At 46.6% G+C, this 57,671-nt stretch carries 43 protein-coding genes, 1 other RNA gene and 1 pseudogene (1 of these 45 running past the window's edge); 34 read left to right on the top strand and 11 right to left on the bottom strand.

The genetic code is table 11. From position 1 onward, the window contains the following. Nucleotides 1–440: pseudogene (locus tag QUA40_RS06415) on the top strand (transposase); it begins 373 nt to the left of the window's first position. Next, nucleotides 440–751 carry an RNA-binding protein gene (locus QUA40_RS06410; RefSeq protein WP_333122957.1) on the top strand — a complete coding sequence of 104 codons (312 nt, stop codon included), beginning with the start codon at nt 440–442 and terminating at the stop codon, nt 749–751. The pseudogene QUA40_RS06415 and the gene QUA40_RS06410 overlap by 1 nt, the downstream one beginning before the upstream one ends. 240 nt (nt 752–991) lie before the next feature. Here the strand turns inward: QUA40_RS06410 and QUA40_RS06405 are convergent, their stop codons facing one another. Together QUA40_RS06405 and QUA40_RS06400 are read right to left on the bottom strand one after the other, a co-directional pair. After that, nucleotides 992–1,438 carry a hypothetical protein gene (locus tag QUA40_RS06405; RefSeq protein ID WP_333122954.1) on the bottom strand — a complete coding sequence of 149 codons (447 nt, stop codon included), beginning with the start codon at nt 1,436–1,438 and terminating at the stop codon, nt 992–994. Between the two features lie 303 nt (nt 1,439–1,741). Next, the gene (locus QUA40_RS06400) at nt 1,742–4,228 is read right to left on the bottom strand and encodes a putative PEP-binding protein (RefSeq protein WP_333122951.1); all 2,487 of its coding nucleotides are present in this window, start codon (nt 4,226–4,228) and stop codon (nt 1,742–1,744) included. Nucleotides 4,229–4,300: 72 nt separating this feature from the next. Here QUA40_RS06400 and QUA40_RS06395 point away from each other — a divergent pair, with 72 nt between their 5' ends. Next, on the top strand, nt 4,301–4,987 hold the full coding sequence (locus QUA40_RS06395; RefSeq protein ID WP_333122948.1) for a ComF family protein: 687 nt from the start codon (nt 4,301–4,303) through the stop codon (nt 4,985–4,987). A 132-nt stretch (nt 4,988–5,119) separates the two neighbouring features. Here the strand turns inward: QUA40_RS06395 and QUA40_RS06390 are convergent, their stop codons facing one another. Then, nucleotides 5,120–5,674, bottom strand: a complete 555-nt coding sequence (locus QUA40_RS06390) for a 2'-5' RNA ligase family protein (protein ID WP_333122945.1) — start codon at nt 5,672–5,674, stop codon at nt 5,120–5,122. Nucleotides 5,675–5,794: 120 nt separating this feature from the next. Between QUA40_RS06390 and QUA40_RS06385 the strand changes: the two genes are divergently transcribed. The 16 genes from QUA40_RS06385 to QUA40_RS06310 all read left to right on the top strand — a co-directional run bounded on the left by QUA40_RS06385 (nt 5,795) and on the right by QUA40_RS06310 (nt 18,249). Next, nucleotides 5,795–6,061, top strand: a complete 267-nt coding sequence (locus QUA40_RS06385) for a YciI family protein (protein ID WP_015179070.1) — start codon at nt 5,795–5,797, stop codon at nt 6,059–6,061. 23 nt (nt 6,062–6,084) lie between these two features. Next, an RNA gene (gene ffs, locus QUA40_RS06380) (signal recognition particle sRNA small type) lies at nt 6,085–6,181 on the top strand. 23 nt (nt 6,182–6,204) lie between these two features. Beyond that, nucleotides 6,205–6,588 (top strand): phasin-related domain-containing protein, encoded by a 384-nt coding sequence (locus QUA40_RS06375; protein WP_333122942.1) that lies wholly within the window; start codon nt 6,205–6,207, stop codon nt 6,586–6,588. Nucleotides 6,589–6,786: 198 nt separating this feature from the next. Further along, complete coding sequence (locus tag QUA40_RS06370; protein ID WP_333122939.1) at nt 6,787–7,230, top strand: hypothetical protein; 444 nt, start codon at nt 6,787–6,789, stop codon at nt 7,228–7,230. 34 nt (nt 7,231–7,264) lie between these two features. Further along, complete coding sequence (locus QUA40_RS06365; protein WP_333122936.1) at nt 7,265–7,840, top strand: Uma2 family endonuclease; 576 nt, start codon at nt 7,265–7,267, stop codon at nt 7,838–7,840. Nucleotides 7,841–7,930: 90 nt separating this feature from the next. Then, nucleotides 7,931–9,277 carry a DNA phosphorothioation system restriction enzyme gene (locus QUA40_RS06360; RefSeq protein ID WP_333122975.1) on the top strand — a complete coding sequence of 449 codons (1,347 nt, stop codon included), beginning with the start codon at nt 7,931–7,933 and terminating at the stop codon, nt 9,275–9,277. Nucleotides 9,278–9,365: 88 nt separating this feature from the next. Further along, nucleotides 9,366–9,641, top strand: coding sequence for a hypothetical protein (locus QUA40_RS06355; RefSeq protein ID WP_333122933.1), 276 nt, complete (start codon nt 9,366–9,368; stop codon nt 9,639–9,641). Then, entirely contained in the window at nt 9,638–11,701 is a 2,064-nt protein-coding gene (locus QUA40_RS06350) for an AAA family ATPase (protein WP_333122930.1), read from the top strand. Before QUA40_RS06355 ends, QUA40_RS06350 begins: the two co-directional genes overlap by 4 nt. Beyond that, nucleotides 11,691–12,347 carry a Uma2 family endonuclease gene (locus QUA40_RS06345; protein ID WP_333122927.1) on the top strand — a complete coding sequence of 219 codons (657 nt, stop codon included), beginning with the start codon at nt 11,691–11,693 and terminating at the stop codon, nt 12,345–12,347. Before QUA40_RS06350 ends, QUA40_RS06345 begins: the two co-directional genes overlap by 11 nt. Before the next feature lie 12 nt (nt 12,348–12,359). Next, nucleotides 12,360–12,680 (top strand): nucleoside triphosphate pyrophosphohydrolase, encoded by a 321-nt coding sequence (locus QUA40_RS06340; RefSeq protein WP_333122925.1) that lies wholly within the window; start codon nt 12,360–12,362, stop codon nt 12,678–12,680. A gap of 92 nt (nt 12,681–12,772) precedes the next feature. Next, nucleotides 12,773–13,243, top strand: a complete 471-nt coding sequence (locus QUA40_RS06335; RefSeq protein WP_333122922.1) for a DNA phosphorothioation-associated protein 4 — start codon at nt 12,773–12,775, stop codon at nt 13,241–13,243. 10 nt (nt 13,244–13,253) lie between these two features. Next, nucleotides 13,254–14,300, top strand: a complete 1,047-nt coding sequence (locus QUA40_RS06330) for an endonuclease/exonuclease/phosphatase family protein (RefSeq protein WP_333122920.1) — start codon at nt 13,254–13,256, stop codon at nt 14,298–14,300. A 159-nt stretch (nt 14,301–14,459) separates the two neighbouring features. Beyond that, nucleotides 14,460–14,696 (top strand): hypothetical protein, encoded by a 237-nt coding sequence (locus QUA40_RS06325; protein ID WP_333122917.1) that lies wholly within the window; start codon nt 14,460–14,462, stop codon nt 14,694–14,696. A gap of 215 nt (nt 14,697–14,911) precedes the next feature. Further along, nucleotides 14,912–16,852, top strand: coding sequence for an alpha-amylase family glycosyl hydrolase (locus tag QUA40_RS06320; RefSeq protein WP_333122915.1), 1,941 nt, complete (start codon nt 14,912–14,914; stop codon nt 16,850–16,852). Between the two features lie 100 nt (nt 16,853–16,952). Then, nucleotides 16,953–17,159, top strand: a complete 207-nt coding sequence (locus tag QUA40_RS06315) for a hypothetical protein (protein ID WP_333122913.1) — start codon at nt 16,953–16,955, stop codon at nt 17,157–17,159. A 358-nt stretch (nt 17,160–17,517) separates the two neighbouring features. Next, entirely contained in the window at nt 17,518–18,249 is a 732-nt protein-coding gene (locus QUA40_RS06310; protein ID WP_333122911.1) for a hypothetical protein, read from the top strand. Nucleotides 18,250–18,473: 224 nt separating this feature from the next. Here QUA40_RS06310 and QUA40_RS06305 read toward each other — a convergent pair whose 3' ends face one another. Next, entirely contained in the window at nt 18,474–20,066 is a 1,593-nt protein-coding gene (locus QUA40_RS06305) for a DGQHR domain-containing protein (protein WP_333122909.1), read from the bottom strand. 207 nt (nt 20,067–20,273) lie between these two features. Here QUA40_RS06305 and dndB point away from each other — a divergent pair, with 207 nt between their 5' ends. The 5 genes from dndB to dndE all read left to right on the top strand — a co-directional run bounded on the left by dndB (nt 20,274) and on the right by dndE (nt 26,937). Beyond that, nucleotides 20,274–21,407: a DNA sulfur modification protein DndB gene (dndB, locus tag QUA40_RS06300; protein WP_333122906.1), complete on the top strand. Its 1,134-nt coding sequence runs from the start codon at nt 20,274–20,276 to the stop codon at nt 21,405–21,407. 63 nt (nt 21,408–21,470) lie between these two features. Then, complete coding sequence (locus QUA40_RS06295; RefSeq protein ID WP_333122904.1) at nt 21,471–22,469, top strand: HNH endonuclease; 999 nt, start codon at nt 21,471–21,473, stop codon at nt 22,467–22,469. After that, nucleotides 22,466–24,151 carry a DNA phosphorothioation system sulfurtransferase DndC gene (gene dndC / locus QUA40_RS06290; protein ID WP_333122902.1) on the top strand — a complete coding sequence of 562 codons (1,686 nt, stop codon included), beginning with the start codon at nt 22,466–22,468 and terminating at the stop codon, nt 24,149–24,151. The genes QUA40_RS06295 and dndC overlap by 4 nt, the downstream gene beginning before the upstream one ends. A 121-nt stretch (nt 24,152–24,272) precedes the next feature. Continuing rightward, nucleotides 24,273–26,270, top strand: a complete 1,998-nt coding sequence (gene dndD / locus QUA40_RS06285; RefSeq protein ID WP_333122900.1) for a DNA sulfur modification protein DndD — start codon at nt 24,273–24,275, stop codon at nt 26,268–26,270. 265 nt (nt 26,271–26,535) lie between these two features. After that, nucleotides 26,536–26,937: a DNA sulfur modification protein DndE gene (gene dndE, locus QUA40_RS06280; RefSeq protein ID WP_333122898.1), complete on the top strand. Its 402-nt coding sequence runs from the start codon at nt 26,536–26,538 to the stop codon at nt 26,935–26,937. A gap of 62 nt (nt 26,938–26,999) precedes the next feature. On the opposite strand, the gene thiD is transcribed toward dndE, so the two are convergent. Beyond that, nucleotides 27,000–27,809: a bifunctional hydroxymethylpyrimidine kinase/phosphomethylpyrimidine kinase gene (gene thiD, locus QUA40_RS06275; RefSeq protein WP_333122895.1), complete on the bottom strand. Its 810-nt coding sequence runs from the start codon at nt 27,807–27,809 to the stop codon at nt 27,000–27,002. Nucleotides 27,810–27,961: 152 nt separating this feature from the next. On the opposite strand from thiD, the gene QUA40_RS06270 reads away from it, so the two are divergent. Next, nucleotides 27,962–28,726, top strand: a complete 765-nt coding sequence (locus QUA40_RS06270; protein WP_333122892.1) for an MBL fold metallo-hydrolase — start codon at nt 27,962–27,964, stop codon at nt 28,724–28,726. 56 nt (nt 28,727–28,782) lie between these two features. Here the strand turns inward: QUA40_RS06270 and ftsZ are convergent, their stop codons facing one another. Together ftsZ and QUA40_RS06260 are read right to left on the bottom strand one after the other, a co-directional pair. Further along, nucleotides 28,783–30,057, bottom strand: a complete 1,275-nt coding sequence (gene ftsZ, locus QUA40_RS06265) for a cell division protein FtsZ (RefSeq protein ID WP_333122889.1) — start codon at nt 30,055–30,057, stop codon at nt 28,783–28,785. Nucleotides 30,058–30,391: 334 nt separating this feature from the next. Beyond that, nucleotides 30,392–31,294 (bottom strand): FtsQ-type POTRA domain-containing protein, encoded by a 903-nt coding sequence (locus QUA40_RS06260; protein ID WP_333122887.1) that lies wholly within the window; start codon nt 31,292–31,294, stop codon nt 30,392–30,394. A 327-nt stretch (nt 31,295–31,621) separates the two neighbouring features. Between QUA40_RS06260 and QUA40_RS06255 the strand changes: the two genes are divergently transcribed. From QUA40_RS06255 to QUA40_RS06240, 4 genes are all read left to right on the top strand, one after another. Continuing rightward, nucleotides 31,622–32,953, top strand: a complete 1,332-nt coding sequence (locus QUA40_RS06255) for a P-loop NTPase fold protein (RefSeq protein ID WP_333122884.1) — start codon at nt 31,622–31,624, stop codon at nt 32,951–32,953. Between the two features lie 683 nt (nt 32,954–33,636). Next, nucleotides 33,637–39,090, top strand: coding sequence for a WD40 domain-containing protein (locus QUA40_RS06250; protein ID WP_333122880.1), 5,454 nt, complete (start codon nt 33,637–33,639; stop codon nt 39,088–39,090). 197 nt (nt 39,091–39,287) lie between these two features. Beyond that, nucleotides 39,288–40,094 (top strand): TPM domain-containing protein, encoded by an 807-nt coding sequence (locus QUA40_RS06245; RefSeq protein ID WP_333122877.1) that lies wholly within the window; start codon nt 39,288–39,290, stop codon nt 40,092–40,094. Nucleotides 40,095–40,209: 115 nt separating this feature from the next. Beyond that, nucleotides 40,210–40,833, top strand: coding sequence for a precorrin-8X methylmutase (locus QUA40_RS06240; RefSeq protein WP_333122874.1), 624 nt, complete (start codon nt 40,210–40,212; stop codon nt 40,831–40,833). Between the two features lie 116 nt (nt 40,834–40,949). On the opposite strand, the gene QUA40_RS06235 is transcribed toward QUA40_RS06240, so the two are convergent. Both QUA40_RS06235 and QUA40_RS06230 read right to left on the bottom strand, forming a co-directional pair. After that, a complete protein-coding gene (locus tag QUA40_RS06235) occupies nt 40,950–41,588 on the bottom strand; it encodes a response regulator transcription factor (protein WP_333122872.1) in 639 nt (212 codons plus the stop codon). 112 nt (nt 41,589–41,700) lie between these two features. Further along, nucleotides 41,701–42,897, bottom strand: coding sequence for a sensor histidine kinase (locus QUA40_RS06230; protein ID WP_333122869.1), 1,197 nt, complete (start codon nt 42,895–42,897; stop codon nt 41,701–41,703). 421 nt (nt 42,898–43,318) lie between these two features. Here QUA40_RS06230 and QUA40_RS06225 point away from each other — a divergent pair, with 421 nt between their 5' ends. The 4 genes from QUA40_RS06225 to QUA40_RS06210 all read left to right on the top strand — a co-directional run bounded on the left by QUA40_RS06225 (nt 43,319) and on the right by QUA40_RS06210 (nt 52,860). Continuing rightward, nucleotides 43,319–43,768, top strand: a complete 450-nt coding sequence (locus QUA40_RS06225; RefSeq protein WP_333122867.1) for a hypothetical protein — start codon at nt 43,319–43,321, stop codon at nt 43,766–43,768. A gap of 298 nt (nt 43,769–44,066) precedes the next feature. Continuing rightward, entirely contained in the window at nt 44,067–46,049 is a 1,983-nt protein-coding gene (locus QUA40_RS06220) for an efflux RND transporter periplasmic adaptor subunit (RefSeq protein WP_333122866.1), read from the top strand. Nucleotides 46,050–46,227: 178 nt separating this feature from the next. Continuing rightward, nucleotides 46,228–49,365 (top strand): efflux RND transporter permease subunit, encoded by a 3,138-nt coding sequence (locus QUA40_RS06215; RefSeq protein ID WP_333122864.1) that lies wholly within the window; start codon nt 46,228–46,230, stop codon nt 49,363–49,365. 354 nt (nt 49,366–49,719) lie between these two features. Continuing rightward, on the top strand, nt 49,720–52,860 hold the full coding sequence (locus QUA40_RS06210; protein ID WP_333122862.1) for an efflux RND transporter permease subunit: 3,141 nt from the start codon (nt 49,720–49,722) through the stop codon (nt 52,858–52,860). A gap of 94 nt (nt 52,861–52,954) precedes the next feature. On the opposite strand, the gene QUA40_RS06205 is transcribed toward QUA40_RS06210, so the two are convergent. Together QUA40_RS06205 and dapB are read right to left on the bottom strand one after the other, a co-directional pair. Beyond that, nucleotides 52,955–53,668, bottom strand: coding sequence for a phosphate ABC transporter permease (locus QUA40_RS06205; RefSeq protein WP_333122860.1), 714 nt, complete (start codon nt 53,666–53,668; stop codon nt 52,955–52,957). Nucleotides 53,669–53,850: 182 nt separating this feature from the next. Continuing rightward, the gene (gene dapB / locus QUA40_RS06200; RefSeq protein ID WP_333122858.1) at nt 53,851–54,678 is read right to left on the bottom strand and encodes a 4-hydroxy-tetrahydrodipicolinate reductase; all 828 of its coding nucleotides are present in this window, start codon (nt 54,676–54,678) and stop codon (nt 53,851–53,853) included. 302 nt (nt 54,679–54,980) lie between these two features. Between dapB and QUA40_RS06195 the strand changes: the two genes are divergently transcribed. Continuing rightward, nucleotides 54,981–57,503 (top strand): EAL domain-containing protein, encoded by a 2,523-nt coding sequence (locus tag QUA40_RS06195; protein ID WP_333122855.1) that lies wholly within the window; start codon nt 54,981–54,983, stop codon nt 57,501–57,503. Nucleotides 57,504–57,671 lie beyond the last annotated feature (168 nt).

Below are 57,671 nucleotides of genomic sequence, written 5' to 3'. Positions count from 1 at the left end.
GAACAGAATCCGATTTTTTACTGAATATTCGTCACCTCATTGAAACTGACCCCCATGCCCAAAAATGGCATCTGATTATGGATTGTCTGAATACTCATTAATCTGAATCACTGGTGCGTTTGGTCGCCGAAAAAGAAGGCTTAGATATCGACCTTGGTATTAAGGGGAAAAGCGGCATACTTAAATCCATGAAATCCCGAGCTGTTTTTTAAAGTGACCCAACACATCTAATTGTTTTCCATTACACACCCAAACATTCTTCGTGGCTTAATCAAATAGAGATTTGGTTCAGCATTTGGGTGCGGAAATTACTAAAAAGAGCAAGTTTCACCAGTCAGTACGAGCTGAAAAATCGCATCCTCAATTTTATTAACTACTTTAATCAAACAATGGCCAAACCTTTTAAGTGGACATATAAGGGTAAAGTCTTGGCTGTTTAATGGTCTGTGTATTTACGCCGTTCTGTACTATCTACATGGGAAATCTGTCTTACCGCGCTACAGAAGAAGACCTGAGAGCAGTATTTGCAGAGTACGGCACAGTCAAGCGAGTTGTCTTGCCTACCGACAGGGAAACTGGTCGGATGCGCGGTTTTGCATTTGTTGAGATAATTGAGGATGCCCAAGAAGACGTTGCAATTGCCCAAGAAGACGTTGCAGAGTGGATGGGGCGCCCCTTGCGAGTGAATAAAGCTAAACCCAAAGAAGAGGGAAATCGAGGCGCAGATATCAAGAGGAACGAGGGATATTAGTCCGGGATGGGGCAGTTGACATTCTCTCGGAACCCACCTGATGCACAAGTACGCAAGTAGCGTCCAATTGTTAGCAGCAGTTGATTTTGGGGCTGCAATGTCAAATCCGCTGCATAAAATTCATACTTTTCCAGGTTGACAGAATTTACGCAGGGGAATCTAGAAACCTGATTTCTCCCCGGATACCTCGCTGCTAAAACCAAGATTTATCAGGAGAAACCGGGTTGATGAGCGTCTGTCTTAGAAAGAGTAAATTCGCCCTTTTTCATCAATATAAACTGACCTGTCTTGCCTAGTGCGGGGGTCTGATCGGGTGATGCGAATCGTCACAATGTTTGTCTGCGAGTCAACGTTATAGTCGTATTTCAAAGTTGTGCTTCCTCCGGTGGCATTAATCGGAATATTGGCAATGTCGCCGGTGCGATTGCTGATACGAACAATGATGTTTTTGCTGGTTCCGACGGGCAAGGATGACAAGGTGGCACCTGATTGACCGTATTCTAGGTTTAATCCAGTTTCATTTAACAGTCTGAGGGTAATGTTGCGAGTATTGTCAACCTGCGCTTGAGGTTGCCAGAAGCCGGGTTTTTTGCCACCGTCAGTTGCAGGTTGAGATAATGCTGGGTGGCGATGCAGAAAAGCCAGGGCGGCAAGTATTGCTGCAGTTGCAATAATTTTTGATTTCACGGTTTGTACCTCCGGGTCAAGAATTGGTGATATTTCTATCCTAGCTTTAAAATCGGAGATTGTGATAGCGGAAGGAAAAAGAAGGAAGAAGGAAGAAGCAATAAAAGCAAGGGTTTGATCAATTAAAAATGTCTTCACCGTTTGGGCGGTTGTTATATAATTAGAAACTGGGTTTCTGTAGTTGGGAATAGTCTTGGAGGCACGGGTTGTCTAAAAACCCAATTTCTGAGCGGGTGGCTGCTTGCCAAAGCTATGATTTAGAGTAGAAACCGGATTTCTGGGGTCAAGTACGTCCGGGAGTGGTTAATTGTTAATTATCGATCGAGCGGCTTCTAGGAGTAGGCGCTGTTCGGCGCGAACGATCGCCCTGCAAGTTTGTTCTACGGCATCGACATTGACCGAAATAGACGAAATCCCCCACCGCACCAAGGATTCAACTGTCTCTGGATACAATGCGGGAGCGTCGCCGCAGATTGAGCAAGGAATGCCGGCGGCCCGGGCCTGTTTGATTAATTGTTCGATCGCCCTCATCACAGCTTGATCGCGCCCGTTGAAAGCACCTGCTACCTGGTCGGAGTGGCGGTTAATTCCTAATAGCAATTGGGTTAAATCGTTAGTGCCGATAGAAACTCCTTGAACTCCGGCTTTTACGTAATCTGGCAATAAAAATAACACCGAAGGAACTTCCGCCATAATCCACATTTGAAACTCGGCTGAGCGGTTTTTCCAAACTGTTTCTAAACGCTGGCGGCAGTAGATAAACTCGTCAACCGAGCGCACGAAAGGCAAAATTAAATTAACATTGGTATGGCCTGACTCGCAGACTTTTTGAAGTACGCAGAGTTCCCAATCAAATAATTCGGGTTCAAAGGTATAACTGAAACTGCCCTGGGCGCCTGACTCGCGTAAATCGAGAGAGCGATAAAATATTGGCCGCGGCGAAACGGCCGCAGCAAATAAACTGAGGCAATCCGCCATGCGATCGACAAATTCCGATTGGCGGCCGTCTTGTAGCCAAACTTTGGGGTTTTGACAGTCCAAAGCTTCTAATGCCATTAATTCCGATCGCAGCAATCCGATGCCGTCTATTGGCAGATTTTTGAGGCGGTCAATCGAACTTGTTTGGCTGACATTAACTAGCAGTTGAGTCGCCGTTGGTGGGCCCCAAACATATTGAGTAGACTCAGATTGTCGAGATTTAGGCGCGGAATTGGGCGATCGCTCTGAGGTTGAAGATTGGTGCTTGGCTATTGACATTTTGGCTGCTGTACTGTATGTGTCTGTATTTGTTGCTGTGTCCCGAAGCCTGCCACTGTCTCCTATGTTGAGCGCATCGTGTTGGGCGAGGGCAAAAACTTCTCCGCTATCGCCGTCTACCAACACGGAATCGCCCGAGGCGATCGCCCGCGTGGCCCCGGTCACTCCCACAACGGCGGGAATCCCCAATTCTCTAGCTAAAATGGCGCCGTGGCAGGTCATGCCTCCTTGTTCCGCAATCACCCCAGCCGCAACCTTCAGCCAAGGCAACCAATTCGGCTCGATTGTCCGGGCTACCAAAATGCCTCCCGCTAAGAATTCCGCGTTTTCTGGGTGGGAATTAGTCATAACTTGGGCAATTGCTTCGGCTTTTCCTGATGCTGCTCCCACACCTCTGAGTATCGCAGGAGTTCTGGCTGGGGCGATCGAGGTTGGGTGCGGGAGGGCGCTCGGATTTTCCTCTATCGGCGCGACTTTTTCCGCTTTCACAAGACGAACTTGAGTGAAATAAAACTGCTGTTCGCCGCTGTTTCCTGTCTGGTTTAGCGTCCACTCCAAAATTAAATCTGAGTCAAATTCTGCCAGCGCTTTTTTGCTCAATTCAATGATTTCTTGCAGTTGCGATTCCTCTAAAACGTATTCTGTTTGTGCTTCCTCTCCCAGCGCTAAAACTTGCACGCAACAATCAGCAAAATCAGGAATTATAAATGGAGAATCGGGAATTGGGAAAGCAGCAAACTTGCCCAGCAGCAGTTTTTTTTTCGGTTCACCATCGCCGACTTTGAGATGGTATGCTAATGTTTTGTAACCTATCCGCTGGAATTTAACCGCGCTTGTTTCCGGCTGCACTTGATAGTAATCGGGGATGGTTTCTCCCCTAGCGAGAGACAATCCCAAACCGCTGGTGGCTTGGATTTCCCACTGTGCACCCGCCTTTGTTTTCACCTCGCCCGCGGCGATCGCTTCTTGAAGTGGCTGCACCAAAACTGCGGGATTAATTTGTTGTACCCGCAGACCGCACCGCTGCCAGTAAAATAGACTTCGGGCTCTGAACATTTCTGCCCAAGCTCGTTTGAGTCCGGCCCCAATGGCTTCGGGTTCTGCCCGTACTGGCTGAGATTCCAGAATGCCGACTGTTTTAGGGTTCCAGGAAGTCAGGGAAGGGCGAAAAATTAAGGCTGTGGAGTTTAAGTTTGACTGTGAGTTGAGTTGAGAAACAGCAGACTCTAGGGTGGAGAGCAGTGAATCTGGCAGTTGGCCGGCGAGGATTTGGTGGCGGATGCTGCGGGCGATGGATTGCAGTTGTCTGGGTTCATCGACATTTAAGTGCAGGGAAGAGTGTGGCCAGTCAGCAAACAGCGGTTCTAGCCAGTCGATCGACTCTAAAAACTGCCAGAATGTGGTAGCCGGTACGACAAAACCCGGTACAACGGGATGATTTTTCTGGAGCAAACAGCTCAAGTAAAATGCTTTTTCTCCCACTGCATCTCGGTCTGAAGGTTGAATTTTGTCTAACCAGTAGAGGTTTTTCACGCTGCGAGCCTGTCGGTGGAAACTAATTGAAGTTGAAAGTTTTTCCCATTAATCACTTACGACAATTTTAGGATGAACAAGCGAAAATGGACGGGATTAGTCAAATCTTTTCTCAATCTATTTCTTAAGTCTAACTGTCCTCTTTGTCAGCGACCGGCCGCCGGAGAGTTTTGTCCGTACTGTCACAAGCAACTTCAGCGATGTCAGTTAAGCGATCCAGGTCGATTTTGGCATTCACAGCAGCGTGTTTTTGTGTGGGGTGAGTATGGCGGGGCTCTCAAACGGGCGATCGCAGCTTTGAAATATGACGGCAATCCGCAATTAGCCAAACCTCTCGGCGGCTGGCTAGCCGAAGGTTGGCTGAGTTTTCCGGAATTAGCTATAGATAATTTAACAGTTGTACCGATTCCCCTGCACCAAGAAAAGCTCAAGGAGCGCGGTTTTAACCAGGCGGAACTTTTGGCGGAAAGTTTTTGTGAGCTGACTGGTTTGCCTTTGCAGCGGCACGGTTTGGAGCGGGTAAAAAATACTCAAGCTTTATTCGCTCTGACGCCACTGCAGCGCCAAGCGGAAATGAGAAATGCTTTAAGTTTGGGGAAAGATTTTCGCCGCAGGCTCCCGCGCGATCGAGTGCTGTTAGTTGATGATATTTACACTAGCGGTACTACGATTAAGTCGGCAATTAAAATATTGGAACAGTCGGGAATTTCTGTTTACGGAACTGTGGCACTTGCAACTCCGAATAAGAGCGATCGGTAAGTTGTGACTGGCTTTAATTTTAAACAGGTTTGTAGTGAGGAAATGATATTTATCAGGATTTGCTAAGAAAAAAAAATTGGAAAAACGAACCGCGAAGACGCGAAGGACGCGAAGAAAGAGAAGGGAGAAAGTTTAGGCGGAAAGCGGGAATTGGTTGCTGATGTTCCACCTGCTGCCGTCGTGAAGCAGTAAAGTTAAGGCGGAAGCGGTAAACTCAAAGTGGAGCGATCGCCCTGCAAATTCCAACCAAGCCGTTTGAAAATTATCCTTGGTTAAATCGCGAAACGCTACTGTCATGTGTGGTACAAATGGGCGACTTTGAGAAACTCGATCGACTATTCCCAAAGTTGCCTCCATATAACTCATCAAATATGAGTGAATATCCAGCAATTCGGGCGATTTGACAACATCAGCGTAAATGACGCGGGGCGCGAAAGCAGCAAAACCGGATAGAGTAACGGGAATAGGCAGCCGATTTGCAGAAAACTCCTTCAAACTTTCCTCTAATTTGGGGATATCCTCCGCTAACCATTCAAAAGTAGGTTGCAGCGTGATGTGCGGCGGCGAATTCAAAGCACCGCGGCTGTTGTAGTGTGCCGCAAAATATAGTTTAATCTCAGTAATGTGCTGTTGAATATCGGGAGGCGGCACTAGGGCTATAAAAAATCGCTGTTTTGACTGGTTCATGGGATAACATCGCAGTTAAGAAAGGATGCTGGAAAATGGAATAGGTCGCATTTGCCCTAGACTCCATTGCTCATCACCCCTTCCCAATCTAAAATATAAAATCTAAAATCCCAAATAAAAATGCCTTGGTTTGTCAAAATTGAGCAAGGAATTGTCGAAAAGCCTGTTTTTGACCAATATGTGCCAGCTCACAGAGCTTATGTCCGAGAGTTGATTTCTAAAGGACACCGAGCGAAAACTGGCTACTGGGCGAGGCGGGGCGGCGGTATGTTGCTGTTTGAGGCGGGTTCTATGGATGAGGCGAAGGCGATCGTCGCTGAAGACCCGCTGGTGAAGAATGGTTGCGTTATTTATGAAATTTATCACTGGTGTGTGGTTGAAGAATAAATAACTGTGTTATACTTATAAATGAACTGGACCCACGCGATTCCAACGCCCAAATCTTGTCAGGACCGGAAGGTAGCAGCAACACGGGATGCTTGTAATAGGCGTGGTCTCCGGTTCACCCAGTTTTTTGAGGTGTAGCTCCTATGCCTGGTTTCGGAGATATTTTACAAAAAGCAGTTTACCTTGGTGTCGGGCTAGCTTCCTACGCTGGTGAAAAAGCTGGCAGCAAGTTAACTGAATTGCGGACTGAAGCCCAAAAGCTGGCAGATGAATTAGTGAAGCGGGGCGAGATGTCAACGGAAGAAGCCCGCCGCTTTGTTGATGATATGGTACAACAGGCTCAGCAACAGCAACCGCCAGTAGAACCCGCTAGGGAGCAAAAACCGGCGGAACCTCGGCGGATTGAAATTGTTTCTGAGGAAGAAGATGTTTCGGCAAAAGATGCTAAAGAGACAGGCGGTGTAGACAAGCTCCGCGAACAGGTGCAGAATTTACAAGACGAATTGCGGCGGCTGAAGCGGGATTAAGCTGAAAAAAGCTCGCGCAGCAAAGCATGAAGGGAACTCAGGATAATACTCTTGAGTTCCCTTTTTGAATATCTGCCCTGTGAAACTTGACCGGATATCGGGCAATAGGTAATAGAATTGAAAGTAGGTGCGATCGCTTCGCTTGAGGCTGGCTGCACTTGTCTGTAAAATATTTTGTAATAGCAAGCTGTCAAATTCATGGAAGATTGGTCTAAAGATTTTTTTGGAGTAATGGAAAATGCTGTTTCTGAAGTAGAGCATTTTTTCAGCGAAATGGGCGAAGAGTTTGTCGAAATGCTGGACGTTTTGGCAAAAATGTCGGAAGAGTTTACTGAACAAGTACAAAATAATCTGATTAATGACATTGACGGTTATTTCAATGAATTTGACGGTTTATTTAATGAATTTATCGAACCGATAATTGAAATTTGCCGCGACTTCGACCCTGAGTTTGATGAGATAGATTTGTCGATGGTTACTTATGTAGACCCTTCGCCGACGCAGCAGCCGGCTTGTCGCGGTTGTCGCAACTATCACGGTCAAGTTTACGGGGGAAATTTGTTGGTTTGTGCGATGCACCCTACTGGTGTGGAATCGGAGAGTTGTGCTGATTGGGAAACTGACAGCGATATGAATTTTTAAGACGGGAGTTGAGTTGTTGAGGGGTTAATTGCTTATGGTAACGTCAATTCAGTCACCGTCAAAGATTTCTCTGGAAGAGTTTCTCCTATTGCCAGAGACTAAGCCTGCTAGCGAGTATGTTGACGGTCAAATTTATCAAAAAGCTATGCCACAAGGAAAACACAGCACGTTACAAACTCGTTTTGGGAATAGAATTAATCAGGTGGGAGAACCGCAAAAGTTAGCTTTTGCTTTTTCAGAATTGCGTTGCACTTTTGGGGGACGTTCTATTGTTCCAGATATAGCAGTGTTTGAGTGGTCGCGCATTCTTATCAATGCTAAGGGAGAAGTAGAAAACAGGTTTGAAATTGTGCCGGATTGGACAATTGAGATTTTATCGCCGGATCAAAATCCAACTCGGGTCATTAATAATATTTTGTTTTGCTTAAATCACAATGCTAAACTGGGTTGGTTGATTGACCCGGCAGAAAAATTAGTTCTTGTTTTTAAACCGCAGCAGCAACCAGAGGCGAAAGAGAATCAGGATATTTTACCTGTGCTCGATGTGCTGTCGGATTTGCAACTGTCGGCGGATGATTTGTTTGGGCTGTTAAGTTTCGATCGCCCGTGAGTTACAGTTGAGTATAGGGAATATTGCATCTAACGGCATTTAAAGGTGAATCGCTCAACGGCTAATAATTCGCAATTTGGGTTTCCGAGAATGCCGCCATCGCTGCAATTGCGACAGTATCAGCGAGTGGCGGTTGCTAATTGGTTTGCGAATCAGGGACGCGGTACCCTGAAGATGGCGACGGGTAGCGGCAAGACCATTACTGCGCTGGCGATCGCCACTGAATTATACAATAAAATTAACCTGCAAGTTCTGCTCGTAATTTGCCCTTACTGCCACCTGGTGAATCAGTGGGCGCGGGAATCGGAGAAATTTAGTTTAAAACCTATTTTGGCTTTTGAAGAGGCCCGCAGTTGGCAAAATAAGCTGGCTGCGGGTTTGTATGAAGTGCGATCTGGCGAGCGAGCATTTCTCACAATCATCACTACCAATGCTACCTTAATGGGAGATAGCTTGCGATCGCAACTGCGCTATTTCCCAGAAAAAACCCTGATTATTGGAGACGAAGTTCACAACTTAGGCGCGCCCCGTTTAGGAGAAAGTTTGCCGCGCAATATTGGACTGCGACTCGCCCTTTCCGCCACCCCAGAAAGGCACTTCGACGAACAAGGAACCGAAGCTATTTTAGATTATTTCGGTCCTGTTTTGCAGCCGGAACTCACCTTAGCAGATGCCATCCGCCAAAAAGCCTTAGTACATTATTTATACTATCCGATTTTAGTAGAATTGACCGAAGCCGAAACCCGCAAGTATTCCTACTTAACTAAAAAAATTGGCTGGGCGCTTTGGGGCGATGAACAAGTACAAGAAAACGATGCTTTAACGACTTTATTAATGCAGCGCGCCCGGTTAATTGGGGCAGCGGCTAATAAATTAGTAGCTTTGCGAGAATTAATGATTCACCGTCTCGACACAGCCCACACTTTATTTTACTGCGGCGACGGTGCCATCGAAGGAGGTGCGCGCCGAAATAACAACCGCCAACTAACAGAAACCGCGAAGTTATTGGGTTCAGAATTAGGCTACCGAGTTAACACTTATACTGCGGCAACTCCTTTAGCAGAAAGAGAACGATTGCGCCGACAATTTGAGAGTGGAGAATTGCAAGGTTTAGTCGCGATTCGCTGTTTGGATGAAGGCGTTGATATTCCAGCAATTCGCAATGCTGTAATTTTAGCAAGCAGCAGCAATCCGCGCCAGTTTATTCAGCGCCGGGGACGGATTTTGCGGCCACATCCGGGGAAGGAAAGGGCAACTTTATTTGACATGATAGTTTTGCCTCCTGATTTGGGCAGAGAAACCTTAGAAGTCGAGCGCAATTTGCTGCGAAAAGAGTTGAAGCGGTTCTTGGAATTTGCCGATTTAGCCGACAATGCTGGGGAAGCTAGAGTGAAATTGCTGCAACTTCAAAGGCGTTATGGGCTATTAGACATTTGACATTTATTAAGGTTCGGTTTATGTTTGAGAATATAGAATTATTTGATTGCAGTTTGAGTGGCTAGTTTTTAAGAGTTGCCAAAAAAATATGACTGAAAATCTGAATGAAAATCTGATTATGGCATTTAGATATGAAGATAGTGCGCTCGCAGCCGTACCGACAAGTATTTTAGCAGAAAATCGTTCTTCTTATCAAACTCATCAGGAATTGAGCGATGTACAGGAACCAATTACTAGCGCGCCGCCCGAAGTCAGACAAATTATCGAACGGGTATTAGAAATTGAAAAAGATAAACTGTACATGAGGGCTCCCCGCTATATTAGCGATGACATTTTGAAAGTTATTAAGGAAGTAATTGTATGAAGCTGATTTCAATTAGTCTGTGCAATTTCCGGCAGTTTTTCGGCCAAACACCCGAAATTAAGCTAGCCTGGGGCGCGCAAAATATTACAGTGATTCACGGCAATAACGGTGCTGGAAAAACAGCTTTGATGAATGCCTTTACTTGGGGACTTTACGGAAATCTGAGCGCGGGTTTTACGGAAGAACAATCAGTAAATAAACGCGCTATTGCGGAAGCAAAACCGGGCAAACGAGTACCTTGTTGGGTAGAAATCGTGTTTGAACACGACAGCAAGCGCTACCAAGTAAGGCGCAGTTGCCATGCTTACAAAAGTCAAAATAGTGTCGAACACAGCAAAGGCGAATTGTTTATGCAGGTAGCAAAAGATGACGGTCGCTGGATGCTACCGCCCCAGCATCCTGATGATATTATCGGACGAATTTTGCCGGAAAGTTTGCATCAATATTTCTTTTTTGACGGGGAGCGAATCGAGCAAATTGTCCGCCACGACAAGAAAGCAGAAATTGCTGAAGCTACTAAGGAATTGCTGGGAGTAGAGGTGCTGAATCGCTCGATTAGACATTTGGGAGATGCCAGAAAGTCTCTAGAAACAGATTTAAGAATGATTGGCAGTTCCGAAATTAAGAAACTTTTGAAAGAGAAGGAAAAATCTCAAAAAGAGGCAGAACTATTTTTCCAAAAAAATTTAGAAATGGAGCAAGAATTGATTCATCAAGGCGAGTTAAGAAAAGCAGTAAACGGTGATTTGCTGCTACTGAGCGGTGCCGCCGAATTGCAAAACTTGCGAGATGAATTGGAAATGCAGAAAAGTTTATTTAAGCAACAAATTTCACAAGCTACAGATGCTCTCAAACGCTCAATATCTATGCGGGGTTATGGGGTATTTCTGTCAGAGGCGGCGGCTGAATTTAAAATAATTGTTGAAGGTTTGCGGGAAGGCGGCTCGTTGCTTTCGGGGATTCAGCGGCCGTTTTTGGAAGAGTTATTAGCGCAGCAGCGGTGTATCTGCGGTGGGGAATTAGTGGAGGGCTCAGAGTCTCGCCAACAGGTTAGCGGTTGGATGGATAAAGCGGGTGTTGGGGATGTGGAAGAAACAACTATTCGGATTAGCGATCGAGTCAATGAAATTGATAGGCAAGTAGCTGATTTTTGGGAGGAAATAGACCGACAGCAAGGCAATATCAGCCGCGACAGAACGGAACTTTCTCGGGTGGAAACGCAGTTAGACGATATTCACAACAAGCTGCGAAATTTTCCTGACGGCGATGTTAGCCGCTTGCAAAAGCGCTTGGATGAAATTGAGGCCAAAATTGGCGATTTGCACCGGGAAACAGGCTCTAACCAGCAGCAGATTGAGAGTTTGAATGCGTCGATCGCGAATCTGGACAAGCAAATCGATAAGCAGCAACTGAATGAGCAAAGGCAAGTATTAGCCCAGCGCCGGATTGCTGCGACTCAGGATGCGATCGATCGCCTAACTGAAGTGCGATCGCGCTTAGAAAAACAGTTTTGTTCTCAGTTGGAAAAGCGAGTGCAAGATATTTTCAGTCAAATTTCTTTTACTCCTTACATCCCCAAGTTGAGCGATAAATATGAACTGACGCTAGTAGAAAATACGTCTGGAAAAGAATCTTTAGTTGCCGCTTCTACAGGAGAAAATCAAATTCTCAGCTTATCGTTTATCGGCGGAATTATTGAGGGCGTGCGTGAGTGGAGTCAAAAGAATACTTTGATGGGCCCGGATAGCAGTACGTTTCCAATTGTGATGGATTCTCCCTTTGGGAGTTTGGACGAGATTTATCGCAAGCAAATTGCAAATAAGCTGCCGAAGTTGGCGAATCAATTGGTAGTTTTGGTAACTAAAACTCAGTGGCGTGGAGAAGTTGCTCAAGAGATGGAAAGTTGCACCGGCAGGGAATACGTGCTGGTGTACAATTCTCCGAAAGCTGATTGTGAAGAAGATGCGATCGAACTCGGCGGGACGCGCTATCCTTTAGTTAGGCGCAGTCCGAATGAATTTGAATATACAGAAATTGTAGAGGTGGATTATGACTTCTAATTCGGCAATTACGCAGGTTTTGGAAACGGATATTTGGGTGAAGGCGACGTGGGAAGAGTTTCTAGCCTTCGCTGATGATTCAGCTTGGGAAAAAGGCAAGTTTTATTACTATCAAAAACACATGATGGTAGAAATATCACCAGTAGGGCCATTGCATGGGCATCAAAATTCAATCATTTCCAATGTAGTTATTTTCTTTGCTAAGTTGAGAAATATCCGAATAGTTCAATTTACTAATACCAGTTTCCGCAAAACAGGTATTGGCGAGTTTCAACCTGATTTAGCTTACTACATCGGTTCGGATTTGAGAGTTCCTCCTGATGACAGTAATTCACCTGTTAATTTGAATGAATACGATCCGCCGAATTTGGTAATAGAAATTGGTGCCTCTTCTTTTAACGATGATTTAGGCAGCAAGCGGTTGCTTTACGAAGACGCAGGAATTAGCGAATATTGGGTTGAACGTGCAAACACGCGGGAGGTTTTTGCCTTTGCGATTAATGGCGGAGGTAGCGGTAGAATTCAAGAGTCGCGGGTTTTACCGGGGCTGGAAATCCAGTTAGTTGAGGAAGCTTTGAACCGGAGTCAAACGCAAGATGATGGGGAAATTAATCCCTGGTTGATCCAAACTTTTAGTCAAGGTTGAATGGAGTTTGACGTGAAAAAAGAGTATCATAAGTTGGTGCGCGATCGCATTCCTGAAATTATTCGCAAAAGCGGGAATGAATGCGAGTTTGTAATTTTGGCGGAGGCAGAATACCGTCAAGCTTTGCTGCAGAAATTGATTGAAGAAGCGAGGGAAGCGGCGGATGCTGATGAGGAAAATTTGGTGGCGGAATTGGCGGATTTGTATGAGGTGATAGATGCGGTGATGGCGAGTTTTGGCATTTCGGGCGATCGACTTTTGGTCGAACAAATCAAGCGGCGGGAAGCCAGAGGAGGTTTTACCCAAAAAATTATGTTATTACGGACATTCTGAAAATTATCTGCGTTAATCTGTGTTTATCTGCCTCAAATCGGCGGTTACTCAATCAATCAAATTACTCAGTTAAAAATCAAATATTAATCTCAATGGTTGCTAACAGAATTAGAATTGCTAAAGATAAAGCCGATTTAGTCAAATCCTTAACTTTATCGGATAACAACTCCGCGCCATTTCAGACTTACGCCGATGTCATCGCGTTTGCCGCCGCCTTGGGAAAGCAGCGGAAAAAACGATCGCCCTTGGGTGAAATTTCCAAACGAGAACCCGGTGCGATCGATGTTGATATTTTTGTATCCAGGGGTTACGATATGGCGATTAAGTTAATTGCGATCGCCGAAACCAAAAATCCTCAAATTCTCTCCCATCTCGACGAAAAATTGGAAGCAGAACGCTTGCAAATTTTTGAAGAATATGCTAATGGCGGACTAGAAATTTTGCGCGAAGAGTTGCGGGGCGCGGCGGATTATACCGATCGCCTTTTGTTAGTTTTGATTTCGGAAAGAGACAATCAACATCGGTCAAATGAAGAATTCGATTTAAGCAAGTTCTTATTTTAATAGGTTGCCAATGAAGCACATACCAAAAGATATAATCCAGAAAGGCTTAAAGCAAGCTGCAATATTTCTCGCTTACAGTTACTCAGCATTTATTATCGGTTATTTCCTTCTCAAACTAATTTTTTGGGATAGACTGTCGATAATTGCCTTAATTAGCACTTTTATCCCCTTAATTTTATTCCCAACTTTCCTGCTTCCCATCATCGGATTGTCAATTATCAAAAAAAGATGGTTCACTATTATTTCTGCGATCGCCTGCATTTTCCTAATAAGTTGGCTGCACATCAAATACTTTTCTCCCGCACCAATAAACATCAGCAATTCGCAGCCCCGCATCAAAATTTTATCCCATAACGTCGGTTGGTATACAACGCAGTCACCTACTTTAGTTAAACTAATTCACCAGCAAAAACCCGATATTATATTTTTACAAGAAATCGTTAAGAAACATACCGAAAGAGCTTTCACCTGGTTAAAAGCAGACTACCCCTATCAAATTGGCACTCACCCTGTAGGAATTCTCAGTAAATACCCAATTGTATCCAGCGAAATACTGCACTTAGCCGACCATCCAGAAACGCAGCAGCGGGCAATTATTAAATTTAACGAACAAGAAGTAGTGATTTATAATATGCAAGCTACCGGGCCGTGGTTGAGCAAATCTAAAAAATTGCGTCTTTTCAAAATTCCTGTTTACAAATATGACAAACGCTCGCCTGAAATTCAAGATTTAGTGGAGCGAGTTGAGCGAGAAACTCTGCCAGTAATTGTCGCGGGGGATTTTAATATGACAGACGAAACTCAAGACTATGACAGGGTGCAGAAAGTCATGCAAGATTCTTTCCGAAAATCTGGATTTGGGTTGGGTTTTACCTGGCCTCACGGTTGGGAACTTAAATTCTTGGTAAAAAGGTCGAATTGGAGATTAAATTATCCGGTTTGCCGGATTGATTATATTTGGTATTCAAAGCATTGGGGTGCTAAATCGAGTTCGGTTTTGGAGGCAACCGAGTCTGACCATTTGCCTATAGCAGCAGAATTAATTTTGTTAAAATGAAGCAGTAAGCTGTTCTACATTTAAACTGTCTGTCAAAAATCAATACAACTCTTGTGGGACGGGCTTATAGCCTGTCCCGACTTTCCAATTTAAATGCGTAACAGCTTATAAACAACAGCATTTACCAAGCAAACAGTTATTAGGGACTTTGAGGAAGCATTGCAAGCAGTAGAAGCTGCGAGGATGTCCGACTACATTGAATTGAGATTGTCAGACATAAGCCGACAGTCAAGGGGCTATGCTCTCGCCCTTGACAAAGAATCGCTCGAACGCTACTTTGTGGGTGTCAAGAAGCTGAATGAAGCTGAAAAACAAGCCTTAACTCTGACTCGCACAGACATCAGCAATAAACAAAAAGAACGGATGACCAATTATTTTATAGCAACGTTACTATAAAGCTTCAACCTATCGTGCAAGATGGGGCGATCGCTTCTTGGGAGGATTAAACACGATCGCCAGAACCACACAGGAGGCTCAATGACATTGAGCCGATCGACTTTGCCAGGAGGCGATCGCCCGCCAACGGGGACGGGATGACAAAGTAGTCTTCGTTGGAAAATTAGAGAAGTTTCACGCCCGCAACACCATTCACCAATCTTGAGGAAATTCCTATGACCTTTGCGGATCAGAATCTAACCAAGAAGCGCCCAGATAGTTTAAAAAACTTTTCTTTACCCCGACGTGAGAGTTACTTTCCATCCTCTGCAGATTGGCGAAATGAAGTCCTCTATTTTCTCTTACCCGATCGCTTTAGCGATGGTCAGGAAGACAAACGCCCTCTACTTAATCGGCAGCAACTCAATCAGGCCCGACCTAATCTGCCGAATGGACAGTCTTGGCAATTTGACAAGTGGGCAGAATCCGGAGGCGATCGCTGGCAGGGTGGGACGCTCAAAGGATTAGAGTCAAAGCTGGATTATCTCAACCAACTAGGCGTGACGACGATCTGGGTAGGGCCAATCTTTCAGCAACGGGGTCACTTGGATAGCTATCACGGTTACGGCATTCAAGATTTTCTAGAGGTCGATCCTCGCTTTGGGACTCGCCAAGATTTGGTCAGTCTGGTCAATAAAGCGCACTCCAAGGGGCTACGCATTATCCTTGATATCATTTTTAACCATTCAGGATCTAACTGGTTTTATGCTCCTGGTACCCCTGGGGGAGAATGGGAACCACCCTATACAACTGGTTGGTATCAGTTTGGCTCGTGGGTAGGCGATCGGGGACAACCCATTGCGGGGCAACCTCAAACCGAGGCGGAAGGAGTCTGGCCGATCGAACTCCAGGAACCAGATTGCTATACTCGTGCCGGAAAGGGCGATTTAGGGCGGGGGGAACTCGACGATCCCAATGCCGAATTCCGGCGTTCGGATTTCATTACCCTGCGCGATTTCCAGTTGGACTATCCCCATCTCTTAGAATATTTAGCCCGGTGTTATAAATACTGGATCGCCCTGACAGACTGCGATGGCTTTCGGATTGATACGCTCAAGCACGTTACCTACGAGCAAGCCCGAAATTTCTGCGGGACGATTAAGGAGTTTGCGGCCAATCTGGGTAAGAGTGACTTCTTTTTGGTAGGAGAAATAGCAGGCGGAGACTTCAACGAAGACCGTTATCTGGATGTGGTGGGGCAGAATCTCAACGCGGCTCTCGATATCGGGGAGATGCGGGGAAATCTTAACCAGGTTGCTAAAGGGCTCATGGCTCCAACAGCCTACTTTAACGGGTTCGATCCAATGAACGCTGTAATGGGGTCGCACCGGAATCTCGGGCGGCGCCATGTTTCAATTTTGGACGATCACGATCATGTATTTGGTGACAAAATCCGCTTTTCCAGTGAAGCCGCATCGGATCATCAGGTGATTGCGGGAGTGGGATTGCAACTGTTCACGTTGGGGATTCCTTGCATTTACGCGGGAACCGAGCAGGCATTGGCGGGGCCAGAACCGTCTGAACGCAAGTGGTTGCCAGACTGGAAGCGATCCGATCGCTATTTGCGGGAAGCAATGTTTGGCCCCTCGCATCCCCGGCAATCGGGTGTAGCAGGACTACAAGCCATCGATGAAAACTTACCCGGCTTTGGGCCGTTTGGGACAGCGGGTGCTCACTGTTTCGACCCGAATCACCCTGTCTATGTTCGGATTGCGGCAATGGCGGCACTCCGCAAAAAGTTCCCTGTGCTGCGCTTGGGACGACAGTATTTGCGACCAACCGCGATTCCCTTCTTGAACTTGCCCTTTGGCGAGCACGGACTGAGTGGAGAAATTATTGGTTGGTCGCGGGTTTTAGACGATGAAGAAGCGGTTTGTGTGCTAAACAGTCATGGAACGGATAATCGAGGAGCGAGAGTGTTAGTGGATGCCAATCTCAACCCGATCGGGAGTTCAATGACGGTAATTCTGAATACGGCCCAAGTAGGGAATCCGGGTTACACTGGTGCTCATCAGGTGGGATCAACGGTGTCAGTGCAGCGACAAAATGGGACTGCCTATGTCGAGATCCAACCGCTTCCAGCATCCGAATTTTTGATTTTGACGAATTATCCCTAAAGTCAAGCTGAGGCGCCGTGCGATCGCGGGAATCAACCAGTCGGTGACATCACCTTGAGCAAATAAACTTTGCAACCTAGAGTGCGATCGCATATCTTGAATGGGCGAAAGGAGCGATCGAGTCAGTGCAGTTTCTACTCCACTGACTCGATTAACTTTGTCACGCCGTGCGATCGCAAATCTAGAGGACGAGAAAAACTGTAATTTTAACAAAAATATTGCCAGCCCCGGCGCTCCCGATTTTGATCGGAAAGTTCAAGCCGCAATTCGCCGCAAGTTAGAAGCCGCAAGAAATAGCGACAGTTAGCCATCTAACAAGTCATCCGATTTTATATTTTATATTTTATATTTTAAAGCCATCCGGCGGATAAATCCGGGGGCGTGTGACCAATTTGTTTTGGGTCAAATATAGCCGACGCTTAAAAGTTTGTGATAAATTGCCGAAGCTATGTGCAGGCGAACAAAGTATTGGGGTTCTAAATGGAGTTCGGTTTTAGAGGCAACAGAGTCCGATCGTTGGCCTATTGAAGCAGAACTGATGTTGTTAAAAAAAGCCCGATTGTGAGAGTTGTTCCTATCCTGTTTTGACAAAAATTGGCTTGGACACCACATTTCGGGGGGAAAAAATTCTATACTTAACTATTGAAAGGACATGAGAGGTCAAAATGAGTAAACTTCCCCAAATCACCCTTTATTTTTGGATAATGAAGATTTGTGCCACCACTCTGGGGGAAACGGCAGGCGATCTTTTATCCATGACACTGAATGTAGGCTATGCTGTCAGTTCTATTATTTTGATTGGGCTGTTTTTGATTTCTGTGGTAGCTCAACTTGGGTCAAAAAAATATAACCCGTTACTTTATTGGACTGTCATCCTCTCAACCAGCACTGCCGGCACAACGATGTCAGACTTTATGGATCGCACTTTAGGACTGGGCTACGCCACAGGTTCTTTCATTCTAATTACCACTTTGCTAGCGATTTTAGCATTTTGGCGCTTTAGGTTCGGCTCCCTATCTGTTAACGATGTCAAAACATTTAAAGTTGAACTGCTTTATTGGACTGCCATTCTGGTTTCCAACACATTAGGTACCGCTCTGGGTGATTTCTTAGCCGATAGTTCCGGCCTTGGTTTTGCAGGAGGAGCGCTTCTCATTTCTGCTTTGTTGGGACTTGTAATAATCGCCGCATTTTATACCCGCATTTCTAAAGTCCTATTGTTCTGGGTTGCGTTTGTCCTCACCCGTCCTCTTGGTGCGACAGTAGGTGACGTTCTTACAAAAACCCATGAAAAAGGTGGTCTTGGATTTGGCACTATCGGCTCGTCTTTGGTTCTGGCGACAATACTTATCTTTTTGGTAGTGTTTACAAGTAGAGAAAAACCTGTTGCAGAATAAGTTCTAAGCTTGAGTTTATCCATTTTGAAGAAGAGGAAAGGTAGCAAGATCGAGATAGCGTTGTTTGATTTATCCTGATGACTTGCTACGAACCGTATCAAGGTGGTCTGTTGGGTTGAAGAGGTTACTAGCGGCGGGTGAAGCGGAACATTATACGAACGCGATGCTGTTTACCACCCAGTTGCAGAATAAGTGTTTATGGGCGCTTATCTGCAACTATAAAATCAACTCAGCACCGGCGGCAATCCTACCTCTTGCGGCTGCACAAATCGGCCGTTAAAACTAACAGCTTTATCCTCAAAAGTCCTCGCTTCCGCCACCGCTTGCCGCAAATGAGCTCGATCCATATCGTCCTGAATTCCCCCCACCAAATATACAATTAACTTCGTCGCTAAATCCTTTCCAGAAACTAGCATTCGCTTTTTGTTCGGATCGTACAAAATCCCGTACCACGCAGACTCAGGATTATCCATGTGGCTAAATCCTTCATCCACATCGTACCTGCGGAGTTTATCGAAAATAGATTTCAGGGAAAGTTTCTTTCTAAATACTAGAATTCCCAAAGCATTAGCTAAAGCAATTTGACCGACTGGACGGAACAAAATATTTCCCTCGCCACCTGGCTTTTCAAAACTAAATCGGCGCAATTCTGCCGTTTCTTCCCCACTTTCAATCCTTTGATAGCTGGGCAAAGTTGCTAAATGATCGAACAATTTTTTAAACTCTTCTATTCCCTCTTTTAGTTCTTCATCTTCGGGACGCATGGGAATTAAACCTTTTCGTTCCGGCTTCCAATGAGGGAATTTGTATTCTAAATACCGTTCGGACATATCTTGCAGCGCTTGCAATGTGGTTAAGACAGTTGATTTGGCTGCGACTGTGGCGCTGTCCCAATTGACGCGGGGGTTTCTGTCATCTTGTTCTTTTAATAAGGGATGGGTGACGGCAATTTTTCGGGCTGCAATCGCAAATCCGTTGTCCTCGTTCAATAATGCTAGCTGTCCCTGACTCAGCGTTACCGCCATTAGGTTAACGTGCACAAAGATCGATCGCACGCGCCGTTGTGCTTGCTGTCGCGTTTCCCCCGCTACCGCCGCCGGGATAAACTCAATCCCGATTTTTTCGTGAGCTAATTTATACACTGTTTCGGGGTCAATTTGATACTCTTCTGCTAAATCTTCCAGAGTAATTGCAGCGCCGACAGGTTTTTTATTTTTGTTGTATCTTTGCAGGATTCCGGTTTTAATTAAACTCATTAAACCTTGAACTCCCATCAGCCGATGCTGGCCGTCTAAGGCAAAAATTGAAACTTTTTGAGAGACATCCAAAAGCCCTAAGTTCTCGTTTTTGTCAAAGGATGTAAATTCAGCAGCCGATTTGGTTGCTACGCCATTTTTATCCCATTCCTCGGCTAAAGGATTATCTACCCACGGGGGACTGACGACTACTAAAACTGCGGGGAATTTATGCGATTTTCGGGCTGCTAAGTATTGAGTGAGGGCTGCTTGGCGCGACCAATCTAAGGGACGCTGGATAATTTCGTCAATCGTTTCGTCGTCGCGGACGATGTTGTTGGTTTGGAGGTCGAATTTTTGGCGGAAAAGCGGCATTTGGGAGGCGAAACGGACGCGAGAGTCTAACCATTCTAGGGTGACTGAACCGATGTATGCTTCGCTGTTTCCCATCTGGGTTTTTTGTACGAAAATGCGATCGTCCTTTCCTAAATAATTATCTAATAAAAGTGCGATTTCCTGTCTGTCGCTATTTTCTTTTTCTAAAATTTTGCTAGCGAGGTCATCCGCTGGGTTGGTAGTCATCGGCGGTTTTTATATAATTAAGCTATTTTTTCAAAAAATATCATATATTAAACTTTATGTCAACACTTGTTTTTAAAAAAACATTGTGAAATACTTAAATTAGGCCCTACTAGACCACCTTTTATTCATAAAATTTGCAAGAAGTCAATAGCTATTAATACCTAATTTCTATGCCCATGCCCCATGCCCCATGCCCCATTCTAAAATATGTCTACTCCTTCCTTTGAATACATTTTGCCGGTGATCCGGGGAATTCAAGCGGGCCGCGAATATTACGTGTCGATGTGTCCGGTGCGTTTTTTGCCGAAATTGTTTCCCTTTGAATCTGAAGATTTGCCGCCGTCTATGCGGGTGAAACGCGCGCTGAACAAAGCTAGGATTCCCGAAATTGCTGATTATTTTGTTAAAAATCCTACAAATTATACTTGTGGGGCAATTGCTGCTTCGATTGATGCGGATATTACTTTTGAAGCAGTGGGAAATGAGGCGGAGGAAAGGAAAATCGGTCGCTTGCGGGTGCCGATGGATGCTAAATTTACTATTAATGACGGACAGCATCGCCGTGCGGCTTTTGAGATGGCTTTGAGGGAAAATCCGCAGTTGGGATATGAGACGGTGGCGCTGATTTTGTTTCTCGATGTTGGGTTGGAAAAATCGCAGCAGATGTTTGCTGATTTGAATAATTTTCAAGTTCCTTTGGAGTCGTCACTCAGTCTACTTTACAATCACCGGGACGATCGCGCTTTTGTGGTGAAGGCTGTTGTTAAGCAGGTTGAGGTTTTCCGGTGTTTGACTGAGATGGAGAGGGGGAGTTTGAACGGGCGATCGCCCAAATTGTTTGCGCTGAGTGCGATCGATCGTGCGATCGTGGCTTTGCTGTCTAATATTCACGGCAGCGAACAGGCAAAACCCTCTGGTTCTCGCACCAAAAAAGAACAGAAAGAGGAAGAACTTGCTCAAAAAATACAACTAGCGGTTAGTTATTGGAATGCGGTTTGCAGTTTTATTCCAGATTGGCAATTAGTTCTGCACAAGCAAGTTGCGGCGGGGGAAATGCGCCGGGATTGCGTACACTGTCACAGTGTTGTGCTTGAGTGTTTGGGGGAAGTTGGGGCCGCTTTGCTGTCGGTTTTTCCTGAGAGTTGGGAGGAACGTTTGAGCCTTTTGCAGCAGGTTGATTGGTCGATTTCTAATCCTGATTGGGAGGGTGGGATTTTGTTGAAAGGGGGGATTTCGCGATCGAGGGCGACTGTTAGTTGGATGACTAATTATTTGAAAAATCGGTTGGGTTTGGAAACCGCAGATGCGGCACAGGCGGGACGCCCGGGTCACAATGGATAAAGGTTTTGAAAAATCGTGTAAAATTTAAGACTGGATTATATTTAATCATAGCAGGAGGGAGCAGTGAGTACGGGGCAGGAGTCAGAATATAAAAATTTAGCTTATTATCGCAATTGTTTTGCAAATCTTAATGTCAACCGTACACAACAACGCGGAGATGCTCTAAATCAGCCAATACTGCTATTGTCTGTCACTGATTTAATTGCACAAGGTTTCATCAAGGAGAACCACATTACCATTTCCGAGGAATTAATTAACACCTTCAACAAAAATTGGTCGGCGCTGACTTCTAATCCTTTAAAGGGTGATTCTTTTCCTCTTCCCTTTTATCACTTAAAAAACAAAGAACCTAGATTTTGGTATCTTAAATTTAGCGAACAATATGAAGGAGGGCGACCTCAAACAATCAATACCTTAAAAAAAGCTGTTGACAGTGCAATAATTGACGATGAACTATTTAGTCTTTTGCAAGATAGGAATGCCAGAAAAGAATTAATAGATGTACTGATCTCGGTCTGGTTTTCATCTACCAATAAACAAATTGAAGATATTTTAAAGATTAACCAGTCTTTTCAAGATTCAACATTGGCTGAATTAGATACTATTGAATCGGGTAATACAGATAGACAACCAAAGGTGTATTTAAAAAACTCTGTGGTTAGAGAGGCTGTTTTTCGTAAATCTATCGTGCATTTGTATGATTACCGATGTGCTTTTTGTCGATTAAAAGTTACTCGTTCACTTAGTCAAAGTATTGTAGATGGCGCACATATCCAGCCCTTCTCAGAGTTTTATGATAATAGAGTAAATAATGGGCTCTCACTCTGTAAAAATCATCATTGGGCATTCGATCGAGGATGGTTTGCTGTTGACGATCGTTATCAGATTATAGTTGCTAGTGATTTACAAGAGGACTCACCACACCCTAGATTAATGAAAGAGTTTCACGGCGAACTTATTCTTTTGCCGAGTTCCGAGCAATATTATCCGAGAAAAGATGCGCTTCAGTGGCATCGCAAAAATGTGTTTACTTTAAAATCAAAACGGAGTTCTAGAAAATGAATGATCTACAACAAATGTCACTATTTCCGCCCCGCAATATTGGCGATTTAATGGCAGACATAGAAATTTTAAAAAAGGAAATTCAAGAACTTTATTGTCAAGATGAACTCCCACTTGTAATCGGTTGGAGTGGTGGCAAAGATAGTTCGGCAGTCTTACAGCTTGTCTGGTATGCCATTGCAGAGTTACCAATTGAGAAACGCCACAAAAAAATTCATGTTTTAACAAATGATACACTGGTAGAAAACCCTATAGTAGCTGCTGGAGTACATAATTCTCTAAAACGGATGAAAGTTGCAGCCCAAGAACAGGGAATGCCAATAGAAACTCATTTAACTTATCCAGCCGTTCAAGATACCTTTTGGGCGTGCTTAATAGGTAAAGGATACCCAGCACCTAGAAACCGATTTAGATGGTGTACGGAACGATTAAAAATACAACCAACTGGTTCTTTTATTCGTGAAATAATTAGAACTAGCGGCGAGGTAATTCTTGTTCTAGGTACTCGCAAGGCTGAAAGTGCTAAACGCGCCGCAAATATGGCTAAACATAGGGAGTGGCGGGTAAGCGAACGCCTTAATGCTAATCCCACTCGCCCTAACTCTTATATTTACCTTCCCATTGAAGACTGGCGAACAGATGAAGTGTGGCTTTACTTGATGCAGTGGGATAATCCGTGGGGAAATAACAACAAAGATTTGCTAACTATGTATCGAGGTGCGACAGCAGATAATGAATGTCCTCTAGTGGTTGATACTTCCACCCCTAGTTGTGGAAATTCTCGCTTTGGCTGCTGGGTTTGCACAATGGTAAGCCAAGATAAATCTATGGAGGCAATGATTCAAAACGATGAGGAAAAAGAATGGATGCAGCCTCTACTCGATATTCGCAACGAATTAGACATTCCAGACGATCACCCAAAAAGAGACTTCCGCCGCATCTACGGTAGAGTAGAACTGTTTGAACGCAACATGGGCGACGACACAACCTCCGTCGAACCCATCCCAGGGCCCTACACCAAATTCTGGCGAGAACACTGGCTGAGACGAGTCCTGGAAGCACAAACCCACGTCCGCAAAACCGCCCCCCTAGAAATGCGCGATATCACCTTAATTACTCCTGAAGAACTTAGCGAAATCCGCCGCATTTGGCTGGAAGAAAAGCACGAATTTGACGACAGTTTGCCCCGGATTTACGAAGAAGTCACGGGCGAACCTTTTGAAGATTCCCGTCCCGCCGCTGAAAGAAAACTCCTCGGTAGCGATGAATGGACTGCGATCGAAGAGATTTGCAGCGAGGACAAAATGCACCTCGAATTGATGGCAAAACTCCTGGATACAGAACGCCAATACTACACCAAGCCCCGCCGTACAGGCATTTACGCCGATTTGGACAAATGCTTTGAAACCAGTTCGCGATCGAAGGAAGAAGCGATTGGCAACGCCCACTATCAACGCAATTTAAAAAAAGCGGTGGAAGATATTAAAGCAAATCCGACGGAAAACATTCAGCAATTCAAAGATGCGATCGCCCAAACCAACAGTTCCGCCAAAAACGATACCGTTGATATTGCCAAACTTAAAGAAGAACTCGAAAGCAACAGCAATCAAAGCCGACAGCTATCTTGGGCAGACATCAAATTTTCTACTCCCGATGTAGGAGATAAAAATAGCAAAGATTAAATCTGTTAAATCAAAATTTCCCCTACTAAGGTGCGTCAGCTATCATTATTTTCGACATAATGGATAGCCCAATCGCTGACGTACCTACCAAACAAATCAGCAACCACCGACAACATCTACAATGCAATTCCTCGAACTCGTCCTCAAAAACTTCGGCCCCTATGCAGGCACCCAAACAATCAATCTCCGCCCAGAAAAAGACGGAAATCCCTGCCCAGTCATTTTATTTGGCGGCATGAATGGCGGCGGCAAAACCACCCTCATGGATGCCATTCGCCTCGCCCTCTACGGTGGCCGCGCCCAATGTTCCACCAGAGGCAATTTAAGCTACAGCGACTTTCTCAATCAATGCGTCAACCGCCACACACCCCCATTAGAAGATACCCGCGTCGAACTAACATTTGAACAAGTCCAAGATGACAAATTAACTCAATTCAAAATAGTTAGATACTGGAAAAAATTAGATATCAAAGACAACTTAAGCATTCTCATATACAGCGAAATAGTCAGCGATTGGTGGTCGGACAAAGCAATTACTAACACCTGGGACGAATACATCGAAACTCTTTTGCCCGTCGGAATATCCAACCTATTTTTGTTTGACGGCGAACAAGTAAAAGAACTCGCCGAACTCGAAACACCGCCAGAGTTTGTCGTCGGGGCGATTAAATCTCTTTTAGGTTTGGAACTTGCAGAACGCCTCGCCGTCGATTTAGAAATTTTAGCCGGCCGCAAGCGGAAAGAAATTGCTGGCAAAAAAGACTTGGCGGCTTTAGAAAAAATTGAACAAACTTTTCAGAAAATTACTGATGAAATAGAGTTAGCTAAGCAAGAACAAGCCAGCTTTAAAAACGAATTAGATAAAGCTCAAAAAAATCAGCAACAAGCATCAGACAAATTTATCTATGAAGGCGGGAAAATTGCCGCCGATCGCAGTCAACTAGACAGACAACTAAACGACTACAGAAATCAGGCAGACAAAACCCGTCAAGCCATGATGGAATTGGCGTCAAATACGCTACCACTAGCCTTAGTTTCGCCCTTGCTAAGTGAAGCAAAAACGCAAGCAGAAACAGAAGCCAGCCAGCAGCAAGCAAAGATTGCCCAAAATGTTATCAAACAAAGAAGCGATCGCCTTCTCAACTATATCGCGGAAATCTCGTTAAATCCCCAACAGCTAGATAAAATTCAAGACTTCATCCGCCAAGAAAACCAAGAACTCGAACATCAAGCCGGAACAGACTCCCCGCCCTGGATGAACGCCGACAACAACAGCATCCAGCAACTAGAAAACCTGCTTAGCTACCAAATCCAAGCCCAGCAAATTCTAGCCCGCGACCAAATAGAAGAAATCAAAAGCATCGAAGCAGAAATCGACTTCACAGACAGACAACTCGCAGCCGCAGCTTCCCCCGAAGCCTACGAAAAACTAGAAGAAGAAGTCAGGAAAGCCCAAAAAGCAGTCGCTATCGCAGCCGCAGCCTGCGAATCAGCCAACCGCCGCGTCGATGAATTAGAGAAAGAATTAGCCAAAAACCAAAAAGAACTAGAAAACTACAGCAGCGAATACATCACCATCAGAAACAGCCAACACGTCATCGCTTCTATCGCCAAAGCCCAAGCCACCCTGAAACTCTTTAAAGAAAAACTCACCCTCAAAAAACTCAACAAACTCGAAATAGAAATTACCGACTGTTTCCGCTACCTGTTGCACAAAACCGACCTCGTGCACAGAGTAGCGATCGATACTCAAACATTTAGCCTCTCCATTTACGATCCAGAAGGCAAACCGGTACCCAAACACCGACTTTCAGCCGGGGAAAAACAATTGCTGGCGATCGCCTTTTTGTGGGGATTAGCTAGAGTATCCGGGAGACAATTGCCAGTGGCGATCGACACTCCCTTGGGCCGCCTCGACTCCTCCCACAGAAACAACCTAGTGGAACGCTATTTCCCCTCGGCCAGCCACCAAGTCATCCTGCTTTCTACCGACACGGAAATTAGCAAAGTAGAATACGAAAAACTCCAAGAATTAGAGGCGATCGCCCACAGCTACCTCCTCAAATACGACTCCGCCAAACACCAAACCACCGTGGAGAAAGGTTACTTCTGGGAATAAAAATTCGCCCTAAAAAATAGCGCAACCCCCTTGACTTTGCTGGGGAGTTGCGGTAGTATATATAGCATAATGGGATGGTTGCGAAAATTTTATTTTTGCCACCATCCCATTATTAAGGATAAATCCTACTAGAAATACAATACCAAAAAAAAGCGTTTTTATCAAGTCGCGCCGTGTAAAAAAATGTTAATTATTTCTCGTTATCTAGGGGCTTTGCTTCCCCAATATTAACACTTTTTACAATATACCAAACAATCTCAAACTCATGGAACCACCAGTCGATCGCATCCGCCTCTCCCAAACAGGCAAAGACCAACTATCAAAACTGAAACGATCGACCAAGATTGACCAGTGGAACATCCTGTGTCGGTGGGGATTTTGCCGATCGCTCGCCGAACCCAGCATCCCATCCCCAGTACCAATTCCCAGCGACAGCAACGTCGAATTAAGCTGGGATGTCTTCGGCGGCGACATGGCCGATATCTTGATAATGGTCCTCAAACAGCGGTGTCACCAAGACAATTTAGGCACAGAAAAAGAAACTCTAGCCAAACAGTTTCGCCTGCACTTGCACCGAGGGATTGGTTATTTGGCGGGCGATCCGAATATTAAGAAAATCGAAGACTTGGTGGCGATCGCTCTTTCGCCTGAAAAATTAAGAAATTAAACGAACCGCGAAGACGCAAAGGACGCGAAGGAAGAAGGGAAGAGAAGGGATGAGTTCACAATTTATTTCAGTAAAAGCGGGAAAAAATGACCTACTGGCCCTTGGCCTTCCCCTATATCCAAAGCATATTTGAGAGCAGTAGTAACATAATCCTTAGCCAATGTCACCGCTGTAAACAAATCTTTACCCAAAGCCAAATTAGCAGCGATCGCAGCACTCAAAGTACAACCAGTTCCGTGAGTATTGGGAGTATCAACATTTTCAGTCTTCAACACATCCAACCGCATACCGTCAAACCAAACATCAATTCCCCGCAAATCTCCCGCCATCCCGCCGCCTTTCACCAAAACAGCCTTCGCACCCGATCGGTAAATCTGCTGCGCCGCCGATCGCATATCGTCTAGAGAAACAATCTCCAAACTGCTCAAAATCTGAGCCTCAAACCGATTGGGAGTCACGACAGCAGCCAAAGGAATCAAAACATCCCGCAAAAACGCGATCGCCCCGTCATCAATCAATCGATCGCCCGATCGTGAAACCATCACCGGATCGACAACCAAATTCCCTATTCCCAAAACCTCAACCTGTGAAGCCACCGCCGCCATAATTTCCCGATTCAGCAGCATCCCAATCTTCATAGCATCCACCCCAATATCCCCAACCACCGCCTCAATTTGAGCCGCCACAGCCTCAGCAGACAAAGCATCAACTCGCATCACCCCCAAAGTATTTTGAGCCGTCACGCAAGTCAAAGCACTCGTACCGTGCACGCAGTGAAACGCAAAAGTCCGCAAATCCGCCTGAATTCCGGCCCCGCCGCCACTATCCGAACCAGCCACAGTCAAAGCCACAGGAATCTTCGATTTAATCATCTTTTTTCAACCGCAGATAAACACAGACACATCCCAATAATATCTGGGTTCATCGTGGCACGGGCGTCCCGCCTGTGCTTCCGAAGGGGTTAAAATTCCCAAACAAAATTAGCTATGATTAAAGCGAATGTAAAGAATTATTGCAAACAACTGTGAAAATCACCCGAATCGACCTCAACTCTTGGATCTTCCACATCGCAGGCCAAACCATGCTCGTCGATCCTTGGCTAATCGATCCCCTCGTGTTTTACGGTCAACCCTGGCTGTTCACCGCCTACCACAACACCCCCGTAGCCTTCACTCCCAGCACCTTACCGCCGATCGACCTAATCCTGATTTCCCAAGGATTAGACGACCACTGTCACAAACCAACACTCGAACTGCTCGATCGCACAATTCCCGCGATCGCCTCACCCACCGCAGCCAAAGTCCTCAGCAGTTTAGGGTACACCAATATCACATCTTTAGCAAATTGGCAAGAGTTTAAATTTAAAGAAATATTACAAATTACCGCCGTACCCGGAGCCGAAATCGGGCCCGGACAGGAAGAAAACGGCTATTTGCTCAAAGATTTAAGCAGCGGCGAGACACTTTATTTCGAACCGCACCTGCCGCCATTAGACAAAGTTAAACAGAAAATAGAAACAGTAGACGTAGCCATCGCCCCAGTCATCGGTCAAATCTTCCCATTCCTCGGACAAGTCATTATGGGCCCAAAACAAGCCCTCAGTCTCGCCCAAACACTGAAACCTCGGTTTTTCCTGCCTACAGCGGCGGGAGACATCCGAGCCACAGGCATTTTACCAATGTTAGTGCGATCGGTCGGCAGCATCCCCGAATTTCGCGATTTACTAGCAAAATCGGGACTCTCCACCCAACTCCTCGAACCCGAACCAGGGCAAACCCTAGAAATTTGAGATTTGAGATTTTAGATTTTAGATTTAATCCGCCATCCAAAATCCCAAATCCACAATTATCTCGGCGGGCGACGGTTACGCAAAAACTCAGGAATATCCAATCCCAAATCCTGGGGCGGTTTCGATTTCGGATCGGGCGTCTGTTGAGCAGGAGTCGTCGGCGCAGTTGCAGCCCGCCAAGGAGCATTAACATTTTGCGTCCGCCCCTGAGGCGGAGGCGACGGAACTTCTCCCGAAAAACCAGTAGCGATCACAGTAATCTTAATTTCGCCCTGAAGCCGCTCGTCAATCACCGCTCCAAAAATAATATTGGCATTCGGATCGACAACCTCGTAAATCGTCTCAGCCGCCGCATTCACCTCGTGCAGAGTCATGTCAGTACCGCCAGTGATGTTAAACACCACACCTCTAGCGCCCTCAATAGACGAAGCTTCCAGCAGAGGCGAAGAAATAGCCTGCATCGCAGCCTCCCGAGCCCGCGACTTGCCAGAACCCACGCCGATGCCCATCAAAGCCGAACCCGCATCCGCCATTACTGCCCGCACGTCAGCAAAGTCAACATTCACCAAACCGGGAATAGTAATAATGTCAGAAATACCCTGAACCCCTTGGCGCAGGATATCGTCAGCAACTCGAAAAGCCTCTTGCACCGGCATTTGTTCCGAAATCACAGACAGCAGCTTGTCGTTAGGAATCACGATCAGCGTATCCACCCGGGTTTGCAAAGCCGCAATCCCTTCTTCAGCTTGGCTGGTGCGCCGCCGTCCCTCAAATGTAAAAGGTCGCGTTACTATGCCCACAGTCAAGGCGCCCATTTCCTTAGCCACCTCAGCCACGATCGGAGCCGCGCCTGTGCCCGTACCGCCGCCCATGCCGGCTGTGATAAATACCAAATCCGCATGATTCAGAGCATTAGCAACCTCGTCGCGAGATTCCTCCGCAGCCTTTTGACCGATCGCCGGATTGCCCCCCGCGCCCAAACCGCGCGTCAACTTCTGTCCGACTTGCAAGCGTTTCGGAGCATTTGAGAGAACCAGAGCTTGGGAGTCTGTATTCACGCACCAAAACTCGACACCAGAAACCTCGCTGGCAATCATCCGGTTAACGGCGTTGCCCCCACCACCGCCGACGCCAATTACTTTGATTTTGGCAGCACTGCTGGGCATTATGTCTTTGGGATTGACCATAGGATCGATATCAATACTATCTACATTTACATAACCAGACTTGCGTCTAAACGGATTGGCCGAATCTGCAGCCACCGGAAAATTTTTTACTTCTTCCGAAGGGGGACTGTCTTGGTCAGACCCCTGTCTATTATTAAGCTTCATTAGAGTCGGGGATAGTAGATTAGAGCTTGTTAACTAAACGCCAATTCACAATCAACTATAGGCTAAGTTGCGCGAAAAACTAACACTGGTCGATGCTTAATGTTAGCAATCTCGGATTTTGCCGATCTCGCTAGCCCAGACCTCGCTTGACGCCATCCAGGTACTTGACCGGATTAAGGCAGTTTTAAGCAAGGCAGAAGGAAAAAAAATTGATACTAGCCCCAGACGCGGGCGCTATCCAAAAACTGTGCTGATTGCAAGCCCTGCCTATCGATCCTGGTGGGCAAAAATTCTGCCTATCGATCGATACCTTGTACCTTCTGTTGACACAGAATCAATTCTGGGGGCGAGTGGGTGCGGGAGTTGAACTCTCCAAACTGGGGGGGAGTTCTGGCAAATGGACGATCGGCGTAGCAGGATTTTTCAAGTCAATGTAGGCTATTTTGCTTGAATCTAGCTGTTTTGGCAATTGTCGCATTCGGTCTAAAACCTTAAGTTGCTCCGCAGTCCTGGCACTGTACGGCCCTAAGTGTACGGTACCGATCTCTGTTTTCAAGATCAAGTTGTTCGGGTTTTGCCAATTAATCTCAAATACTTTCACCGTCAAGCCGCTGAGTCCTTGGTAAAACTTCGGCCACGAGGCGCGATACTGTTCCAAAGGCCCGATGACTTTTAAAGTTGGCAAAGAACGCTGAGGCTGCGTTCCCGGAATGCTGCCGGGGCTGATCGAACTATTCTGCGATCGTACAGCAGTATAACTATCCGACGGCATCCAACCTCCGCGAGCGTCCAGCCACCCCACTTTTTCCTTGTCACTGTTCGATTTCAACACCGCAGTCGGCTGCGCCACCGCCACTGGCAGGCGTTCTGCCACTTCTATAGTCAAACTCGGCGGAAACAAGTTACGAGTCACCTTTGCTTTAGCGATTGGCCCCGTTGACTCCAGCTTTTGGGCCAGCGCCTGCGGTTGAATCCCCCACAGCGACTGTGGGTAAGACAGCGGCACCAAAGACCGCACCGCCTTATCTGACAGCCACTGATTGCCCTCCACCTTCACTTGTTCCGATCGGGCAATCAACCAAGCCGGCTGAGCAATCCACCACAGCAAACCTCCAGCCATTGCGCTCGCTGCCAGCATTTGCCACACAACAGCCGCCAATCGAGCGCGCCTCTGCTGTCGCAACTTTTGGCGCCTGCGCCCTAACTCTGTTTGAGAAACCGCTCCAAAACTAGCCATCTACGTCTTGACAATATAGTAATTAAGGATTAACACAAATTCAAAACTGTTTAAGCTCTATCTTGAACCCTGTTTTCCCCTACCATTTAACCAGATCCCCGCAAATTTACCCAGACTCCTGCCAATATCAGTAATATCACTGAGCCCGCTAAGTAATAAAAAATTATTAATTAAAAAATCCCAATTTCAGCTCCGGGAAAATCCCTTGCCAGCTCAAGGTTCTTTGGGTATTTAGGGCATTACCCCACAGGCCAAAAGGTTACAAATCAAACTAAACTCAACGAAAGAAAGTTTAGACTTTCGATTAACTTTTATTCGGCTTCAATTGTGATCCCACTCGAATTAGACAGATTCTATAAAGCCTGCAACCCGAGCAAGACCCTTGTTGCGGGAGACCCAGGAGATTATCAATACTACATTGATTTTGGTTCCGTGCGTGGTGGCAAAATCATTGAATCTTTACAGCGAACCATTACCCGCATCTCCCCTGACCAGCCAACCTGTCAGCTATTTACAGGACATATCGGGTGTGGCAAATCTACCGAATTGTTTCGACTAAAAGCAGAGTTAGAGCAAGAGGATTTTTGCGTTGTCTACTTCGAGTCTTCCCAAGACTTAGACATGGGGGACGTAGACATCAGCGATATTTTGCTGAGCATTGCCCGCCAAGTCAGCGAAACTATGGAATCCGCTAAAATCAAACTCAGACCGAGCTATTTTACCAATCTGTTTGCAGAAGTGGCAGAATTTTTGCAGACTCCCATAGATTTGTCAGCGGAAGCCGAGTTATCTATAGGCATTGCTAAAGTTACGGCTAAAACTAAAGACTCTCCCAAACTGCGATCGCAACTCAGGCAATATCTCGAACCCCGCACCAACAGCATTTTGCAGTCGATCAACGAAGAACTCCTCACCAAAGCTAACGCTGAACTTAAGCAGCAAGGCAAAAAAGGGCTCGCAGTCATCGTTGACAACCTCGATCGCCTCGATGCCTCCCTCAAACCCAGCGGACGCACCCAGCCAGAATACTTGTTTTTAGACCGTGGCGAACAGTTGAAAAAACTTAATTGCCACGTTGTCTACACGATTCCCCTGACTTTGATTTTTTCCAACGACTTCGGCCGCCTCGCCAGTCGATTTGGAGTCAAGCCCAAGGTGATGCCGATGGTACCGGTGCAAATGCGATCGGGCGACGACCACATTGAAGGAATGGCACTGCTGCGGCAGCTAGTATTAGCTAGAGCTTTCCCCGCAGTTGCTCCCCATCAACGCATTGATTTGATTTCCAAGGTCTTTGACTCTCCCGAAACTTTAGACCGGCTTTGTCGGATTAGTGGCGGTCACGTTCGCAATCTACTGATGCTTTTGTATAGCTGTTTGCAGCACGAAGACCCTCCCTTCTCTCGCGAATGCCTCGAAAGCGTCATTCAAGAATATCGCGATGACCTTTTGGGAGCCATCAATGACATGGAATGGGAATTGCTATTTCAAGTCGTCCAGCGACAAAGTGTAACCGGCGAAGAAGAGTCTCAAATCTTGTTGCGAAGTATGTTTGTCTTTGAATACCGCGATCAAGAAGGTCGTTGGTTTGGGATTAATCCAGCCCTAGCAGAAACCAGAAAATATAAGGAGTGGCTGCAGCGCTGTGAAGCAAAATAGTTGGGATTTTTGAGATGGCTTCGCGACTCCAAGAACCCTTAACCACGAGGAACTTAGAAAGTATTTAACTGAAAATTCATCGCTCACAACTCCGAAATCTTACAATCCAATACAGAAATCAGTCAGAGGTTTTTGCCACTGGCTGATTTCTGTTGAATGCTGGCTATAGGCGGTGAATGGTATTGTCGTGTAAAACTTTGCCGCCACTAAGGACTTTGCCCACTCTAAACTCTCATATCTGCAATGTCAGACCCCCTATGTCTGTTTTTACCTGTTGCTCTTAATTTCAACTAATCCCATCCAGAACGACATTTTTTTTTGAGTTGTGTTAAATGCCTGCTACAGATATATCGGAGTTTTTTACTAATAGCTAGTCGTCGGTCTGATCGTGAACTTAGTGGTTGGCTATTTATGATCGGTAGTCCTTTATATATAGCGGAATCAAAAAATCTAAGGGTGACCTTAAATTTTTATTGGGAAGTCTAGCATTCTCTGAGATTGAGAGGTATGATATCTTTACATTGGCTCTAATAACTATGTAAGTATTGATAGGATAAGTACGGAAAACTACGTATTTATACAGAGATAAAGCGTCAGACAGAGACGGCTCGGTCTAAGTAGATACGCTTTCAGTCACGATTAGCGAGCGTTAGGTAATTGATTAATGCAAAAGAGGTGCACGCATGACCGATCTAATTAAGGTACAAGAAACTGCCAACTACAACGAGCGCTCGCTCAAAACTCTGGTCAGGTCCATCACAATGTCTCAACACCAATTCTCGCTAATTTTGGTGCGCTGCAACTACGAGCAGTTGCGGCAGCAAATAGCGCAGCGGCTGCGAGAAGTGTCCCCAGTTCCAATTCAAGATCTCGTCCTGCCACCTTCAGTCAAAACCCTTTACACTACTCTGCAGGCAAGCACTTTCCAGGATGGGTACTCGCCTGTCGATGCCGCCTCGGCTTTGATGGTATTCGGTTTAGAAACAGTAGTAGCGATCGACGAACTGATGGCTTCTACCAATCAAGTGCGAGACGAATTTCGCAAAAATTTTTCCTGCCCAGTGATTTTGTGGGTAACAGATGACATCGTGACCAAAATGATTCGTCTGGCTCCGGATTTCAAAAGTTGGGCCGCCGCCACCATTAAATTTGAAATGGGCGTTGACGAATTAATTAATTTCCTCGCTAGGCGGGCCAATACTATATTTAAAATAGGCGAACTCAATCAAGAACTCGCCAGCAGCAACGTCAGCACCATAGCTAATTGTGAAACCTGCGAAACCCCCTGCGAAAAACGCGGTCTGGAGAACGAAATCAGCCCTGGAGAACGCTTTCTAACTTTTAACTCAGGGCCCCAAAACCGACGACAATCAGATGTCCACTCGTATTCGCCATTGAGTCCGGGCAATACCTTTGATTTGGCGATCGGCTCTTTGTCACGCCGAGAACTAGAATTAGCTTTAAGAGATTTACAAAATCGCGGTGAAGAATTAGAACCCGCCCTCAAAGCCAGCCTGCAATTCGTTCTCGGTCGAGATTATTATGTCAGCGACCAAACCGAAACTGCCTTAATTCACTACCAAGAAAGTTTAGTATTTTGGCAGCAGAAAACAGGCAACTGGGAACATTCCGAAAACCCAGAAACCTTCTCCTCCTTGTCGAATCCTGTCCCCAAAATTTTGTTTTTAGAGAGAGAAGGCATAGTGCTGTTTCACATAGCCCTGTGTCACCGCTTGCAAGCAGCCAGAAACCCGGTAGCCAACCGCCAGCACTGGGAACAAGCTTGGATTAGCCTGGAACAATCTAGAAACGCTTTCTCCCTTGCCTCACGCCCCGAATTGGTAGCTGAGGTGACAGCACACCTGGGACAAGTGCTGCAACGCTTGAAAGCTTGGGGAGAATTGCAAGCATTAGCTGAAAATTCTTTGCAGTTGCACTTCACTTACGGTACTCCCAGCCAACTAGCTCAAGATTACGGCTTTTTGGCTGAAGTTGCTCTGCAACAGTCAAGGTGGAGTCAAGCCCGCCAGCTAGCCGAGTTGGCTTTGGCGATTTTGGATCAAACGCCTAATGATTTGAGATTGCTGATTGAAGATTTGAGATTGGGGTTTGAGGGAAATTATCCAGAATTTCTGGGCCCTAACGAGTTAAGTAACGAACCCAAATCTAAAATCCAACATCCCAAATCCGACAGGAGTTCGTATCTTTTACTTTTAGCCCGAAGTTTGCGGCAGCTAGGCCAGTGGGAAGCGGCGGTTCATTCGTTGGAGTTGGCTCAATCTCAAAGCGAGCCGAAGTACGACCCCCGACTTTACATCGATATTTTGACGGAATTGCAAGCGGTTTATTTCGAGCAAGGAGAGTATCTTAAAGCGTTTCGGATTAAAAAATCCCAGCGTTCGATCGAATATCAATACGGATTTAGAGCTTTTATCGGAGCCAGCCAATTGCAGCAGCAGCGCCAAGCGCTCAATCCTTCAGGCCCCTCAGCTCAAAACCAAGCTGCCATCGCAGCGGAAATGACAGCTTACTCCCGCCAAACAGATATCAATAGCTTGCTAGAAAGAATTAGCAGGGACGACCATAAATTAACTATTATTCACGGGCCCAGCGGAGTCGGGAAAAGTTCTCTAGTCAATGCCGGCTTAGTACCAGCTTTGAAAAATATTACTCCGGGCGCGCGGGATACATTGCCCGTAGTAGTCAAAGTTTACACCGACTGGCTGGTGGAGTTAGAAAATGCTTTGAACAGCGCACTGTACGACAAACAAGCCGAAGAGGAAAGTAAATTAATCTCCAAAGGACTACAGGAAATCCACAAAAAAAGTTGCTCGGTTATTCCTGCTCGCAGCTCGGAAGTCTCTTCTTTTATTATAGATCAGTTGCGCGAAAATGCGACTAATAATTTGTTGACTGTGCTGATTTTTGATCAATTTGAAGAGTTTTTCTTTGTTTCGACTTCAGTGGCACAAAGACAACTTTTTTATAATTTTTTGCGGTCGTTTTTGAATTTGCCTTATGTCAAGATAATTCTGTGCTTGCGCGAAGATTATTTGCACTACTTACTAGATTGCGATCGCTTCCCAAATCTTGACGCTATTAACAATAATATTCTCGACAAAAGTATCCGCTACCAACTGCGAAGTTTTTCTATCAAAGACGCGCGGGCTGTCATCGGACACTTAACAGAACGGGCGGAATTTTATTTGGAGCCGGCACTGATCGATGCCTTCGTAGAAGATTTAGCAGACGAACTGCAAGAAGTGCGACCAATCGAATTGCAGGTAGTAGGAGCGCAACTGCAAGAAGAAGGTATTACCAGTCTAGCACAATACCAGCAATTGGGGGACAATCCCAAAGCAGAATTAGTGAAAAGATCGCTCGAAGGAGTCATCTCTGACTGCGGTCTGGTTAACGAAGATGCAGCGTGGAAAATCTTGTTTTCCCTGACAGATGAAAGAGGCGTTCGCCTGATAAAAACCAAACACGAACTCTCGTTAGTGACAGGTTCGCAGCCAACAGATGCGGGCGAACAAGAATTATCGGCGATCGGCGGTCGAAACCGACTTTCCCTACAGAGACAGTTCGCAAAAGACCCTGAAAGCAGACAAAAGAAAACCGACAACCTAGACTTAATTTTAGACATTTTAGTTGGTCACGGTTTGCTATTTCTGCTGCGGGAAGCGCCCGAAGACCGCTATCAATTGGTACACGACTATTTAGTGCGACCGATCCGCCAAAGATTTGGCTTAGAAGCCAGACTGCACAAAGCAGAAGCAGACAAAAAAATGAGTCAAGCACAGCTCTACCGAGCCAATACTTTTCTCAAACAACTGCTGGGATTAGCAGTGATCGGCGTCATGCTGCTAACCAGTTCCACCATCGCCGCCGTAAACTTTTGGTGGCGGGCTGTGGGTCAAAAACAGCTAGCTGTCGCTCAAACTCAGCGAGCCGAAATCAGTACCCTGACAGCAGCTTCTGAAGCACTTTATTTCTCAAACAACAAATTTGACGCCATGATGGAAAGTTTGAGAGCTGGTAAAAAGTGGAAAACAATCGAACACTCCCAACAAATGTATACTCTCAAAGACACCGAAATTCTGATTTCTGCTGCCCTCCAGCAGGCTGTTTATGGCGTCAAAGAACGCAACCGCTTGGAGGGACATGGCGATGTAGTTTGGGGTCTTAGTTTCAGTCCAGACGGCGAAACAATAGCTTCTTCTAGTGTAGATAAAACCGTCAAACTTTGGCGGCGCGACGGCAGTTTGTTGGCAACTTTCAAAGGCCACACTAACAGCGTCTCCTCTGTGGCGTTCAGTCCCGACAACAAAATCATAGCCTCGGCAAGTTTAGATAAAACTGTCAAAATTTGGCAAACAGACGGCAATTTGCTGGCAACTTTCAACGGGCATACTAATAGCGTTACCAGCGTTGCTTTTAGCCCTGATGGTCAAACGATCGCCAGTGGCTCTACAGATAAAACTATCAAACTTTGGAAAACCGACGGCACGCTGCTGAGAACGATCGAACAATTTGCTCCCGTTAATTGGCTAAGCTTCAGCCGCGACGGCAAAATAATCGCTGTGGCGAGCGATGACGGTACTGTGAAACTGTGGAGTTCTGACGGCCGGTTAATCGCTAATTTATGGCACAGCGAAAACAGACAACCCTCGAAAATTTACACCGTCAGTTTCTCCCCCGATGGTGAAACGATCGCCAGTGCGGGTGAAGATAAAACGGTGAAAATCTGGAGCATCGCTGCACTCAAACACCCAGCCAGAGAAAATTCAACACAAGCAAAAAAAGGTGAACTGCTAACAACTTTACGGGGACACAGCAAGTGGGTATTTGGTGTCAGTTTCTCCCCCGACGGTCAAACACTTGCTTCGGGAAGTGCAGACGGGACTGTCAAACTCTGGAGTCTGGCTGGTGTTGGCGACAAACGCCCAACCGATGCTAGCAACATGAAACCAGAGAGTCGCTTACTGAGAACTTTTGAAGGACACGCCGATCGAGTTACTCAGGTGAGTTTTAGCCCGGAAGGCAAAACCTTGGCTTCGGCAAGTTTTGACAAAACTATCAGGCTGTGGCGACTCGATGACGTGCCGCTCAAAACTCTCGACGGACACCAAAACCGGGTGCAAAGCGTTACTTTCAGCCCCGACGGCCAAAGGCTCGCTTCTGCTTCTACGGACAAAACTATCAAACTCTGGAGCCGCACGGGAGTTTTGCTCGAAACCTTGGAAGGACACACTCAGAGAGTCGCCAGCGTCAGTTTCAGCCCCGATGGTCAGCTACTTGCTTCTGGGAGTTACGACAAAACGGTGAAAGTCTGGAGTTTGACAGAAGATGGCATGAATAATATTCTCCCTTGTCCTTCGGCTCCGCTATTCCCGTGTTCGCCTTCTGTGCTGTTCACTCTCGACGGCCACGCCGACAGCGTGATGAGCGTTAGTTTTAGCCCCGACAGCGAGATTATCGCTTCGGCGAGCAAGGACAAGACTGTTAAACTCTGGACGAGAAACGGCAGGTTGATTAAGACTTTGACGGGACACCAAGGCTGGGTAACTGGGGTGACTTTCAGTCCCGACGGCTCGATGCTGGCTTCTGCAAGCGATGACGGTACTGTAAAACTCTGGAATCGGGACGGTCGTTTGCTGAGAACTTTTGAAGGGGCTCACAACAGTTTTGTGTTAGGGGTTGCTTTTAGCCCTGACGGCAAAATGCTGGCTTCGGCGGGTTACGACAATTCGGTGAAATTGTGGAAGGTGGACGGGACTTTGGTGGCGACGCTGCTGAAGGGTTCTAGCGACAGCGTAACTAGCGTTGCTTTTAGCCCGGATGGTTTGTTGGTTGCTTCGGGCAGTTATGACCATAAGGTGAAGCTGTGGAGTCGCAGCGGGACTTTGCTGAAAACTTTGACGGGTCACAAGGATAGCGTGATGAGCGTGAGTTTTAGCCCGGATGGGAAGGTTCTGGCTTCTGCAGGCCGGGATAATCGGGTGATTTTGTGGAATTTGGATCTTGACGATTTGCTGGTGAGGGGCTGCGACTGGGTGGGCGATTATCTGAGAACTAATCCTAATGTGAGCGAGCGCGATCGGCGTCTCTGTGAGGGGGTTGGGGCAAAACCTTAGTTTTAGTCATTTGATTGTTGACGGTTGACGGTTGACTGTTGACTGTTGACTGTTCAAAACTTTCCTTGCCCGAACTCTTCCCCTTGCTCTCCCCTTCCTGTAAAGTAAATAATTGTAAAGAAATATGAGATTTCTCTTATCCTCTGGTTAAGACCGCCAGCTAGCATTCACAATTAAGACCCGGATTATAAGTTCCTATGTCACAGCTTTTCCCGCGAAAATTTCTAGCCTCTGTTGTCGCATTTTGTCTGGCTTTGTGCGTGTGGGCGATCGCACCTGCGGCCCACGCTTTCAATAATCCCGATTTGTTGCCGTCAACTCAGACGCCGATCATTGACTTAGCTAAAGCCCTTACGGATATTGAAGAACAAAGTTTGGCAAAAAATTTAAAGGCTTTTGAAGCTGAAACCGGCTGGAAACTGCGAGTGCTGACTCAGTACGATCGCACGCCCGGTTTGGCTGTCAAAAGTTATTGGGGGCTAGATAACAAGAGTGTGTTGCTAGTTGCCGATCCGCGAGGTGGCAATTTGCTCAATTTTAATGTGGGCGACTCGCTGTATCCGCTGCTGCCACGCACTTTTTGGGTAGAACTCCAAACCCGTTACGGTAATCAATTTTTTGTGCGGGACAATGGCGAAGATCGAGCGATTATTGAATCTTTGGAGTCGATAGAAGGGTGTTTGCGTCAGGGCGGATGCCGCGTGGTTCCCGGTTTGCCGAGGGAACAGTGGGTTCTGACGTTAATTACGTCGGTGGTTGGTGGCGTCATCTGCGGGTTTGCGGCTCAGCCTCGGAAGCCGGGACAGGTTGTGGCTTGGCAGTGGGCGCTGATTTTTTCGCCGCTGTGGGGCATTCTGTTTTTTGCTTTTGGACTGGGGCCGGTGGTGACTCGCACTTCTGACTGGTTGCCTGTGGTTCGGAATGTGGCCGGTTTTGCGATCGGAGCTTTGGTGGCATTCCTGACTCCGGTGTTGGGCAAATCTTCGTCGTCGTCGGAAACTTAGTTGTCAGTTGGCAGTTGGCAGTTGACAGGAAAGCAGATTTTACTCAACAGTCAACGAATGACTAAAAGCTGGTAAGCTGATACCTGACAACTCACAGGCGACAGCTATCCTACAAATGGAATGGCACGTAAGCGATGCCCAGAGTCTGGGATTAATCGATAACGAAATTGGCGACCACGGTTTTTCAGCGGCGGAGTACGAAATAGTCCGCCGCGTGATTTATGCGACTGCTGATTTTGAGTACAAGTCTTTAATTAGTTTTTCCGATCAGGCTTTGCAGGCTGGGGCGGCGGCTTTGGCTGCTCGGACTACGATCGTGGTAGATGTGCCGATGGTGCAGGTGGGCATTACGCCCCTAATTCAAAGTACCTTTGCGAATCCGGTTTACTGTTCGATGGAGGCTTTGACACGCCCCCAAAAGGAAAGGACGCGGGCGGCTTGGGGGATTGAAACTTTGGCAAAACGCTATCCTGAAGGGATTTTTGTGGTGGGCCAGGCTCAAACTGCTTTGTCGGCGATCGTAGATTTGATTGAATCTGAGGAAATTCGACCGGCTTTGGTGATTGGGACGCCTTCTGGGTTTGTAGGGGTGGACGTGGCTAAGTCGCGGCTGCATGATTCGATGATTCCTCACATTCGGATTGAGGGCCGCAAGGGTTCTGCGGTGGTAGCTGTGGCTATTGTTAACGGGCTGGTGGATTTGGCTTGGCAGGCTTACGGCCAAGAGGGGAACAGTTGATGATTTTGTGTGCTACTGGTGCGGATGGGTGGGTGTAAAAAATCGGGTGGTAAGAAAGTGGCTGAATCTGTCTCTGATCAAGGCTTTGATTGCCACTTTCAGGTATCAATAAGTCCCTAATTGAAGAGTGAATGAGCCAACAGCGCGGCTTGAGTTCGATCGCGCAAATTTAACCGACTCAAAATATTCGTTACATAGTTCTTTACCGTGTTTTCCGACAAAAATAAGGTTTGAGCAATTTCTCGGTTGTTCGCGCCCGAAGCTATTAAACGCAACACTTCTAATTCTCTGGGCGTGAGTTGCTCTAATTCTGGCGGAAAAACAACCGTCGGATTAGTTACAGCAGGAGTCATCAGGGCTTTTTCAAACAATCCGGGGCCGAGTTGCGTGTGTCCTTTATAAACAGCGCGAATTGCTAACGCAAGTTCGTCGGGTTCGGTATCTTTGAGCAGGTAGCCTTTTGCACCCAGCCGCATTGCTTGGCTGACATATTCATCGTCATCAAATGTGGTTAAAACCAGGACTTTTGTATCGGGATAAGATTGTGCGATCGCCCCGGTTGCTGCTACGCCATCCATCACGGGCATCCGAATATCCATCAGCACAATGTCGGGCTGTAGGATGGGGATTTGGTTGATCGCCTCCTGTCCGTTTTCAGCTTCACCAATTACCTGCATATCAGAATAGCATTCCAGGATACTCTTGATTCCCCTGCGAATAATATGCCGATCGTCCACTAGCAAAATCCGAATCATTTAGCAATCCTCATAAGTAGAAGGAAGAAGAACCCCCCCAATGGGCACGATCATTTCTGCAGTCCGCGAAGGCGGAGTTTGTTTGTATAGACGCGGTTTCAACCGCTGAGTCCTATATGTTTTGAGAGGGCAAAGCAACCGAAATCCGGCAACCGTTTTCAGACGCGCTATAAATAGCAAATTGACCGCTTAGCGCCGCCACTCGTTCTCGCATTCCTTGGAGTCCAAATCCCGTCGTATTTTGCGCCGGATCGAAGCCTTTGCCGTTGTCAGAAATCGATAAATAAATCTGTCCTGCCTGTTGCTGCAACCCAACTGTCACCATCGTTGCATCAGCGTGTTTGTGAATATTTGTGAGCGATTCTTGCACAATTCTGTAAAGTGTTGTATTGAGTTCCTGAGATAGGATAACTGGTAAGCGAATCGAGTTGGAAACTTCGATCGCAGTCATGCGTTGAAAGTCTTTGAGAAGTTTGTCGATCGCACTTTCGAGCGACAATCCTTGCAAAGGATTCGATCGCAACACCGAAACAGATTTGCGAATTTCTAACAAAGCTTCCGATCCGAGTTGTTTCGCCTGTTGCAGAAACTCCAGCGCTTTCTCATCCTCCGATTTCCAGAACAATAGGGCATTATTGAGCTGAATGGTTTGAGCCGCCAGGGTGTGTCCGAGTCCGTCATGGATTTCACGAGCAATCCGATTGCGTTCCTGCAAAGTTGCCTGGTCTTCAATTCGCAGTGCATAGTGGCGGAGTTGTTCGTGAGTTATGGCTAATTTATCATGGGCAATTTCTAATTGCTCTCGACTTTGGCGTTCCGCAATCAACGCATTAATTAACAATAAAGCGAACACTAATGTCAAGCCAAATAATAACACATTGCTAAATCGCCATTCCCAAACAGTTGCAATGACTTTTTCAGGTAAAATAGGTTTTAATAACAGTAGCGAGCTATAGGACAGCAGGGCTAAACCCAAGACAGTCACCTGCCCGGGCTGACGGAAGATCAGACAACTCCGCATCAGCAGCACGAGAAAAAGCAAAAAGCTCGATCGGCTCGATAACCCTTCGTGGACAATTGGCAGCAAAATCAAGCCAAATTCTAGAGCTGTAAATAAAACTTTTCTACCTAACCGAACGGTTGGCAAACGCAACCCGATAGCGCCGAAAAGTGCGATCGCGCCAACCCGTAACAGCAGCGACCAGAGTGACTGAAACGGATGCAGCACTTCCATAAAGGCTGCCGTCGCCAGCAGCAGCCACTCCAAATAAAGCAACAAACGAAAGGACGGATAGGTCAAGCGAATCATAGAACTTTTCCCCATCAAAAGCTGGAGCGATTCAAGCAAGGTCGCTGACCTAATTGTAGAAGGTATCTTGGAGTCAAAAAACACGTTACCCCCTTATGTTCAGAAGGAAGTTCGGCAACGAAGCACGCGATCGGGATTTAACGGATGAATGTTGAGGGAATTGGTCATTGAGCCATTCTCCCACTCTCCCACTGTCCCGCGCTCCCCTTTTGCCAAAACAGACAAGTTATGTGTAGCAGCTTAGCGAATCTGCCAACGATCGCGGTAGAGCCTTTTCGGCTGATTTTGGCATTTGGGACTAGGAAAAAAGTCACAACCGCAAAGTGCTTTTTGACTGGTCAAGTTAGGAGTCTTGGGTCATGCGCTGGCTGATTTTAGCCTATAAGATTTGGTGGTGAAGATTAATTAGAGGCAGTGAATCATGAAAAGAACAACGATCGTACCAGCATTTGTCCTCGTCGGTGCACTTTTGGTTGGCGGTTTGTCTGCTTGTACGCAATCCAATGCCTCCGAAGCTACCCAACCTGACACGACGGCGGCCAATCCAGTAAGTTCCGACCAAGCGAAGGCGGATTCAGTTTCCTCCCCAGTGGCTCAACCTGTCGCGGCGACTGCAACTCCAAGTTCAGCGCAACCGAAAGCAACGGATGCAGAACGCGCACAGAAACGCGAGGAACTTCGCAAACAAGTCGAAGCGGTGTTAACGCCCGAACAGGCACAACAGTTGGAAACTAAAGTCAAGGGAGGTGAAAAAATGCGGAAAGCTTTGTCCGAGCTAAATCTCACCGCCGAACAAAAGACAAAAATTAAAGAAATTCTCAAGACTGCTTATCCTCGCGGGCAAAAGCAGTCTCAAACAAACTCGCAATAACGTTCTGATTGGGTAACTTGCAGGGCGAAACTGATACAGGACTTGCGCGGGTTCTCCCGCCTACTCCACAAGAAAATTGATGTGTTGTGGAACAGGCATCTTGCCTGTTCTTGAGAATGATAAATGATACAAGATGTTAGTTACAACTGAGATGTTGCTCACCTTTTGCACCATTGTCAATAAGTCTTTTATGAACAGGCAAGATGCCTGTTCCACAAGAAAATTTATCTCCTGTAGAACAGGCATCTTGCCTGTTTTTGAGAAGAGTGCAAGATGTTAGTTACAAAGGAGGTTTGTGATGATCGAGGAAATTATTAGTGAAAGTCGGAATGGTACTCGCCCTAAAGTTTCTGACGAAAATCTGAAGCTGAACGAGCAACCTACGCATAACGTAGAAATTGTTAGTGAAAGTCCGAAAGACGCTCTCCGTGAAGTTTTTCAGGAAGCTCCAACATTGCCGGAGAGCGAACCGGCGGAAAGTGTTGCAGCCAAACAACCGACGGAAAAGGTGCTGGCGAAAGGGCGGATTGCGCTATTTTTGCTGGGGTTGCTGCTGGTGGGTGGGTTGGGATTTTTGGTTTGGCAACGATCGACCGCTCCTAAAGCGGAAAAACCGAGCCGCAGCGGCAGACTGCAAATAACTCCGGTGACAGTGGCAACAGTAACGAAAAAAACGGTGCCGATACAGTTGCAAGCGATCGGCAACGTGCAATCGAGTTCTACTGTCTCGGTGACACCACAAGCTAGCGGGCGGATTACAGGAGTTTATTTCAAGAAAGGGCAAGAAGTTAAGAAAGGACAACTGCTGTTTTCGATCGACGATCGCTCTCAAACTGCCTCGATCCAGCAAGCTCAAGGAATCGTAGCAAAAAGCCAAGCACAGGTGCAACAATCCACAGCCAACCTTTCTAAAGACCAAGGAGTTGTCGAACAAGCTAGAGCAACCCTTGACAAAGACCGAGGAATGGTCGAGCAAGCTAAAGCGACTCTTCAAAAAGACCAAGGACTTGTCGAACAAGCCAAAACGACTCTTCAAAAAGACCAAGGACTTGTCGAACAAGCCAAAATGACGCTCCAAAAAGACCAAGGTGCAGTTAAACAAGCGATCGCCACCTTGACCAAGGATCGAGCGCAAGCACAATATGCCGAAGCCCAAAGTCAACGGTACGCAGAGCTCTACAAGCAAGGAGTAATCAGTCAAGACCAAGCCCAACAATACGCTACCAGCAGCCGAGCCGCTGCGGCAACGGTCGATCTTGACAAGCAAGCGATCGCCAACGCTGAGACAGCGGTGAAGAGCGATCGCATCGGCATCACCAATGCTGAATCTGTCGTAAAAGGCGATCTCGTGGCGATCGCCAATGCTGAGACGGCGGTAAAAAGCGATCTAGTGGGGATTGAGAATGCTGAGACGGCGGTAAAAAGCGATTTAGTAGGGATTGAGAATGCTCGGGCCGTCGTGGAAGGCGATCGGGCTGCGATCGAGGGTTCTCAAGCTGGCTTGAGTGCAGACGGCGGTGCCTTGAAAAATGCTCAGGTGCAATCATCCTATACCAAGGTCTATGCGCCGATCGACGGGCGTGCCGGAAATATTCTGGTGACAGTCGGCAATGTGGTGCAACCAAGCACCGACAAACCCTTGGTGACAATCTCCACAATTAATCCAATTCAAGTTGCCTTTTCCGTTCCTGAATCCAACCTGCCACAAATCCAAAAATACGCGGATAACGGCAAACTTAAAGTTGATGTCACCTTTGCCGGAAACAATCGTCCGATATCGGGAACCTTGTCATTTGTGAACAATACGGTTGACAATGCCACTGGCTCAATTCAACTGATTGGCGACTTTAATAACGCAGATGGCAAACTTTTTCCAGGTCAATTTGTTAACACAACTCTAACATTAAGTCAACAACCAAATGCGATTGTTGTTCCCTCACAAGCAGTACAGACAGGGCCGAACGGACAATTTGTATTTGTCGCCCAAGAAGACGATACAGTGGATAATGTGCCTGTAGTTGTTAGCAATACAATCAACGGCTTAACTGTTATCCAAAAAGGTCTGGATGCGGGTGATGAAGTTGTCACCGACGGACAAGCAAATCTGGTTGATGGTAGCAAGATTCGCATTAAAACCGCAGCGGATTCTAAAGATAATTCAGATACCACTAAAGGCAATAATAATTCAGACACATCTGCAGCCAAAGAAACTGGTAGAAAATCTGGCGGCGACTCTAATTCATCGGGAAATAAGTCATGGAAATCGCGCAAGAATCCCTAGGGCGATCGTTGGGCTCAATTCTGCTATCTGGCGCTGTACTCGTTACCAGGCTCCAGCCTGGTAATGCCGATCCGGAGGCTCTGCCTCCATTTTCCCAGGCGAGGCAGAGCCTCTGGATATGGATTCCCAGGCAGGAGCCTGGGAACCAGTCAATAAGTAATTAACCGGACTTGATATAATGAATCTCTCAGAACCGTTTATTCGCCGTCCAATTATGACCACCTTGGTGATGGCGGCAATTCTGATTTTTGGTTGGATGAGTTATCGCTTACTGCCGATTAGCGATTTACCAAACGTCGATTATCCCACGATTCAAGTCAGCGCATCCCGCCCCGGCGCTAGCCCAGAAACGATGGCTGCATCGGTGGCGCGCCCGCTAGAAAAGCAATTTTCCAGCATTGCTGGACTCGATACGCTGACTTCCACAAGTACCAGTGGCAAAACTCAAATTACGCTTCAATTCAATCTCAGCCACAATATTGACGATGCGGCGCAAGATGTGGAATCGGCAATTTCCTCGGCCTCGGGCCAAATACCTAACGATTTGCCAAATCCGCCTACCTACAGCAAAGTCAACCCTGCCGATGGGCCGATTCTTTACCTTTATCTCACTTCACCAACGCTTCCGCTTTCTGAGGTTGATAAATACGCACAAACCTATCTAGCGCAAAAGCTTTCGACAATCGCCGGTGTGGCGCAAGTGCAGATTTATGGTTCTCAAAAATATGCTGCTAGAATTCAACTCGATCCGCAACAGTTAGCAACGCGGCAAATTGGCATCGATCAAGTGCAAACTGCGATCGAACAAGGAAACGTCAACTTACCCACAGGAAGCCTTTCGGGTAGCCATAAAAACTTTACTGTGCAAACCAACGGACAGCTTCAGGATGCAGCAGCATTCCGCCGTTTAATTGTGACGTATAAAAATGGACAGCCTGTTTATCTCGAACAATTAGGGCGAGTGGTTGACAGCGTAGAAAATACTCAACTTGCTAGTTGGTATAACAACGATCGCGCAATTATCCTCACGATTCAAAGACAGCCGGGCACAAATACTGTAGAAGTTGTAGAGACGATTCAAAAATTACTGCCCAACTTAAAAACTCAGATTCCGAGTTCGATCGATCTTGGGGTGATGTACGATGCGTCTCAATCAATTCGCGAGTCGGTGGATGATGTTCGGTTTACCCTCGTTTTGACGATCGCCCTAGTCATCTTAGTAATCTTCTTATTTTTACGCAATCTGTCTGCAACAGTAATTCCCAGTTTAGCGCTGCCGGTTTCGCTGATCGCAACCTTTGGCGTGATGCACTTGTTCAACTACTCGCTAGATAACTTGTCGATGATGGCCCTGACGCTCTCTGTGGGCTTTGTGGTCGATGATGCGATCGTCATGCTCGAAAACATCGTCCGCCACATAGAAGAAGGAGAAAGCCCACGAGAGGCGGCGCTAAACGGGTCTAGGGAAATCGGCTTTACGATTTTATCGATGACGCTTTCCTTGGTGGCGGTGTTTATTCCCATGTTATTTATGAGCGAGTTGTTGGGGCGCTTGTTTCATGAATTTGCAGTGACGATTGCAGTTTCAATTTTGGTTTCTGGCTTTGTATCTTTGAGCCTGACACCAATGTTGTGCAGCCGTTTTTTGCGTCCGGTAAATCACGCCAATCAAAGTCGGCTTTATCGAGCTTCAGAGTATGTATTCGATCGCTTTTTGAGTTTGTACGATTGGAGCCTCAAGAAAGTTTTAAAATATCACCGGACTACGATGATTTTGTCATTCGCAATGGTGTTTGTCACAGTTGGACTATTTATCGCGGTTCCCAAAGGCTTTATTCCCAGCCAAGATACCGGACAAATCACGGGCATTACTCAAGCTGCACAAGATGCCTCTTTTGATGAATTAGTTCGCCACCAGCAAGCCGTTGTTAGCGCGATTCGGGAAGATCCGAACGTGGAAGCAGTTAACTCGAATATCGGGGCAGGAGCGAGTGCAAATGGCGGCGGGGCGGCTGTTGCCGGAAATTCGGGAAGCTTGTTTATCCGGCTGAAACCGCGATCGCAGCGGCAGATGGGAGCCGATGAAATTGTGCAGAATTTGCGATCGCAACTAGCAGAGATTCCCGGCATTCAAGTCTTCTTGCAAAATCCTCCAGCAATCCCGCTTGGCACTCAACAAAGCACTGGATTGTATCAACTCGCGCTGCAAAGTTCTGATGTAATTCCGCTGCGGGAGTACGTCCCGCAACTGGTTGACAAAATGAAAGCAATGCCAGAAATTCAGGATGTTAATAGCGATTTGCAGATGACTTCTCAAATCAAAGTTGATATCGATCGCGACAAAGCCTCAGCATTAGGAATTACGGCCAGTCAAATTGAAAATACCCTGAGAAATGCCTACGGCGCTTACAAAGTTTCAACGATTTACGGTGCGAGCAACGAGTATCAAGTTATTTTGGAACTAGAACCAAAGTATCAAAAAGATCCCAATGCTTTGATGCAGCTTTACATCGCTACAGCGGGCAGTAATTCCAGTGATGCTTCGGGCGGTAAAACACAAGTACCGCTAGCAACGTTTGCCAAAATAACTCCGGGAACTGCACCGTTAATTGTCAACCATGTCGGTAGGATGAATGCTGCGACAATTTCCTACAATCTCGTGCCTGGAGTGGCGCTGGGAACGGCAAATAGTGCGATCGACAAAATCGTGAAATCGCTAATTCCTGACAGCATTGCCACCAATTATAAGGGTGCGAGCCAAGTTTTTCAAAGTTCGCTGCCGAGTTTAGGGTTTCTGTTGGCCGTGGCAATTTTGGTAATCTATTTAATTCTGGGTATTTTGTACGAAGATTTCATCCATCCAATTACAATTTTGTCTGGATTGCCTTCGGCGGGATTTGGCGCGTTATTAACGCTGATGTTGTTTGGCGTTGAGCTCAACGTTTATTCATTCATCGGCATCATCTTGCTGGTAGGGATTGTTAAGAAAAACGGGATTATGATGGTGGATTTTGCGATCGAAGCCCAGCGCGACGACGGCAAAAAACCAGCGGAAGCAATCTATGAAGCCTGCTTAGTACGATTCCGGCCGATTATGATGACTACGATGGCGGCACTAATGGGAACATTGCCGATCGCCCTAGGAGTTGGTGCGGGTTCGGAATCTCGCCGCCCGTTAGGAATTGCGGTTGTCGGCGGACTTTTGTTTTCACAAGTTTTGACACTGTATCTCACGCCCGTTTTTTACATATACATGGAATCGTGGCGGAAAAAGCTCAATGAGGTGAATTTTCGGCAAGTTTTTTCATTTAAATGAGGACGGTAAAATAACCGTTCTAAGGAGGACAGGGCAATGCCGTTTTCTTACCCCAAAATAATCGATTATCCTCGCGAGGAGGACACCGCACCATGCCCATAGCTGTCAACTTGTCAGACCCGCAGTCCGGCAGGGGTTGAAACCCCTGCCTCAAAGCTAAAGTCCTCTCAAGAGGACTGAGAAGAAAAATTTTAAACTCATTAGTCCTCTGAAGAGGACTTTAGCTATTAGACAGGGGTTTCAACCCCTGGCGGACTAGCGGACTAGCGGACTAGCGGACTGACCCCTTAAGTTGACACGCCTCGATCACTGCCGTGTCCTCATGGTTCGACATCTCACTACCAACCAAGTTTTATGAACCTTTCAGAAATTTTTATCCGCCGCCCCGTGATGACTGCACTGGTCACAATCGGCATCCTAATCTTCGGTTTGATGAGTTATTTTCTGCTACCAATTAGCGCCTTGCCTCACGTTGAATATCCCTTTGTGAGTGTCTCTGCTAGCTTACCCGGTGCAACCCCCGAAACAATGTCATCCTCAGTCGCCGCGCCGCTAGAAAGACAGTTCACTGAAATAGCAGGCCTCAATTCGTTTAACTCCACCAGTTCCACCGGTAGCGCGAACATTTCCCTACAATTCGACTTCAGCCGCAGTGTTAATTCTGCTGCTAAAGATGTACAAGCTGCGATCGCCGCCGCCGCCGGTTCATTGCCATCGGGAATGCCCAAACCGCCTACCTACCGCAAAGTTAACCCTTCAGTTGCGCCGGTTCTATACCTTTATTTGTACTCCAAAACTCTGCCAATTGCCGAAGTGGATGAAGCCGCAGAAGTGACGATCGCACAACCCATCTCAGCGATTGACGGTGTGGCGCAAGTGCAGGTTTACGGGCAGAAACAATATGCAGTGCGAATTCAACTCGATCCGCGAGAATTGACCTCCAGGGGAATCGGATTAGATCAAGTTAGAACCGCAGTTACACAAGGAAATGTCAACTTGCCAACCGGAAGCCTTTCTGGCGATAACAAAAGCTATTTAATTCAGGTAAACGGTCAATTAAATAAGGCAGCAGAATATCGATCGCTGATCGTTGCTTACAAAAATGGCGCAGCAGTGAGGCTGCAAGATTTAGGAAACGTGATTGACGACGTGCAGAATAACAAAGTCTTGAATTTGTACACCGATAAAAATGTTACAAATCAACCTGCTATCTTGCTGGCAGTGCAGCCTCAACCCGATGGAAATACTGTCGAAATCGTCGATTCGATCGTGCAAATGTTACCCGCACTCAAACAACAAATTCCCCAATCCATCGAAATGGGAATTATGTACGATCGCTCTCAATCAATTCGGGCTTCTGTAGACGATGTGAAGTTCTCCTTAGTTTTGTCAGTGTGTCTGGTTGTCTTAGTAATTTTTATATTTTTGCGGAACGTCACAGCGACGGTAATTCCGAGTTTAGCTTTGCCTGTAGCGATTATCGGTACGTTTGCGGTGATGTATCAGTTGGGATACTCGTTAGATAACCTGTCTCTGATGGCGCTGACGCTTTCAGTGGGGTTTGTGGTGGATGATGCGATCGTGGTTCTCGAAAATATTGTTCGCCACCAAGAAATGGGAGAAGCGCCGCTCGAAGCAGCATTAAAAGGATCGAGAGAAATTGGTTTTACAATTCTATCAATGACGCTTTCATTGGTTGCCGTATTTATTCCCCTTATCTTTATGGGTGGATTAATCGGTAGATTATTTCATGAATTTGCGGTGACTATTTCGGTGGCAATTTTGGTTTCGGGATTTGTTTCTCTGAGCCTGACGCCGATGTTGTGCAGTCGCTTTCTCAAATCGTCCCACCACCAACGACACAACCGCTTCTATCGCATTTCTGAGCGCGGCTTTGAGCTGCTGCTGCAAGGATACGAAGGGTCGCTAAAGCCTGTTTTGAAATACCGTTTTGTGACGCTGATTGTTTCTGTAATTCTGCTGGTATTGACTGGTTATCTGTTCGTTCTAGTTCCGAAAGGCTTTATTCCGACTGAAGACACCGGACAACTGATGGCTAACACAAAAGGAGCGCAAGATATTTCGTTTGAAGATATGCTGCTTCACCAACAACAAATCGTTGATATCATTCGGAAAAATCCCAACATAGCAGCGTTGAACTCAACTGTAGGTGCGAGTGGCCCGAACGCATCGGCTAACAACGGACGCATTACCATTAGGCTCAAACCGCGAGCGCAGCGCCGCCTCAGTGCCGACGAAATCATTCAACAACTCACTCCTAAATTGCGCGGAATTCCCGGCATTCAAGCTTTTTTACGCTCTCCTGCTGCGATTCCGATCGGTGGTCAACAAACCAATTCACAATATCAGTTTACGGTGCAAAGTTTAGACTTGCAAGCGCTGCGTCAAGCGGTGCCGGAATTGTTAGCTAAAATCAAAACGCTACCGGGATTGCGCGGTGTGGATAGCGATTTGCAACTGAGCACGCCTCAGCTTCAAGTTAAAGTCGATCGCGACAAAGCCACAACCGTCGGCGTTAGTGCTCAACAAGTGCAAAAAACCCTCAGCGCAGCTTACGGTTCAGGACAGGTTTCGACGATTTATACCCCGAACAATCAATTTACGGTTGTGTTAGAACTAAAGCCTGAGTTTCAGCGCGATCCGAGTGCTTTGTCGATGCTTTACGTGCGATCGAACACCGGACAAATGATATCGCTAAGTGCGATCGCAAATGTCACTCAAACAGTCGGCCCGCTAACCGTCAATCACCTAACTGGATTGCCCTCTGCTACAATCTCCTTTGACACTCTTCCAGGAACATCGCTGAGTCAAGCAACCGAAGCTATTCAAAAAGTTGCGAAGGATGTTTTGCCGCCGTCAGTTACAACAAGTTTTCAAGGTGCCGCACAGGTATTCAACCAATCATTTAACGATTTAGGTTGGTTGTTGGTGGTTTCTATTGTGGTGATTTATTTAATTCTCGGCATTTTGTACGAGGATTTCATTCACCCGCTGACAATTTTGTCAGGTTTGCCGTCAGCCGGATTTGGTGCACTGTTAACGCTGGTAATCTTTCAGGTTGAACTCAATCTCTATTCGTTTATCGGGATTATTCTGCTGGTGGGAATTGTCAAGAAAAACGGTATTATGCTAGTAGATTTTGCGATCGAGAAACAGCGCAAAGAAGACAGAAGCGCGTATGATGCCATTTACGAAGCCTGCATCGTCCGCTTCCGTCCGATTATGATGACGACGATGGCGGCTTTAATTGGAACTTTGCCGATCGCCCTGGGAGTTGGTAGCGGTTCCGAATCCCGCCGTCCGTTGGGAATTGCGATCGTCGGTGGATTGCTGTTTTCGCAAGTTTTAACGCTGTATCTTACTCCGGTATTTTACACTTATATGGAAGGGTGGCGCAAACGGCTAGGTCAACCAAAAATGAAGCTGTCTGAATTTTTCTGGCGTCCGAAAACTCGACCTTCGAGCCGAAATTAATACCAAATATGCCTGGAAAACTTCTTTTTAATTCGGGGCGGTTTCAACTGCATAATACAATCTTGAATGTGGATTAAGGAGTCTATTTTATTAATTAATAATCAGCGGGAGATCGCCTTTTTACATCTCTGCTTTGATTAGTGCGATCGCGCCCTTTTTTGTGTCTACCTTTTTTAATTTGCTGGCTCATTTCTACAAACAAATCTCTGCGTAAATAAGGATAGTCGCTCACCCACACGTCACGGCTGGGAATATAAATATCTGAAACTTTGGCAATTCTGCCTAAATCTTCCTGATTTGACATAATTAACATTAAAGCAGCTTGGCCGGGGACAATTCCTTGGTGATCTTTCCGTAATGGAGCTCGAAGTGTAGTGGTAAATCCGGTTTTGTCACCAACTTCTAAGTTGATGCGCGGTTCTAGGTTGTCAACTATTACGAGTTGTCCTTTTTGATTGACAGTTTCTTCTTGACTTGTGACTTCATCGGTGATGTAAACATCTAAAACTCGTCCTTGCCAAAAACCGCAGTATTGATATTTGCGGCATTCTGCATTCCGCAAACTCGCCCACAAAATTGGCCCCCACAGCCAGTACAAACCAGCTATCAATCCGGTGATTAAAACTAGCGGCCCGACATCGGAACCGGCGAAGTTGTAAACTACCAGGAGGAAAACTACGCTGACTGCAGAGATTAACATTCGCCTCAAAAAATCGGGCGGTTTTCCCCAGATATATTTGTATTGCGCTCCCGTGGCGACGGCGGGAATTAGTTCTTGAAAGGTTTCGCGGGTTAAGGGAATTAGCATAGGAAGTTCGGCAACGAGCAATGTACGGGATGCAACGGCTGTCTGTTCGGAAGCGGATTATATTAAGGGATTTAACAGATTTAACGGATTGATGTTGAAGTCAAAAATCAGAAGTTTGAAGTCAGATTAATTCCAGATTACCAATGACTAATGACTAATGATTAATGACTAATGACTAATAACTACAAGATTTTTTCCAGGCCGTAAACGAGCGATCGCAATTCAAGGACTTTGCGTATAGACAGCAAGACTCCTGGCATATAACAAGCGCGATCGCTCGTATCGTGTCGTAAAGTATAAACTTGACCGGCGCCGCCAAAAATTACCTCTTGGTGGGCAATTAAACCGGGTAAACGGATGCTGTGAATGCGAATCCCTTCATCCGCCACAGAACCCCGCGCTCCGGCTAATTTTTCGGTTTCCTCAACTTCGGGCAGATTGAAAGTTTTTCCCATTTCTGCTAACATTTGGGCAGTTTGAATTGCCGTACCGCTGGGGGCGTCGGCTTTTTGATTGTGGTGCAGCTCGATAATTTCTACGTGTTCAAAATACTGAGATGCCGTGACGGCGGCTTGTTGGAGCAAAACCATGCCGATCGAGAAATTGGGTATGATCAAACAGCCGATGCTGGCTTTGTCAGCGAATTCAGCTAAGTTTTCAATTTGCTTGCTGCTCAATCCGGTAGTGCCGACTACCGGGCGAATCCCGTAAGCTATGGCCGATCGCACGTTTTCATAAACAGACGAAGGGTGTGTAAAATCTACCATCACGCCTAACTGCTTTTCCTGAGATGCTAATACCAGCATTCCTTGCAAGTCGTCAGTGACGGGAACTTCTAAGGGGCCGCATCCGGCTAATTCGCCGGCATCGGCGTTGAGGCACTCAGGAGAGCGGTCTACAGCCCCAAATAAGGTCATGTCACTAGCATGGGCGATCGCCTTAATTACTTCGCGGCCCATCTTGCCTGCAGCACCGTTAACAATCACCGGAATCGGAAGTTGATTCGTCATAATCTCAAAAATATCCTGAAATTTCGATCGACTAAATTTTAACGCTTGTGGGAATTTGGGGAAACAAGGAATGAAAGGCAGGATTTGTCGGCAAATCTTCAAAAACTCGGTTCCCATTCGAGAAATACTTTGCCAAATCAAGTAATTAGCTTAAAGAAACTCGGTTGTGGCACAAGTTCTGAAAAAATTACATTCAATCTCATATTAAGCTCAATTCTGTAAGAACAGACTTGTGCAAAGCTAATTTGCACCGACATATTTTTTTTGTGACTGCCAAATTCTCTCGAAATCTTCGATATGTCATGTCTGTCGCAACTGGCTTCGACTGGAGTTCTCAAAACCGACGGGTCAGGATTTTGCCTGCAATGCTTGCGGGCGTGACTGTAACGCTGCTGAATATGGGAGTTCGGCAGTTTGGAGGCTTGCAAAGCCTGGAATTGGGGAGTTTTGACTCGTTAGTGCGCTTGCAGCCAGATTCGGGCCCCGATCCGCGACTGCTGGTAGTGGGAATTTCTGAGGCCGATATTCAAGCTTTGGGGAGATTTCCGATTTCCGATGGTGCGATCGCTAAAACCTTGACAAAACTGCAAAAGTATCAGCCAAAAGTCATCGCTTTGGACTTGTACCGGGATTTGCCGCAAGCGCCGGGACACGATGAATTGCTGGCCGGGCTGAAAGCACCGAATGTGGTGGCGATTTATAAATTGAGCGATTCAGAAAGTCAGGGAGTGCCTGCGCCCCCGGGGATACCGCGCGATCGGCTCGGTTTTAACGACTTCGTTCTCGATCCTGATGGCGTTGTACGCCGCAATTTGCTCTCAGTCTCGCAACCAGACAAAAAGATTGCTTTATCGTTTTCGGTGCAAGTGGCTTTGCTGTATCTCAAAGACAGAGTACAGCAGAAAAATAGCCCTGTTCATCCCCACCAAATCAACTGGGGAAAGGCAGAATTTGTGCCTTTAACTTCTAACAGTGGCGGCTATGCAAATGTCGACGCCAAAGGCTACCAAATTCTGCTCAAATACCGTTCTGGTAAGGAGGTGGCGCGACAAGTCAGTATCAGGCAGGTATTGAAGGGGGAAATTGACCCAAGCTGGGTTAAGGACAAGATTGTGCTGATCGGGACGACGGCACCGAGTACCAGAGATTTGTTTTTGACGCCCTACAGCCCGGTTAAAAAGCAAAGTCCGAAAATGCCGGGGGTGTTGTTGCACGCGCAAATGCTCAGCCAAATATTGAGTGCGGTTTTGGATGGGCGATCGCTGTTTTGGGTGTGGCCGGAATGGGCGGAAATTTTGTGGAACGGTGCTTGGGCGGTGATTGGCGGGGTTTTGGCTTGGCGGATTCAGCATCCTGTGAGGGCGGGATTGGCTGGGGGTGCGGGATTGATGGGACTGTTGGGGATTAGTTATGGGATTTTTACTGGGGGTGGGTGGATACCGTTAGTGTCGCCGACTTTGGGTTTGGTGGTGACTGGTGTCGGTGTCAGTGCTTACAGGAAGCTTTACGATGCTTTTCACGATTCTCTGACGGGTTTGCCCAACCGGGATTTGTTCGTGGATTGCCTGGGGCGGGCGATCGTCAATACTAGGGGCCGCCGCAGCTATCTGTTTGCGGTGCTGTTTCTGGATTTAGACAGGTTTAAGGTGATTAATGATTCTTTGGGTCATTTGGCGGGGGACGAACTGCTGATGTCGGTGGTGCAGCGGTTGAGGGCGGTTATTGGCTCCGGGGATACTGTGGCGCGGGTGGGGGGTGACGATTTTGCGATTTTGGTGAGGAATGTTGATGTTGGCAGTGCGGTGGATTTGGCCGATCGCATTCACCAAGCTTTAATTGTGCCTTTTGATTTGAAGGGGCAGGAGGTGTTTGTGACGGCGAGTATCGGGATTGCGCTGGGGGGCGAACCCGCTGCTGGTGTCACGGAACAGCCGGAACACTTGCTGCGGGACGCCCACACGGCGATGTACCGGGCGAAGGCTTTGGGCACGGGAAGGTATCAGGTGTTTAATGCTTCGATGCACGCTTTGGCGGTGGAGAGGTTGCAGTTGGAGACTGATTTGCGGATGGCCCTCAAGCGTCAAGAGTTTTTGCTGCACTACCAGCCGTTTGTATCTTTGGCAAGCGGGAGGATTATTGGCTTTGAGGCTTTGGTACGCTGGCAACATCCGCTGCAGGGTTTGATTTCGCCGATGAAGTTTATTCCGGTGGCTGAGGAAACGGGGGCAATTGTGCCGCTGGGCGAGTGGGTGCTGGAGGAGGCTTGCCGGCAGTTGCGACTGTGGGAGGAAATGTTTGATTTTGATCGACCTTTGATTATGAGTGTAAATTTATCTGGGAAGCAGTTTGCTCAGCCGGATTTGGTTGATCGTATTCAGATGATTTTGGAAACAACTGGTTTGAGTGCCGAGAATTTGAAGTTGGAGATTACTGAGAGTGTGGTGATGGATGATGTGGAGTCGGCGATCGCGGTTTTGAAGCAGATGAAAGGGTTAAATGTCAAGTTGGGAATTGATGATTTTGGCACGGGTTATTCGTCGTTGAGTTATTTGAGTCGTTTTCCTACGGATACTTTGAAGGTTGATAAGTCGTTTGTGGGGCGAATGGAGATCGAAAGCGAGGGGGAGAATGTGGCGATCGTGCGGACGATTGTGGCGCTGGCTCACGCTTTGGGTATGGATGTGATTGCTGAGGGTGTGGAGACGGCGGCACAATTAGCTAGGTTAAGGGCGATCGGCTGCGAATACGGTCAGGGTTATTTTTTTGCTAAGCCCTTACCGAGCGAGGCTGCGACTGCTTTGATGGCTTCTGAGCCGCAGTGGTAGTTGTTAGTTATTGGTTATTGGTTATTGTAAGTTAGAGCTAAAATTGAAAGTCGATCGGGTTCCCAAAACAGCTCTTTAATCTGTTAGATGCCATTGGTGACAAGTTAAGAAGAGCGATAGAAAGTCAAGAGGGACTTTCTTAACAAGCTCAAACGTGTGAAACTCAGA

This window comes from Microcoleus sp. Pol11C3 (genome assembly GCF_036701485.1).
GTDB lineage: Bacteria > Cyanobacteriota > Cyanobacteriia > Cyanobacteriales > Microcoleaceae > Microcoleus.
This window is presented reverse-complemented; position numbering and strand designations above follow the sequence as displayed.

What these genes read in the sequence shown, in the direction of transcription:
- QUA40_RS06410 (WP_333122957.1), top strand. Translation starts at nt 440, where the DNA reads ATGGTCTGTGTATTTACGCCGTTCTGTACTATCTACATGGGAAATCTG.
- QUA40_RS06395 (WP_333122948.1), top strand. Translation starts at nt 4,301, where the DNA reads ATGAACAAGCGAAAATGGACGGGATTAGTCAAATCTTTTCTCAATCTA.
- QUA40_RS06390 (WP_333122945.1), bottom strand. Translation starts at nt 5,674, where the DNA reads ATGAACCAGTCAAAACAGCGATTTTTTATAGCCCTAGTGCCGCCTCCC.
- QUA40_RS06385 (WP_015179070.1), top strand. Translation starts at nt 5,795, where the DNA reads ATGCCTTGGTTTGTCAAAATTGAGCAAGGAATTGTCGAAAAGCCTGTT.
- QUA40_RS06375 (WP_333122942.1), top strand. Translation starts at nt 6,205, where the DNA reads ATGCCTGGTTTCGGAGATATTTTACAAAAAGCAGTTTACCTTGGTGTC.
- QUA40_RS06370 (WP_333122939.1), top strand. Translation starts at nt 6,787, where the DNA reads ATGGAAGATTGGTCTAAAGATTTTTTTGGAGTAATGGAAAATGCTGTT.
- QUA40_RS06365 (WP_333122936.1), top strand. Translation starts at nt 7,265, where the DNA reads ATGGTAACGTCAATTCAGTCACCGTCAAAGATTTCTCTGGAAGAGTTT.
- QUA40_RS06360 (WP_333122975.1), top strand. Translation starts at nt 7,931, where the DNA reads ATGCCGCCATCGCTGCAATTGCGACAGTATCAGCGAGTGGCGGTTGCT.
- QUA40_RS06355 (WP_333122933.1), top strand. Translation starts at nt 9,366, where the DNA reads ATGACTGAAAATCTGAATGAAAATCTGATTATGGCATTTAGATATGAA.
- QUA40_RS06350 (WP_333122930.1), top strand. Translation starts at nt 9,638, where the DNA reads ATGAAGCTGATTTCAATTAGTCTGTGCAATTTCCGGCAGTTTTTCGGC.
- QUA40_RS06345 (WP_333122927.1), top strand. Translation starts at nt 11,691, where the DNA reads ATGACTTCTAATTCGGCAATTACGCAGGTTTTGGAAACGGATATTTGG.
- QUA40_RS06335 (WP_333122922.1), top strand. Translation starts at nt 12,773, where the DNA reads ATGGTTGCTAACAGAATTAGAATTGCTAAAGATAAAGCCGATTTAGTC.
- QUA40_RS06330 (WP_333122920.1), top strand. Translation starts at nt 13,254, where the DNA reads ATGAAGCACATACCAAAAGATATAATCCAGAAAGGCTTAAAGCAAGCT.
- QUA40_RS06320 (WP_333122915.1), top strand. Translation starts at nt 14,912, where the DNA reads ATGACCTTTGCGGATCAGAATCTAACCAAGAAGCGCCCAGATAGTTTA.
- QUA40_RS06315 (WP_333122913.1), top strand. Translation starts at nt 16,953, where the DNA reads ATGGGCGAAAGGAGCGATCGAGTCAGTGCAGTTTCTACTCCACTGACT.
- QUA40_RS06310 (WP_333122911.1), top strand. Translation starts at nt 17,518, where the DNA reads ATGAGTAAACTTCCCCAAATCACCCTTTATTTTTGGATAATGAAGATT.
- QUA40_RS06305 (WP_333122909.1), bottom strand. Translation starts at nt 20,066, where the DNA reads ATGACTACCAACCCAGCGGATGACCTCGCTAGCAAAATTTTAGAAAAA.
- dndB (WP_333122906.1), top strand. Translation starts at nt 20,274, where the DNA reads ATGTCTACTCCTTCCTTTGAATACATTTTGCCGGTGATCCGGGGAATT.
- dndC (WP_333122902.1), top strand. Translation starts at nt 22,466, where the DNA reads ATGAATGATCTACAACAAATGTCACTATTTCCGCCCCGCAATATTGGC.
- dndD (WP_333122900.1), top strand. Translation starts at nt 24,273, where the DNA reads ATGCAATTCCTCGAACTCGTCCTCAAAAACTTCGGCCCCTATGCAGGC.
- dndE (WP_333122898.1), top strand. Translation starts at nt 26,536, where the DNA reads ATGGAACCACCAGTCGATCGCATCCGCCTCTCCCAAACAGGCAAAGAC.
- thiD (WP_333122895.1), bottom strand. Translation starts at nt 27,809, where the DNA reads ATGATTAAATCGAAGATTCCTGTGGCTTTGACTGTGGCTGGTTCGGAT.
- ftsZ (WP_333122889.1), bottom strand. Translation starts at nt 30,057, where the DNA reads ATGAAGCTTAATAATAGACAGGGGTCTGACCAAGACAGTCCCCCTTCG.
- QUA40_RS06260 (WP_333122887.1), bottom strand. Translation starts at nt 31,294, where the DNA reads ATGGCTAGTTTTGGAGCGGTTTCTCAAACAGAGTTAGGGCGCAGGCGC.
- QUA40_RS06250 (WP_333122880.1), top strand. Translation starts at nt 33,637, where the DNA reads ATGACCGATCTAATTAAGGTACAAGAAACTGCCAACTACAACGAGCGC.
- QUA40_RS06245 (WP_333122877.1), top strand. Translation starts at nt 39,288, where the DNA reads ATGTCACAGCTTTTCCCGCGAAAATTTCTAGCCTCTGTTGTCGCATTT.
- QUA40_RS06240 (WP_333122874.1), top strand. Translation starts at nt 40,210, where the DNA reads ATGGAATGGCACGTAAGCGATGCCCAGAGTCTGGGATTAATCGATAAC.
- QUA40_RS06235 (WP_333122872.1), bottom strand. Translation starts at nt 41,588, where the DNA reads ATGATTCGGATTTTGCTAGTGGACGATCGGCATATTATTCGCAGGGGA.
- QUA40_RS06230 (WP_333122869.1), bottom strand. Translation starts at nt 42,897, where the DNA reads ATGATTCGCTTGACCTATCCGTCCTTTCGTTTGTTGCTTTATTTGGAG.
- QUA40_RS06225 (WP_333122867.1), top strand. Translation starts at nt 43,319, where the DNA reads ATGAAAAGAACAACGATCGTACCAGCATTTGTCCTCGTCGGTGCACTT.
- QUA40_RS06220 (WP_333122866.1), top strand. Translation starts at nt 44,067, where the DNA reads ATGATCGAGGAAATTATTAGTGAAAGTCGGAATGGTACTCGCCCTAAA.
- QUA40_RS06215 (WP_333122864.1), top strand. Translation starts at nt 46,228, where the DNA reads ATGAATCTCTCAGAACCGTTTATTCGCCGTCCAATTATGACCACCTTG.
- QUA40_RS06210 (WP_333122862.1), top strand. Translation starts at nt 49,720, where the DNA reads ATGAACCTTTCAGAAATTTTTATCCGCCGCCCCGTGATGACTGCACTG.
- QUA40_RS06205 (WP_333122860.1), bottom strand. Translation starts at nt 53,668, where the DNA reads ATGCTAATTCCCTTAACCCGCGAAACCTTTCAAGAACTAATTCCCGCC.
- dapB (WP_333122858.1), bottom strand. Translation starts at nt 54,678, where the DNA reads ATGACGAATCAACTTCCGATTCCGGTGATTGTTAACGGTGCTGCAGGC.
- QUA40_RS06195 (WP_333122855.1), top strand. Translation starts at nt 54,981, where the DNA reads ATGTCTGTCGCAACTGGCTTCGACTGGAGTTCTCAAAACCGACGGGTC.